Raw genomic sequence first — 54326 nt, forward strand, 5'->3', positions numbered from 1 at the left:
TCATTTGCTTCATTGAAAAGCTCGGCGATTGGTGTCCGGGGATTTTGCCAAATCAGGAAGTCTTTTTCAGGATTTCCATAGAGATTTTCTGGGCCGAAGCAACCTGCAACCAATTCGAGTAAGGAATAGGGCTGCTTGCTTTCCACCCTGTGATCCGATCCGGAACCTCCAGCTTACCCTCGCCGTTTGCTTCGCCATTTCCGTTGATCGCGCGGGCAGGTGTGACATCAATGTGGAAACCTGGATTTTCGTCGGCATAAACGATCCGAATACCACGACGTAGTTGCTTAACTTCCTCCTGAACGCGGGAGCCTTCTCTAAAACGCTGTTCAATCGCCTCTAGAACTTCCTTCGCACCAGCGCCTTGAGCGTGAGGGAGCCAGATAATCGCGTCCGCATCAATGGTGTCCAGATCCGCAGGCGCGCCGGGAATTGGCTTGATGGTGGTTTTCAGCCGCATTGAGCCCTGAACGAAGATATGGGCCTCAGCGAGCAACGGATTGTCAGAAGCCGAGAGGATTTTTTCCAGTTGGGAGTAGCGGTCGTTGATTTTTTCGTACTGCGCCTCCGACAGCGAGATTTCCCGCGCGGCGCGAAGCAGAAAATATTCCCAACTGCTGCGCTTGGTCTGTTCGTTGCTCAAAAGCATTTACATAGCCTCCTGGGCCACCGAGCCCAATTGCAGTGTTTGCGTAAACCGATCTTGGTTTTCTTTGTCCCGATCGAAGATCAGGTACGTATGTTGATGCTGCGTTGTGAGCAACGCGCCAAACTCGATGGCCAGTGCCGCAGGAATGGCAGCGAAGACGTGGATAGGATCAGGAGTCAGAGCCTCAAGCTGACTCAGTCGTATTTGGAGTGCGTCGCGAAAGGCATGAATCACCCGACGGTTCTGTACCATCGCGTAGCTTGGTTCAGGGATCGACAGCTCTGCAATACATGCACCGGGTAGAGCGTCGGTCACGTCGCGAACTGGAACTTGTGCAGAAATGGAGAGCACCAACGCCAGTGGACCATCGCCGTTGGGTGGAGGCGTGAACAGAAAACTGGGCGGCTCAGCACACTGATCGGGCCAGCGCAAAAGATGCTCGCGGTGAAAAGAGAAGATTAAGCGTTTGGAACGATCGCCGATGCTCTGGCCCAACATCATCAAAGCTGGGATATCGGCCAAGCCTACTACTGCTAGCGCGGGCGAGTCGCCATAGGTGCCGCCCCGACGCTTGAGTTGCTGCTCCAGCTCATACTGGATGCTGTCTTTGACGTTCTGCCAATAGGCAGCGTCCCTGCCGCGCGGTCCGGGCGCAGGGAAGGCAATTTTGATGCCTTGATCGAAGGCGGTTAATCCCTCCGCAGACATCGCAGTCAATAGATCGCGAACGGGAATATCGTTGATCGTCTGGAAATGCTGACTCTGAACAATGAGAGGAATCGCTCTGCCACCATCAGGGGTCGTTGCGGCGATTCGGATGCGCTCTAGGTATGCTTGGTGTAAACCACTCAAATCATTTTCAGGATAACCGTCTGCGTCACGATCAATTTTGTCATGACAGCCTGGGCACAGGAGCATCAGGTTAGCAGTATCGTTCGTGTGCGCCTCAGCATCATGATCCGCGCGTCCCCGAGGCCCCTTGGGACTGGCGGGTAGGATATGCGCCACTTCGCCCCATTTCATTGGCTTGCCGGCACGATAGTCGAACGTTAGATCTGTGCCGCACAGTTCGCAATGACCAGCGGTCTGTGTCCATACGATCCGCTTCGTCTCATCATTCGTGTTAAAGCGCCCAATCGCGGGCTTAGCGTCTTCTGGTTCTGCCATTTCGACCTATCCCCGAGAAACATCCATGATTGAAAACGATGATGGCAAGATAAGATCATATTAAGGTCATTTGCCTCAAATTCAAGAGAGATCTGAGTGGTGACCAATGCTGAGCCAACTTCGAGCAGGACGCTTGTTTTGACTCATCGAAACGGAGTGATGGCAGCTTTCGCTTTCTGGAAAATGCTGATGGGTAATGGCGCTGACCAAAGCGTATGTTGCAGCACTTCGGGAGAGGCAGAAAATCGGCCAAAAGCAGACGGCAGTGATTATCACGCTTCAACCGGCTTAGGCATCGCGAGCATAATGAATCGTTCCTACCAAGACCAAATCGTGGAAAATATTATGATCGAAGCTCAGCGCTGGAACGTGAAATGTCAAAATCCTACAGATGGAAGTGGAGACGTCATCGTTGACTTACCTGCTGACCTACTCGTGAGCATGGGACTCAGTATCGGCGATGAATTGACCATTGAAGTGGTCGACGGAGCAATTGTTTTAACTCCTAAGTCGAAGGATCAAACTATCCCCTGAACCATTTCAGGGCTCGAGTTAAATCTCAGGTTAGCACACAGAAATTGGGGCTATCGACGGCGAAGAAAATTCTATTGGGTTAGACAAGAAACTGCCGTGCTACGCTGCAACTGGTCGATTTTTACCTGTCGCCACCCTTAGATACGTGGCTTGGGTTGGCGACCACTTAAATATTGAGAGTTGGATCGATTGATGGTGTTAAATCCAGTCCGGGATATGACTGACGCCCCTAATATTTTAAGCTTCAATCGACACGAACCTGTTGGGTGACCCCGCGGTAAGTGAAGGCGGCTTAATACCCCGCGGGCGAAAAGTGAGAGTACCCACTTACATCGATGTGACCGACACTACTTTCACAAACCTAAATTTTTTTTGGCCGTCTTTGTAGCTTCTCGTTCTGCAACTAGGAAGCTCAGCGTATCGGCCTCATGCACCATCTGGTGCGTCTCACCCTCGAATTCGCTCCCCACACGGAGCGTAACTTTCGACCTAGATGTGAAGCCTTTTGAAACCGCCTTTTTCCTCGCTGCCTTCCACGGTTGCACGATCACGACATCCGTGACTGTGTCCTGAACGTCTGAGTTAATTGCGGGCGTAGAGGGCTCAGAATCACCGAATAGCGCCCCACGTATCTCATCTTCCATCAATTGCGTATTCATACTATTTCTCAGAAGAGTGACTGACAACTGTCGATCAGTAGCGGTCAACCTATCTCCTTAAAAGCCCCCGGCAATCAACTATCGGTGGGGTTTCTACAACGTTAGGAGGCGAGTTTTGAGAATATAATCACTCACAGCAATTTACCCGTTAGCAAACCTACCGGTTCATGCTCGACTCCAAATATAGCTGCAGCATCAAGGAAATGGTTCGAAGCATCACGGGATCGTCTCCGCAGTATTAGCCTCGCCTCCCTCTCGAATTGACCTTTCATGAGCCACTTGGATGTTTCGGCCTTACGTTTGCCTTTCATGGTCAATCTCATTAGGTCTAATCGTTTTTTTAGGGGGGTCTTGGGGTAACGGTATCACCAAACGCTGGAGCATGGTGATTCACAACGCAAACCGGTCTGACACTTGAATAAACATCACCTCAACCATTCTGGTTTCGGCAATGACCGCAAGAGTAGCGCTGCCGTACTGATGCATAGCTGCCGGCGGAAAATATCCGAATATATCCTGCTGACTATAATCTATAGTCACCAGGATATATTCAGATAGGTGTGGGAGCACTTAGCATTCAGCGGTAACAGTCAGTCATAAGAAAATTATCAATTAAGACAACTTCGGTCCAGCCACATCATCAGAGTGAAGACCTGAAATGTTCTGCGGCTGAAACGGTATACCAAAAGGCGTTCCCAAAGCGCAGAAAACATTTAAACCAGTAAAACAAACACAATATTTATTGAAAGTAAGAAGCATATCCACATTATCAAAATTTTGTGAACACGAATAACGCTTTTCTGCATAAAGTCTGACACAGCACCAATTATCTCTCTAAATATTCCGAGGGTGCGCTTTACGCGCGTAAGGATTTCTGATCATATTTACAAGCTTTAGTGCATACAGTCTGAGCAATTCGTGGTCAAGACTCTGGCTTTGAGGAATCAAGCTTCTGAAGAAGAGTTTTCGTTAACCCGGAACTTTCATTGTCATACTTTCTGAATGTATCTTCAAGATGATAATGCCGTCCGCTTCCCAGTACTTTAACGCATTTAAATCCAACCTGGCCAGGTTATCTTAAATTTTTACACCTATTGTAGGCCCGCCTTCAACTTAGGGGATTCACGACACAAAATATTAAAATTAAAAATCCGCTGATTCTTCTTATTTACCAATTTCAACAAAGCTCGTCTAGTTGAAATGCCAATCACCAAAATTAGCAAACTGAATTTAATAATGACTGAAGCCGCCTACATATTAAAAGCCACATAAAATTATGCACGGCCATTTTTATTCAATGAGCACGCCTTAGCTTCGAGGGTAAGTAAATCATTTGATCATATCCCTTAGCTATGGGTATCGCTGAGGTTGGAATAGATTTAATAATTCGCGCCCACACTTCGAATCAAGTATAAAAAATTGATTTCTAACGAATTGCAGCTAAGGGTCCATAGCAAGTAGACGCACCTCCGGCATTGGATTGCAAATAGGGCATTCAACCACACCTGCCATATCACGCCTAATAAACTTAGAAATATCTAACGACTCTTTTACGATAACGCTGATCACGTGCAAATATTGCACGCGCAACGCCTCATAACTCATGATTGTACGAGTCAAGTCATTCTCTAGCTTTGAAATTTTCACTTTTAAATTGGCAGCGTGCGAGTCCTTATCCAGACTATATTTTTTAAGAGAAAGTGTAGATATGGCTTCATCAAGCTCCCCCTGATGCTTCCTGATAGTTTCTCTAGAAACGTTCGCAAAAACGGCTAATTCCTTTTGGCTATATACATATTGTTCCCCACGACTTAGATATTCAGTATTCAATGCATTCAACGACTCATTAAGATACTCACTCAACCGCTTTCCTCTACGCTGCATTTTGAGTCTCCGGCGCTACTTAAGTTGGCGAACCTCCAACAGGCGAGCGGTACTTCTTGCCACGCGGCTGAAATGGACATCTTGATGACCACCTTCCCCACCGTTCGCTTGAATATATTCCCTAATAGTATTAGCATCATCATTGATTTTTTTCAGCTCAATAAATTGACCTTCATTCTCTACATCCACCACCAAACTTTCACAGCAGTCTCCTCGCTCATTGACTGACAAGCAAGAGAGACTATGCCTGCACGTTTTCAGAGCTAAATCTAATGTACATCCCCCATGTGGCATTGGATTGACAATCCGTACTGCGGCTTTGAGGTATTGTTCGGCAGTTTGGCGATCGGTCATGCCCAAAATGTTATAAGTCTCTTGTATTTGCCCAATGGCTTTATCTTGCCGGATGCTTGTCAGCAAATCCTGAACAACTTTGCTTCTATCGATCGCTAACGTCTGATCATATACTCGCGCCTGCGCTAAGCTTTTTCTAGACAAGAGCGCGTTAACTTGCAAATCAGTCAGCCCCCCTTGCTTGTAAACAGTATTCAACCAGTGTCGTATATCATGCCATGTGAAAGTGGCAACATTACCAGTTCTAGGATCAATAACATTGTATTTAGAAAAAACTGAATCTAGGCCTTTCGCGGCATCGGCCAGCCAATAACAAAATTGTGCTCGAGATACCATCGTATAATTAGCCAAATCCGTATTGAACGAAGTATGAAAAAAGAAACGGGGTAGAACCATCAGCGCATCCTCAACCTCAAGCACTGCACCAGTACCATCTCGAATAACTGGCTCAATTTGTTTATGAAATTCCCCCTCAAAATTGGCGTCATATGTAAATGGGAACGATTTTTTCAACAACTGATCCGAAAGACACACATCAAAAATCTTCCTCACAATACTAGTCGCTGTTTTGTGATGCCTAAAGCGCATCTGATAAAACTGCTCGAAGCGATTGAATGAAACCGAATGAGGATGCACCAACAATACTTCCCTCCAATTAGGAGTATCAAGCGTCACAGGAAACGAGCGCCAATTCGAATCTAAAGAATAATAGACACCTTCTTTAAGTGCCATTTGCCTGTTAACCTGCCTTTTAAAATGCCTTGCACTAACACCTATATACTTAGCTCCTCCATTGATACCCAGGCGCCGCTGGACTCCAACAAAATCTATAAATTGATTACGTTTACCAACCCAAACTGCATCAGGCGTAAAGATACTAAAGCTGGTGGTCCACTCGTGACAAAATCTCCTCGCATAGTACTCTGTAGCTTCCGGCGATTTCCAAACCTTATACCAATCGACAGCCGATGATTCTTTTCTTTTGCGCGCTATACGTCTGCCCCCCACTGTTAGGTTCTTCAAAAACTCGACTGCACTTTTAACTGCCGGCAGCAAATCCTGTGGAAACAATCTCAACGTCTGACCTTCGACCTTTTCGGGAAACAGTCTGAGCACCCACGCGCCCTCATGAAATACTAAACAATCAACTGGCAAACTTGCCAGCTCGCCAACACGCCCCCCCATTGCAGAATTCAGTACAATTGTATTTATAAAAAAGCGATCTTTCGGAGCAAGACTTTCGTTCGACGCTAGCCCGAAAAAATCCCTCATCACCTCAATAGGTATGAGTTTATTACGTCTCCCTTCCTCAGTTCCATCCCGACCATGCTCTATAGTGCTGGTTGCGAGCGCCTTATAACTTATTCTAAGACCTAGATTTATTCTCAGCCAAGAACCAAAATTAAATAGCTTTTTTTGAAGATTGACGTTATTCCCCACGGCAATTTCAAAATCACCATTATTCACCTGCATAATACTTTTTGACCCTAAAATTTCGTCCAGTTTTTTGATAGCCCTCATATCTCCAACGGCGGTAGCATCACAGATATTAGATTTCCAGCGCTTATTTAATATGTATGCTTTAGCTACAGCTCTGAGACCAAGATTACTAATGGACGAAAAAAGAACATTTGAATATCGCGCATTGCCGGGACGTCTTTTCCAACGCAAAACATTCCATTTGTCAGAAAAAAAATCGATATCATCTTCCAAAATCTGCATCCACCGCGTGCACTTATCGATTAGTTGACTTGGCATACCGATTGCTTTTAATTTCTTTAATAATTCCAATTTAGTCACCTGCTTCGATTTTAACAATCACATCTGTGATGGATTGATAAACACGCTCCAACTCTTTAAGCACTTTACTACGTTCGGATCCGTTGATTGCCGCATTCCACTTATTCAACATAGCTTCTATGTAATTCAAAGACCGATAGTGATCGGCATCTTTCCAAGCGATAAAAAATGGACATCCGTTATAACAGCTAAAAAATGGGTGTTTAGTACAAGCAACTTGACTTCCACAGGACCCCACTACTGCGGGGGCAGCTATAACTGGGATCAGTATTGGATTACCTGGCGAAATCGGCGCTATCTTCCCTGCAAAAAATGCAGCTGTGAGCTCGGAAAAGATACCGCCTAACTTTCTTCCGACACGATCCAAGAGTGGACAAAAATCAGATACTAGGCAGTCAATATATGCGTTTACTGCGAAAAGGCTCTTATGCTCCAACACATACCTTATCTCTTCGCTAGTACATCCCTGCATGGCCATTTGTGTTGCGCCGCTATGACGGATACGATACGGCGTCAAAATCAAGATTTCGTTGGTTCTAGGGCTAATGATTTTCTTTTTTCTGGACCAGTTTTTTATCATAGCGTCGAAATTCGATTTTGTGCCAGGTTTAGATGTTACAATTAGCCGCCCCTTAGCCTTTTGACACTCACTTACGCCTTCACGCTTTCCATACTCTAAAATTTCATTAGCTAGTTCAGCTGTAATAGGCCACAAATCACTGGGCTGTCCCGCGTTATACTTAATTTTCGGAATTCTCAAGAAGAATTCTTTTTCACCTAAAATACCTGGCGGCGACCAGAGAGCCTCAATATCCATACTTGAAATCTGCATTGGTCGCTTGAGCGTTTCAAAGGAAATCCAAACAAAAAGTCTTGCAACATTTTCATCCCATGACTCGTTCCCACTCTCAAGCATCGCTCGGCGCACCAACTCCAGCTCTGCGTTAGTCAAAGCCCCACGTTTTTTATCCCAATCCGATATAACTCTTGTCGATGGCGAGCCCACTGCAATTTGATTAAGTTCAGCAGCGTAAATTTCGTCCGCCTGGGCCAAACCATTATCAGCACAATATGTATAAAATTTTCTAAAACAAAGCCTTATAGACTTCGACGCGGTAGCGAACATCTCAAAAAGTTCATGCCATGACAACGACGAAAAATTTTTCCACTCATCCTTCCATACAACAGCCATCATCTTTAATGCTGACTTCACTTCATTTACAATTGCCGGCGTATGGTCTTGAAGTTTATCACACACATATTCGTATGCTGCATCAACTACCTGAGAGCAAAACAGGTACATGGAAAAGTCAATCCAATATCTTCTGCCCCTCCAGATACTTTCTATCCTCGGCCCAGTCACATCAATCAACAAACAGGAAGAAGGATCAGCGTAACACTTTATGAAGATATTCCCGTCGCTATTTACATACTTCCCCTGTTCATTGACTTCCATTCTGAACCCTCCTCTTATTATTTTCAGTAACTTTTCTACGTGTAGAATCTCTCACTGCCCGGTTTGCATAAAGAAGCAAAGACGTTTCACTTCGCCACCCCCCCATATATACGATGCTATCGATTGCAGCGTTTCGGTCAGGAGATTCCTGAGCTGCAATATATAATCGGTTAAACTTTGAATGGCGAAGCAAATGCCATCTAAACGTTACTCCAGATTTCCGCTGAATGACATTTGCGATGCGGCTCGCGGAAGAACAAGACAAAGGTTTTCCTGCGCCAAAACTTCCATGCGTAACAAACAGATAATCATGATCTAAAAAATTAGTCACTCTCATCTTGCCCCTGATAAATTTCTTCATAACCCTATATTTCTTTACATACAGCTCAAGCAATCCAACTAGATCATCATCCTCAGGCTGTATATACAAATATCGACCTAGCGTTTTAACTTTTGGATTATAAGGAACTCTGGAGTCTAGATTGCTATTTCTTCTATCCAGATGAACTATTTCAACATACGGATCACTACCCGACAAATTCAAATCTTCCAACCTAAGCGATAGTGCCTCACCAATTCTTAATCCAAACGCTTTTACGAGTCGCCATAATAAATAATTTCTATGACAAATACCCTTGTCAAATTTTGCCTCTTCAAATTCATGTAGCAAGAGATTTTCGATTGAATTAAGCTCACTATCGCTCAAGTCCAAAGCGAGTTTTCCTCCCTCCCCTCCAATGGTCGCCTTACTCCAAAAAAAACGCTGCGTATTAACGAGGGCAATTAACTCCACATCCGCCTTAATCAGCTCACTCGAGCTTACATAGTTGAAAACAAACCACACAACAAAAGTTTTACAGCTTTGCATTACCTGCCTATTGTAGGCGCTGATAGTGTTTGAGTCTTTGTCAACCACCTCACTGAGCCAATCCGAGAAACTTTTTATTTGTTTATAGCGAAGCCCAAATCCACTCAATAGATAGAATTCTAAATCGACTTTTCCTTCGCTAGCCCAAGTAAATAAAAATGCTACGTGATGAAACAGGGTAAATATGCTACCTTTGTTTTTTCTTTCCCCTCGGGCGTACGCTGCCTCGAAAAGCGATGCAGCCAAAGACGGAACCAGTGTTCTAGAATTGACAAATAAGCATCTACCGACCCCTTCAGCTTGAAACTTGACTAGTTTATACCGTAGATTTTTTCGACCCTTCGATATGCGAATATTAACTTTCACAGTTCACGCCCCCATTTAGATTCGCAGGCGTCCGTCCATATGCAGCCAAACAATGCACATCGATATAGATTTTTCTTACCTATAGCGAACAATAACGAGCGGAAGATCACAGACACATAGAATTTCTTGCCCATGGGCTTAACATCCCACCAGGCAACGCCCGGTAGACCAATTAGAGATTCGGCTCGAAATTGATATTGAAGGTGTGATCTTTTAATACACATGCGCACAACCCCGACGTCTTAGTAAACGTTCGTGGGTACAGATGCGCGTCAGCGGACTCCGACAGGCGGTCGCTATCTATGGTCCCGAGGCGTTGCGATGACGCCCCTAATTGACGATAGCGCGCTATCAGCAGGTTCGCCACTCCGCAATTTAATATATTCCTAAAATTAAGTAGGCACCTTTCGATCCACTAAATCATGGATAAAGCCGAAGCTGACCGTCATGACAAAATGCTGGAACTGGCAGAGTTGCTGGCCGAAGTGTTGCAAAAAGCTGTGCCGTCCCTGAACGAGCAGCAAGTCGAAGAAGCCGGTATCTACATGGCGAAAAATCGCGATGTGTTTGCCAAGGCCTTCAAGAGCCAGCCGGACGCCCTGTCCGAGTTGCTGGTCGACAGCGAGTAATCGCCCCCGGTTCTCGCTTGACTCTCCCCTACGGGGCAGCCTCTACCCTCAAAGGCCCCCTTTGAGGTTGGCGTCATGATGAGCAAGCGAGTACTGGTGATTCTCGGTCACCCCGGCACGAACAGTTTCTGTAGCGCACTGGCAGACAGCTACATAGCTGCCGCCAAGGATGCCAGCCATGAAGTACGCATCATGCGCCTGGGCGCCCTGCGCTTCGACCCGGTGCTGCGCGAAGGCTATCAGGAGGTCCAGGCACTGGAGCCTGACCTGCTCCACGCCCAGGCCAACATCCTCTGGGCCGAACACCTGGTGCTGGTCTACCCGATCTGGTGGGGCGGAATCCCCGCATTGCTCAAAGGCTTTTTCGATCGCATCCTGCTGCCCGGTTTTGCCTTTCAATACCGCAAGGGCAAGGCTTTCCCCGACAAGCTACTGAAAGGCCGCAGCGCGCACCTGCTGGTGACGATGGACACCCCGCCGTGGTACTACAGATGGGTGTACCGCATGCCGGGGTTGCATCAGATACGCAAAACCACACTGGCGTTCTGTGGCATAAAACCCACCGCCACCCTGACGTTTGGCCCCATCCTGAACGCCACGCCTCATCAAAGAGACGCCTGGCTTCTAGAGGCACGCAAGCTCGCCACTCGATAATTCGGCGGGCGGCGATTAAAAGGACTTTTCATGTACATCGGCAAAGCCGCCCAATTGTCGGGCACCACCGTCAAAAGCATTCGCCACTACGAAGAAATCGGCCTGTTACCTGCACCGCAACGCCGTGGCGCTTATCGCATCTACAGCGAGCAAAGCGTTGAACTGCTAACATTTATCAAATGCGCGCAACAGCTGGGCTTCAAGCTCAAGGAAATGCAGGCCATCCTTGATCAACACCGCGGCCAGACGCTGCCATGGGAGGTCGTGAGCAACGCCATCGCCCGCAAAAAACACGCCGTAATGAATCAGATCGAAGCGTTGCAACAGGTGCATGCGGGGTTGGAAGAGTTTGAAACACGCTTTGCCATGGAAGGCCCGGAACTGGACCTGGCCTGTGTTCAGTCCTTGGGGTACAACAATTGATGAGCCAGCTCGTCCGAAACCCGTGCCGGTGAACGCTTTTCGGCCTGGGCGTGAGCATAGATGCCGGTCAGGCGCTGACTGATCTGCAGCAACTGCTGGTTGATGGCCTCGGGGGCGGCACCTTCATGGGTCAGGGCCATATAGATCAGCCCGCCGGAATTGATGACGTAATCCGGGGCATACAAAATCCCCCGCCGCTCGAGCTGATCGGCCACTTGTAGATTGGTCAGCTGGTTATTGGCACACCCGGCCACAGCCGAGCAGCGCAGTTGCGCGACGCTGTGCCAGTTCAATACGCCGCCCAGACCACACGGCGCAAGGATATCGCAGGGTGTGCTGAGCAAGGCTTCGCAGGCAATCGGGTGCGCCCCCAGTTGTTCCATGGCCAGGCGCACTTTGCCGGGGTCGGTATCGCAGACCAGCAATTCGGCGCCCGCAGCATGCAGCTGTTCGGCCAGCGCGTAACCCACTTTGCCCAGGCCCTGCACCGCCACCCGCAAACCTTCGAGGTTGTCGCTACCCAATCGCGACGATGCGGTGCTGCGAATGCCGGCAAAAACCCCCATGGCCGTATGCGGCGAAGGATCCCCCGCAGCAGTGGTGCTGGTGACATGCCGGGTGTGCTGAGCAATGCAATCCATATCGGCAGTGGAGGTGCCGCTGTCAATTGCCGTGATATAGCGCCCGTCCAGTTGGACCACACAGCGACCAAAAGCCTCAAACAGCGCCGCGCGACTATCAACGTGGGCCGCACGCACCACCACCGCCTGCCCCCCTCCAACAGCCAGCCCTGCCAGCGCGGCTTTGTAGCTCATGTCTTGGGCCAGGCGGATGGCATCACCGACTGCACTTTCGTCATTGGGGTAAGCAAGATAACGACAGCCCCCCAGCGCCGGCCCCAGACGAGTGTTGTGGATGGCTATCACGGCTTTAAGGCCTGTAACGGGGTCTACACTAAGGTGCAGCGACTCGAGCTGAGCGCTTTGCATAAGAGCAAACATCATCAGGCCCTCGAACGATTATGGGTAAACGCCAGTATAGGTGGCGCCAGAAAATTCGTTGAAGAGCTCAGGAATAAGCCTGCGCGGTTTTCAGGGTTTCGGACATATCCCGGCGGGATAGGGTTCTGTGGGAGCGGGCTTGCTCGCGATGCAGGCAATGCGGTTATTACGCAAGACCGCGTTGATTCGATCGCGAGCAAGCCCGCTCCCACACACAGAGTGAAGTCAGGCAGGCGTGTCAGGCTGATTGGCCGGATGCGCCAGGATAAAGGCCGGGTGTTGCTCAGCCAGCGCTGCCACTCGGGCAATGCGCGGGTACGCCGCCATTGGCACGCCAAAACGCTGCGCCGCGTACAGCTGAGGGATCAAATACACATCCGCCAACCCGGGCTGCGCGCCAAAGCAGTAACCTTCGTCACCGATCAACTGCTCGATGGCTGCCAGTCCTTGGCCGATCCAGTGACCGATCCACTCCACCACCTGCTCCTCATCCTGCCCCAACTGGCGCAGTCGATTGAGCACGCTGACGTTGTGCAACGGGTGGATATCACAAGCAACCAGAGCCGCTACCCCCCGTTCATGAGCGCGGGTGGCGAGGTCAGCGGACAGCAGCGCCACCTGGGGATAGCGCTCTTCAAGGTACTCGATGATTGCTGGCGACTGGGTCAAGACGCAGCCTTCATCGGTAGGCAAGGCCGGCACGCGGCCCTGCGGGTTGATGGCCAGATACGCCGGCTGACGGTGTTCACCGCCAGCCGGTACGAGCAGATTGACCGGCACCGCCTGATAATCCAGCCCTTTCAGGGCCAGCGCGATACGCACCCGGTAAGACGAGGTTGAGCGGTAATAGGTGAAGAGTTCCATGACCCGCTCCTTTTAGCGCGCGGCAACAACCTTGCCCCGGCACTCGCCAAAACCGATGGAAACATGGCCTTCACGGGCGCAGCGGGCACGCAGGATGATTTCGTCACCATCCTCCAGAAATTTACGCACTTCGCCTGAAGCCAGTTCTATCGGGTGTTTACCGCCCTCGGTGATTTCCAGCAGGCTGCCCAGTTGCGAACGGGCCGGGCCCGACAAGGTGCCCGAACCGAACAGGTCACCGGACTGCAACTGGCAGCCGTTGACGCTGTGGTGAGCCACCAGTTGGGCCGCGGTCCAGTACATGTTCAGGCTGTTGCTCAAGCCCAGACGATGGGCTGGCAGGTTCTGCTCACGCATCGCCTCGGTCAGCAGCAGCACTTCAAGTTCGATATCCAGCGCGCCATTGGCCTGATCCCTGGTATCGAGCAGGTAAGCCAGTGGCTGTGGATCACCCTCAGGACGGGCCGGTTGCGCGCGACGGAATGGTTCCAGCGCCTCGGCACTCACCACCCACGGCGAGATACTGGTGATAAAGCTTTTGGACAGAAACGGGCCCAGCGGCTGGTATTCCCAGGCCTGGATGTCCCGTGCCGACCAGTCATTGAGCAGGCAGAAGCCGGCAATGCGCTCTGCAGCTTCGCTGACCGGGATGGCATCGCCCATGTCATTGCCTTTGCCAACCCAGATGCCCAGTTCCAGTTCGTAGTCCAGGCGGGCGCACGGGCCAAAGGTTGGCTCGGTCTGCCCGGCAGGCAAGGTCTGGCCTTTAGGACGCCGAACTTCGGCACCGGACGGGCGAATGGTCGAGGCGCGCCCGTGATAGCCAATCGGCACATACTTGTAGTTGGGCAGCAGCGGGTTGTCCGGGCGGAACAGCTTGCCGACGTTTTTGGCGTGCTCAATGCCCACATAAAAGTCGGTGTAGTCGCCGATTTTGGCCGGCAGGTGCATCTGGCAATCAGCTGCCAGTGGCAGCAGGCGGGAACCCTGGGCTTCGATTTTGCCGCGCAGGGAACTGCCCTCCCCCAGCAGTTCCTGCAAACGCTCGCGCAGGGCAACTCGGGCGCCCCGATCCAGGGCAAAGTAGCTATTCAACGCCCCGCCCAACGAAGCCTCTACGGCTATCTTGGCCTGACCTTCAAACAGCCCCGCTGCCAGCCCGGCTTCCAGGTCGAAAATGGCATCGCCAATAGCCACCCCGCTACGTGGCGCCGAGCCATCAATGCTGAAAATGCCCATGGGCAGGTTTTGCAGGGGGAAGTCGCTGTGGCCGTTGGCGGAGGCGATCCAGCTGCGGGTCAAAGTGGACTGGGTCATGGGTTATCTCCGGTTCGGGGTGAAGGTCACGGGCAGCGTGGCCCAGCAAGCGTCGTAGTTCGATTGCAGCTGCGGGCACTCCAGGGCGAACCGGCTGGGGCGCAACACCTGGCTGGTTTCGAACATAAAGGCCATGGTGTTTTCGATCTTGCTGGGTTGCAGCTCGGCCGCAATGGCTTTGGTACAGGTTTCGCCGTCCGGCCCGTGGGCGCTCATGCAGCTGTGCAGCGATGCACCGCCGGGCAGGAAGCCTTCGGCCTTGGCATCGTAACTGCCCTGGATCAGGCCCATGAATTCGTTCATCAGGTTGCGGTGGAACCAGGGTGGCCGGAAAGTGTTTTCAGCCACCATCCAGCGCGGCGGGAAAATCACGAAATCGAGGTTGGCCAGTCCCGGTACGCTGGTAGGCGAAGTCAAAACAGTAAAAATCGATGGATCGGGATGATCGAAGCTGACAGTGCCGATGGTGTTGAAGCGGCGCAGATCGTATTTGTACGGCACGTTGTTGCCATGCCAGGCCACTACGTTGAGCGGCGAATGATCCAGCTCGCAGCCCCACAACTCACCAAGAAATTTTTGCACCAGTTGCGTAGGGAGCGCACCGTCTTCGTAGTGGGCGAGCGGAGTCAGAAAGTCGCGAGGGTTGGCCAGGCCATTACTGCCAATCGGCCCCAGATCAGGCAGGCGCAGCGGTGCACCATGGTTCTCGGCAACATAGCCGCGGGCCTGCGGGTCAAGCAACTCGACACGAAACTTGAGACCGCGAGGGATGACCGCGATCTCCAGAGGCTGCAGATCCAGACGCCCCAGTTCGGTACAAATGCGCAAACGCCCCGACTCTGGAACCAGCAACATTTCGCCGTCGGCATTGAAAAACACCCGCTGCATCGAAGTATTGGCGCAGTAATGGTAAATGCTGATGCCCGAGGGTTTATCCGACCCGCCATTGGCCACCATGCCCACCAGACCGTCGATAAAATCCGTAGCCTCCGCAGGAATCGGCAGCGGGTTCCAGCGCAAGCGATTCGGCGTCACCGGGCCCAACGGGCCACCAGCCAGTTGCCGCTCCAGTTTGACGAACGCCGGATGGTTGGCTGACGGCTGGATGCGGTACATCCACGTACGCCGCGCCTCGCTGCGCACCATGGTGAACGCAGTTCCGGAAAACAATTCGGCGTACAGACCGTAGGGGGCTTTTTGCGGGGAGTTCTGACCCACCGGCAGGGCGCCGGGCAATGCTTCGCTGCTGAATTCGTTGCCAAACCCGGACAGATAGCCAAGACCTGACAAAGGCGAATCGACGTTCATGGAGCCTCCAGCATGGAGAAGGCAGATGACTGCGCCCTGCGCTGAAGGCATTTGCGCGTCGCTGCGTTATTTTTATCGTAATTCAATTACGCATAACGTAATTTGATTGGTAACAAGCGTCAAGCTATAAAGACGCCCATTCGTCCCGAGATATAAACACTTCCATGGAAAAGCCCCGCAGCAGCAACGACAGCACCGGCAAGCAAAAAGTGCGTTCGGCCGAGGTCGGCACTGACATCCTCAAGGCGCTGGCCGAGCTCTCACCCTCCACGTCGCTGTCGCGCCTGGCCGAACACGTGCAAATGCCCGCGAGCAAGGTGCATCGCTATTTACAGGCACTGATTGCCAGCGGGTTTGCCGAGCAAAATGTCGCCACCAATCATTACGGTTTGGGGCGCGAGGCGTTGCGTGTGGGACTGGCTGCGCTCAACAGCATGGATGTGCTCAAGGTCGCCAGCCTGCCCCTGGCCGAACTGCGCGACGACTTGAACGAAACCTGCTTTTTGGCAGTGTGGGGTAACCAGGGCGCGACCGTGGTGCATATCGAGCCGGCGGTGCGGGCGGTCACGGTGGTGACCCAGCTGGGCTCGGTATTGCCATTGCTGAGCTCATCCACGGGGCTGGTGTTCAACGCTTTTTTACCGGATCGCGAAACCGCCGACTTGCGCGAACTGGAGTTCAAGACTGATCAGGTGCATCCGCTGCAAACACCTGCAGCCTACGTCGCACTTTGCAGTCAAATCCGCCAGCGCGGCCTGCACTTCGTCCATGGTTTGCTGATGCCTGGCGTCGATGCCTTGTCGGCCCCGGTGTTCAATGCGACCGGTCAGGTGGCGGCCGTACTGACAGTGGTTGGTCCCACCTCCCTGTTCCACGCCGATGAAAACGGGCCCGCAGCCAAACGCTTGTTGGCCGCGAGCCAGGCCATCAGTTGGCGGATGGGTTATCAGCCAGCCTGACAGCTCATTGTTTTAGACCATCCACTCGTATTTGGCCTCATCGAGCAGGTCTTTCATCATCTGCTCGATGTCGGCCATGGACGGTTGATCCACTCGCAGGCTGTCATCGAATGTCCAGGACCGGGAAAACACCCCCGACTCCCAGTCATCATGGGCCTGCACAGCGCCCCACTCCAGCGTATCCACACCCAGGCCCAGCAGGCTCTGACTGTACGTCAGGGTCTGGTCAACGATGTTGTTCACCGTATTGAGATAGATGCTTCTGCAATCCAGGCCCTGGGGCTGGAGTCGCTCGTCAAGAAACGAGCGCACGCGCTCGATCACTTCTGCGCTGGGTTTGAGGCTGAAGCTGTTGATCGGCGATGCGGGTTTTTCATTACGGGTCATGGTGAACCTCCTGTCAGTGCTCCAGGCCCATCCGGCGTCGTGCACGGTTCAAGTCGACCTGGAGAGTCCGTGTGAAGGCTCATTCAACACCGGGACGACAGCAGGTGTGCGGCACATAGTTACCGCACAAGGACTGTTGCCGTAGCTGTAATACAGATTGTCCCAAACCGGGCTTACTCCGCTGCGGGCCAGCCCTTAAGCTTGCCGGACTTCGCAACACGGACACGCATCGAGTCGCATCGACTCTGCTCTCCCCGATTTACCCTGACGTTGATTTGTAGCTCCTTGATGAACGTCTTCCTTGGCCGCTGTTTTACAGCGGCCTTTTTTATGCTGCCCGAAAAAATCTGTGGGAGCGGGCTTGCTCGCGATGGCATCGACACGGTTTTCCAGTAAGACCGAGTTGAGTCAATCGCGAGCAAGCCCGCTCCCGCGGGATATGTGGCGGGTTTAAGAACTAGAACACCATCGCCAGCAACGGCGCGGCAAACAGGTTAAGGATGCCGGTCAGCACCATCACCAAGCCTGCTACCGAGCCTTCCTCACTGCCCACTTCGCGGGCACGGCTGACCCCTGCGCCATGAGCGCCGATACCAAACAGGGCGCCCCGGGCCAGACTGCTGCGCAGCGGCAACCACTTGAGCAAAATACCGCCCAGCAACGCGCCAAACACACCGGTGAACATTACAAACACCGCCGTGAGCTCAGGTACGCCACCCAGATCCTGTGCCAGCGGCATGGCAAACGGTGTGGTGATGGAGCGCGGCACCAGCGACATGGTCAATGAGATGTCCAGCGCCAGCGCCCGGGCCAGCCAGAACGAACTGCCAATGGACGCCGCGCTGCCCGCCAGCATCCCCAGCAGCAACGCCACCCAGTGACGGGCCAGTAAATTGCGTTGCTGCCAGATCGGTACGGCAAAGGCCACCGTTACCGGCCCCAGAACCAGCATCAGCCAGTGGGTATTGCTTGAGTATTCAGCATAGGCAGTGTGCAACGGCACGGCCACGGCTAGCAGCAAGGCCGGTACCAGGATCAGCGGAGACAACAGGTATCGCCCGGTACGCCGGTACAGCCAGCGGCTGAAGGCGTAGGTCAACAGCGTGAACAGCAGCCAGAACATGGGCATCAGTTCAAACTTCATGACGCATCCTCCAGCGGCACACCGCTTCCACCGTAAACGCCGTCACCACCATCACCAGCAAGGTACTCACGCCAATGACCAACAGGATGCGCCAACCTTCATCACGCACGATTACACCGTAATCAAGCAGGCTCATGAGTGCAGGGATGAAAAACAACAGCATTTCGGCCATCAACACACCGGCCCCCAATTGCAGGGTCGCCGGTCTGACCCAGCCCAGGGCAAACGCCAGCAACAGCAGCGCCATGCCCACCACCCCGCCCGGGATCGGCAAGTGCCCCCAGGTTGCCAGCTGGCAGCCCAGAAAATACAGCGCCAACAAAACGGCCAGTTCACTGACCAACCGACCCAGGCGTTTTACATCGAAGCGTTTCATGTTGTTTCCATTTCAGACAGGTTTCCAGTTTAAAGAGCCTGCTAACATCCCGGAAACGAATTGTCAGACTTGTAGCCATTCCAAAATGGAATCACGCCAATGGAATTCAAACACCTGCGCACCTTTGTCGAAGTCGCCCGCCAGGGCGGTTTTACCCCCGCCTCCCACAGCTTGCATATCAGCCAGTCAGCGGTGAGCAAACAAGTGGCGCAGCTCGAGCACAGCCTCGGTACACCGCTGTTCGACCGCCTGGGTTCTCAGGTGCGGCTGACGGCAGCGGGCAATGTGGTGTTGCAGCGGGCCGAAGGCATGCTGCGCTTGCATCGGGAGTTGTTGAGCGAGCTGGACGACCTGAGCCAGATGACCCGGGGGGAACTACGGGTGGGCCTGCCGCTGCTGGGCAGCAACACCCTGTTTGCCGGGCTGTTTGCCGAATACCGTCGACGCTACCCGAATATCCGGGTGCAGTTGCTCGAAGAAGGCAGCTTGAATATCGAACAGGCCGTTTTGAGCGGCGAACTGGAGCTGGGCGGCAGCCTGACCCCGAATAATCCCGCGTTTGCTTATCAGCCGTTTTGTGACGAGCCGCTGGATGTTCTGCTCCCGGCCGATCATCCGCTGGCCGAGGGGCCTGGCGTAAGACTTGAGCAATTGGCTGATACGCCCTTTTTGCTCTACCAGCGCAGCTTTGTGCTCAACGACCGGGTGCTCAAAGCCTGCCAGCAGTCAGGCTTTACCCCCAACGAAGGCGGGCGCAGTGGCCAGGCGGATTTTCTGGTGGCATTGGTGGCTGCAGGCCAGGGCGTAGTGTTGCTGCCCAGTGTGGTCGCCCGCGGGCTGGTGCGCCCCGGGGTGGTGCGGCTCAAACTGCTCGCACCGGATGACTTGCGCTGGGATATCGCGTTTATCTGGCGTGATGGCGCGTATCTGTCACGGGCAGCCCAGGCCTGGCTTGAGCTGCTGCGTGAACGCCCGGTTACGGCTTCAGTGTTTTGATCAGTTCTGCAATCCACGGCTCGGAGTCTTCCTCCGGAGTCACCGTGACGCTGGAGTCCAAACGCAGCATCGGCAGCACTTCACGCACGCCAAGCTCGGCAAACAGTTCGCGCATTTGCTCACCACCGCCACAAAACGTGTCACCGTAACTTTCATCACCCAGGGCAATCACTGCCCCAGGCAGCCCGCGCCAGGCGCCTGGCAACTGGTCACGGATGGCGCTGTACAGCGGCACGAGATTGTCCGGCAGCTCGCCCATGCCCGTGGTCGAGGTCACCGCCAGCAGCGCTTCGGGAGCAAACGCCTGGAGATCGGCCAAAGTGGCGCGGGTATTGAGCAAAACCTCAAAACCGGCATCGGTCAGCAGTTGTTTCGCATTGCGGGCGACTTCTTCAGCGGTGCCGTACACCGAGCCGGAAAGGATGGCGACTTTCATCAATCTGATCCTGTAGCTGACTAAAAGCCTGGGATATTAACAGGTCTGGCAGCGATGCCTTACCATGCGCCCATCTGTATGCCTCTCTGGAGAACCACTCAATGATCAACGCCCGTTTATTACAACGCATGGTGGACGCGTCCCAGGACGGCATTGTCGTTGCCGAACAAGAAGGTGAAGACAACATCCTGATTTATGCAAACAACGCCTTTGAAACCCTCACCGGCTACAGCCGCGACGACATCCTCTATCAGGACTGCCGCTTCTTGCAGGCCGGCGACCGTGACCAGCAGGGCCTGCAATTGATCCGCGAGGCGATTGCCAGCGGTCAGCCCACCCGCCAGATCCTGCGCAACTACCGCAAGGACGGCACGCACTTCTGGAATGAACTGTCGATCACGCCGGTGTTTAACGAAAACGACAAGCTGACATACTTTATTGGCGTGCAAAAAGACGTCACCTTGCAGGTAAAGGCCCAGCAGCGGGTCGCCCAGCTCGAAGCCCGACTGGCCTCGGTTCAGGCTGAACTGCAGGCGCTCAAGGCGACGAGCGGATTAAACAAAACGTAGAAATTACGGTCTGATAGTCGCTGTGACGATTTTTCAGACACCTTTTCGAGCTTTATCCATGTCGCACGATGCCCTTTTGACTCAGGACGAACTGGATTTCATCCAAACGATGCACCAAAACCCGCTGTTGAATAAACGGGATGCTTCGTCGAGCCTGATGGTCAACGGGATGTCGCAAATCCGCGATTTGCTGACACGCCTTGCCGCCCATGAACAGGTCACCATCCAGGCACAAATTGCCAATCAGCAAATGAGTTTTCCGCTGCGCCTGGTTGAAGACGAATTCCATGCCCAGCATCTGCAACTCGGCGCCCCGAGCATCTTCGAAGACGGGCCAAAGGCGCGCCCCTGGCGCCTGTCACTGGCCGAGCCGGTGCCGCTGGAAAATATCCGCGGCAAGGCAGGTCATCTGTGGGTAACCGAACTGTCGTTCAAAGGCGTGCTGATTGAAATGCGTCACGACAGCCAGCCGCCACGCCAGTTTGCACAGTGGTTCAGCCCCGATGGATATGAGCGGATCAACCTGCGCGGCACCCTGGAGCGCAAAACGGAAACGGGCCTTTATGCCTACCGCCTAAGCCAGAGCGACAAGGGCGAAACCGAGCATCTGCGCCAGTACATCCTGCAACAACACCGCCTGGCGCACCCGGGCCTGCACGTCTGATCAACCCCCCGGCGTTGCCTTGAGTTCAGCATCCAGACGTTGATTGATCAGGCGTGACACACTCCCCAGGCAAGCGATGGATGAGTTCGCCAAAGCCTCCTGAACCACATCCGAGGCCTCACCTGCCAACGACACCGAGCAATTCAGGGTCTGTGCCAGGCGTGTCAGCCTGCGCTGGTGGACCGTGTTCAATGCATGGTTGGCAAACAGCACAACGGCCCGGGGCTCCAGCTTCTGGCAAACCAGTGACAACTCTTCCAATGGCTGACCTATGGCCACAACCCTGACCACGCGGTCATTACGAGTCAGCAGCAAGCCCGCCACCAGCAACTCCAGCTCGCGGCACAACTCAGGCATCGCCACCACCAGCACGCACGGGCGGGCAACAGCGGCCTGCAATTGAAGGCGATGCTGTACCCGACCGCGCAAGAAGCCGTCCAGCAGCAGCCATTCACTGGTACGGCCAAATGTATCCCGGGCCCCAAGCAGTTGCTGCCACAGCGGCAGGAAAATCCCCTGAAACACAACGTCAATCGGGTAGCTGGAGAAAATCTGCCCGTAAAGACGCTCCAATTCGGGTTCGTTAAAGTCCGTGAGGGCGCTGCCAATACGGGTTTGCCAGTCGCGGTACTCACTGCTGGCGGGTGCCGGGACATCGACGGAACTGTTGCTTGCTAGCAATTGCGCGACTTTGCTGACAGAAACCCCACGCTCAAGCCAGCCCATGACCTGACGAATCGTTCCAATATCGCTCACGGAATACAGACGATGCCCACTTTCGGTGCGTTTTGGTTCGATCAACCCATAGCGGCGCTCCCAGGCACGCAGGGTTACCGGGTTGATTCCCGTCAGCCTGGCCACTTCCCGGATCGGATACAGACCCTGGCAATCATCAGCCTGGGCAATGGGCTCGAGTTCAGTAATCACAGGCATCGGCAGGGCAACAATCAGAAAGGGTGACTGGATTCTACCCGTCAATCCAGACCCTGTGGGAGCGGGCTTGCTCGCGGTGCAGGCCACGCGGTCTGTCAGGTGAGCCGCGGTGATGCCCGCTCACACAAACGGCGCTGTGTGTATTCAGGAACAATCCTTGCTTGTTTTTACGGACATGGCCCACCACCCCGGCGCCGTGTTTTGTGATTGCCCTACCCGGGCAGCATCAGCCTCATGGAGATACACAATGTCTACCTCCCCTGTCACATTGATGGTTGCGCGCCGTGTCGCCAAAGGCCGCTACCAGGAACTGATCGCCTGGCTGCACGAAGGCGAACAGCTGGCCACGGACTTTGCCGGCTACCTGGGCTCGGGCGTTCTGGCGCCGCCACCGGGCGACGACGAATTTCAAATCATCTTCCGCTTTGCCGACGAATCCACCTTGCATGCCTGGGAGCACTCCGTCTCGCGCAAGGCCTGGTTGCTGCGTGGCAGCGACCTGTTCGCCAACCCTTCCGAGCACCGGGTCAGCGGCATCGACGGCTGGTTTGGCAATACCGGGCAAAGACCGCCCCGCTGGAAGCAGGCAGTCGCCATCTGGCTGGCGTTCTTCCCGGTCTCACTCCTGTTCAACTTTGTATGCGCCCCCTTGCTCGGCGAGTTAGCCCTGTTGCCACGGGTACTGGTCAGTACCCTGGCCCTGACGCCGCTGATGGTTTACCTGTTTATTCCACTCTCTACCCACTTGCTGGCAGGTTGGCTGCACAGCACCCCAGGCAAACCCCTGCGCAGCGCTATCGCGACACCGCGCCACTAATCTCGGGCTTGGCCGTCAGGTCGCGGACACTGGTATAGTTTTGCCATTGCGCCGCGACTGTTTCCGGCTTTTGTGCACCGAGTACGTCATGCCCACTTCTACCGCACCGATTCTGATCACTGGCGCAGGCCAGCGCGTTGGCCTGCATTGTGCGCAGCAGCTGCTGGCCGACGGCTATCCGGTGATTTTCACCTATCGCAGTGAAAAACCCGGCGTGCAAATTCTCCGCGACCTGGGTGCCATTGCGCTGTTTGCCGACTTTTCGACCGAAGCCGGCATTCTCGATTTTATCGTACGGCTGAAAATACACACCGACAGCTTGCGGGCGATTGTCCACAACGCCTCGGCCTGGCTGGAAGAAACCCCACAGACAGAAACCAGCGCCTTTTTGCACATGTTCAGCGTGCATATGCTCGCGCCATATCTGATCAACCTGCATTGCAGCGAGCTGCTCAAACGCTCGAACCCTGCAGATATTGTGCATATCAGCGATGATGTAACACGCAAGGGCAGCAGCAAGCATATGGCCTATTGCGCAACCAAAGCCGGGCTCGACAGCCTGACCCTGTCATTCGCGGCTAAACTGGCGCCACAGATCAAAGTCAACGGTATCGCCCCGGCCTTGCTGATGTTCAACCCCGACGACGATGCGGCGTACCGCACCCAAGCGCTGGCCAAATCCGTGCTGGGCATCGAGCCCGGCGCCGAGGTGATTTACCGCAGCCTGCGCTATCTGCTGGACAACCCGTATGTGACCGGCACCACCCTGACCGTCAACGGCGGCCGGCATTTAAAATAATGCCGCCCCGCGAGGAAGTACTTAGATGAGCGCATCACTGCCTGAGCATTACCGCGAGATTCTTATTGGTTTAGGCGAAGACCCTGAGCGCGAAGGCCTGCTCGACACCCCCAAACGCGCCGCCAAAGCCATGCAATACCTGTGTCATGGCTACGAGCAGAGCGTGGAGAAAATCGTCAACGGCGCCCTCTTCGCCTCTGACAGTGACGAAATGGTGATCGTGGCCAATATCGAGCTGTACTCATTGTGCGAGCATCACCTGCTGCCCTTTATCGGCAAGGCCCATGTGGCCTATATACCGACGGGCAAGGTACTGGGGCTGTCGAAAATCGCCCGCATTGTCGACATGTTTGCCCGGCGCCTGCAGATCCAGGAAAACCTCACCCGGGAAATCGCGGACGCCATCGAAAGCGTCACCCAGGCTGCCGGTGTGGCCGTGGTGATCGAAGCCCAGCATATGTGCATGATGATGCGCGGCGTAGAAAAACAGAATTCGACCATGAACACCTCGGTCATGCTCGGCGCCTTCCGCGAACCGAGCACCCGCATGGAGTTCTTGCAACTGATTGGACGGAGCAAGTCGTAATGCCACAACTTCAGCCAGGAATGGCCCGTATTCGCGTCAAGGACTTGTGCCTGCGTACCTATATCGGCATCAATGAGGAAGAAATCCTCAACAAGCAGGATGTGTTGATCAACCTCACCATCCTCTACGCGGCGCAGGAGGCGGTGCGCGATAACGATATCGACCACGCGCTCAATTACCGCACCATCACCAAGGCCGTGATCCAGCATGTCGAAGAGAACCGCTTCGCCCTGCTTGAGCGCCTGACCCAGGAGTTGCTGGATCTGGTGATGGCCAACGACGCGGTACTGTATGCCGAAGTCGAAGTCGACAAACCGCACGCGCTGCGCTTTGCCGAATCGGTGTCGATTACACTGGCGGCGAGCCGTCAGACTGCAACCTCATAACCCCGGTGAACCCCATGACACCTCAAGAACAGCTTGAACTGGAGGCAGCCGCCTTTCGCCGCCTTGTCGCGCACCTGGACAGCCGCAAGGACGTGCAAAACATAGACCTGATGAACCTCTCGGGTTTTTGCCGCAATTGCCTGTCCAAGTGGTACAAGGCCGCAGCAGACGAGCGCCAGATCGCCATCAGCCTCGATGATGCACGCGAAGTGGTCTACGGCATGCCGTATGCCGAGTGGAAAGCCCAGTACCAGAAAGAAGCCAGCGCCGAACAGACGGCGGCGTTCACCCAAGGAAAAAAGCATGACTGATTTGAACACCCTGCGCGCCAGCCTCAACAGCGGCGAGCACGTTTTTGCCGATACCCTGGCGTTTATTGGCGCGCACTACGATTACCAGCCTCAGAGCTTCATCAACGGCGGTGTGGAAAACGCTGCAGGGCAAAATGAAGGTTCGTGCAAGACCCTGGGCCTGGCCCTGCTGGAAGGTTTGAGCGACCAGGAAACCCTGCTGGCTTTCGGCGAACACTACCGCTCGGTACTGGCCACGCCTGAAGGCACAGACCACAGCAACATTCGCGCACTGATTGCCCACGGCCTGGCCGGGGTCAAGTTCGAAGCCCAGCCGCTTACGCGCAAGGCGTAATACTGCAACTCATCGTGGGAGCGGGCTTGCTCGCGATGCAGGCGCCGATTTTTTTCAGTTACACCGCTGCGATCCCATCGCGAGCAAGCCCGCTCCCACAGGGCAGACACAAAAAAACCGGCCAAGGCCGGTTTTTTTGTTGAAGCAGGCTATCAGAACTGGGCGTTCTGCAGGCCGTCCAGGTAGCGCTCGGTGTCCAGCGCTGCCATGCAACCGGCGCCAGCCGAGGTGATGGCCTGACGATAAACGTGGTCCGCCACGTCGCCCGCAGCAAACACGCCTTCAACGCTGGTCGCAGTAGCGTTGCCTTCACGGCCGCCCTGCACAACCATGTAGCCGTCTTTAAGCTCAAGCTGGCCTTCGAACAACGAAGTGTTCGGTGTGTGGCCGATGGCGATAAATACGCCATCGACTTTCAGCTCGTCAAAGCTGCCGTCGTTGTTCTTCAGGCGCGCACCGGTCACACCCATGTTGTCGCCCAGCACTTCGTCCAGGGTCGCATTCAGCTTGAGTTCGATCTTGCCTTCAGCAACACGGGCGTGCAGCTTGTCGATCAGGATCTTCTCGGCGCGGAAGGTTTCGCGACGGTGAACCAGGGTTACTTTGCTGGCGATATTGGCCAGGTACAGGGCCTCTTCAACCGCGGTGTTACCACCACCCACTACGGCAACAGGTTTGTTGCGGTAGAAGAAACCGTCACAGGTCGCACAGGCAGAAACGCCTTTGCCCATGAATGCTTCTTCCGACGGCAAGCCCAGATAACGGGCGCTGGCGCCGGTAGCGATGATCAGTGCGTCGCAGGTGAATGTACCGCTGTCACCCTTGAGGGTGAACGGACGATTTTTCAGGTCCACTTCATTGATGTGGTCGAAAATGATTTCCGTCTCGAAACGCTCCGCATGCTCACGCATGCGTTCCATCAAGGCCGGGCCGGTCAGGCCGTGAACATCACCGGGCCAGTTGTCGACTTCGGTGGTGGTGGTCAGTTGACCGCCAGCCTGCATGCCCGTGATCAGCAGTGGTTTGAGGTTGGCGCGGGCCGCATAGACAGCGGCGCTGTAACCGGCAGGGCCGGAACCCAGAATAATCACACGCGAATGACGTACTTCAGACATGACTCACTCCTATGACCGCCCGCATTGAAACCGGGTCGGAACGCCGCTTTACCGGCTGGAATAAAAAGAAACCGTAAACCTGCCCAGGCTATGCCTGCAACGCGCAGATCCTGAAAAATATGGGTGAAGCATATAGAGGCCGCAGAGAGTAAGGAAATACGCATTAACAATCCAGCTCATAGCAGGTCTCTATGTAGTCGAAGTCGATTTTAGACGGCTTTGTTACAGTTATTGTCGATACTGCGACAAGGCTTTCGTCCTGCGGACAAAGCCGCTAAGGTCGCCCGGTTTTCCACTGTTCGGAGCACGCTATGCCCGCCCCTGTTCTCTCTGGCCCGCAGTACCTGCGTGAAGGCCTTAAGTTGATCCTCAGCCCTGGCTTGCGCCTGTTCGTGCTGCTGCCGTTACTGATCAATCTGGTGCTGTTCGTCGGATTGATTTATTTCGCCGGGCATCAGTTCAGCCTCTGGGTCGATACCTTGATGCCGACCCTGCCCAACTGGCTCGGTTTCCTCAACTACGTGTTGTGGCCACTGTTCGTGGTGCTGGTGGCGTTGATGGTGTTTTTCACCTTCACCATGCTGGCCAACATCATCGCCGCGCCATTTAACGGTTTTCTCTCGGAGAAGGTCGAAGCCGTGGTGCGCGGGGTCGATAATTCGCCACCGTTCAGCTGGGGCGAACTGGCCGCCATGGTGCCGCGCACCCTGGCCCGTGAAATGCGCAAGCTGGGCTACTTTCTGCCGCGGGCCATTGCCCTGCTGATCCTCTCGTTTATTCCGGTGCTCAACCTGATCGCGGCACCGCTGTGGCTGCTGTTCGGGATCTGGATGATGGCCATCCAGTACATCGACTACCCGGCCGACAACCACAAGCTGGGCTGGAACGAGATGCTCGCCTGGCTGCGCGAAAAACGCTGGCAGAGCATGAGTTTTGGCGGCATCGTCTATCTGGTGCTGCTGATCCCGGTGGTCAATATCCTGATGATGCCCGCAGCCGTTGCCGGTGCAACCCTGTTCTGGGTGCGCGAGCGTGGCGATGAAGCGCTGGCAGCCGCCAACCGCAGCCGCTGACTTCATCATTCCATCATCACCGTGACACATTGACGTCATGACCCCAACGCACACTGGGGTCATGACCACAGCCCTTCATATCGCACTTGTTACCGAAACCTTCGCCCCTGAAATCAATGGCGTGGCCAATACCCTTGGCCACCTGTGCGATGGCTTGCGCGCCCGCAACCACCGCGTGCAACTGATACGCCCACGCCAGAGCGCCGATGGCAATCAGCGCAGCAGCGACGACCTGATGCTCTGCCGCGGTTGGCCGCTGCCCGGTTATCCCGGCCTGCAATGGGGCCTGACCTCCACCCATCGCCTGACCAGGCGCTGGTGCCAGCACCCCCCTGACGTGGTTTATATCGCCACAGAGGGGCCCCTGGGGCTGTGCGCACTCAGGGTTGCCCGACGCCTCGGCATTACCGCGGTCACCGGCTTTCATACCAATTTTCAGCAGTACTTGCGCCAGCATGGCCTGACCCTGTTTACCCGGGCGCTGACTCACTACCTGCGCGGGTTTCACAACCGCTCGGCAATGACACTGGTGCCCAGTGCCAGCCAACGCGTCGAGCTTGAGCGCAGGCATTTTGAACGCCTGGAGCTGCTGCCCCGTGGCGTCGATAGCCAGCTGTTCAGCCCGGCAAAACGTCAGAATGCCTTGCGCCAGAGTTGGGGGCTCAGAGAAAACGATATTGCCCTGTTGTATGTAGGACGCTTGGCACCGGAAAAAAATCTGGACGCACTCAAGCGCTGTTTCGATGAACTACAAGCCCGTTATCCCGCACGCCGCTTCAAATTGATCGTGGTGGGCAACGGCTCAAAACGTGCCTCACTGGAAGCCTCGTTGCCTGAGGCCATTTTTTGCGGGCAGCAGTCTGGCGAAGCGCTAGCGTGCCATTACGCATCCGGTGATGTGTTTTTGTTTCCCAGCCTGAGCGAAACTTTCGGCAACGTGGTGCTCGAAGCCCAGGCTTCAGGCCTGGGAGTGGTGGCCTATGACGAGGCTGCTGCCGGCTTGCATATTCGTCATGGCTACAACGGCGTACTGGCCATGCCGGGGGATGAATACGCCTGGATCGAAGCCGCCTGCTGGCTGCTTGATGACCCGGAAACCTTGCGCACCCTGCGCCTCAATGCCCGTCGCCATGCCAGTCGGCAAAGCTGGACGGGGATTGTCGAGCAGTTCGAAAACCAGTTGCAGCAGGCTCGCCAGGGCCGCGAATACGCAGCCCCGGTGCCGGTTCCGATGACCGTAAAAAAGCCTTAGGCCAGGGACTTCTCAATGGCCTGAATGACCGTGGCATCGTCTGGGGCGGTACGCGGTGAGAAACGCACCAATACCCGGCCATCCTTGCCAACCAGAAACTTCTCGAAGTTCCAGGTAATTTCCCCTTCAAATTCGGCGCCCTCGCCTGCCAGCAACCGATAAAGCTGATGGCGGTCAGGCCCGTTGACCTCAAGCTTGCTGCTCAGAGGGAAAGTGACGCCGTAGTTGAGGCTGCAAAACGCCTGGATATCCTGCTCGCTCCCCGGTTCCTGCCCGGCGAACTGATTGCATGGCACGCCTAGAACGCTGAAGCCCTTGCCCTTGAATTGCTGGTAGAGGTTTTCCAGGGCTGCGTACTGAGGGGTCAAACCGCACTTGGAGGCGACATTCACTACCAGCACCACTTTGCCTTTAAAAGTCTCCAGCGGCAGCGGCTTGCCATCCAGCGCGTCCAGGGTAAGTTCGTGAAATGCACTCATGACGGACTCCAAAAATTCCCGTATCCACATTCAAACAATCGTTCAGCCTGCCGATTGCCCTCATAATCCAGGATGCAAAAAGGCGCCCGTAGGCGCCTTTCCTGGCTAGCTCTCATGTGAGCGTAGCAGCACTTGTCAGTGCTGATGACCGCCTTCACCGTGTACGTGGCCGTGAGCGATTTCTTCTTCGCTCGCGTCACGGATGGCCACAACCTTGACCTTGAAGTTCAGACGCTGACCAGCCAGTGGGTGGTTACCGTCTACAGTCACGTCGTCGCCGTCCAGGTCACGGATGGTCACGATCTGCATTTGGCCGTCCGGCGCCGAAGCGTGGAACTGCATGCCAACTTCCAGTTGGTCAACGCCTTCGAACATGCTGCTGCTCAAGGTGCTGACCAGTTCGGCGGAGTACTCGCCGTACGCGTCTTCCGGCTCAACGGTAACGTCCAGCTCGTCACCGACGGCCTTGCCAACCAGAGCCTTTTCCAGACCCGGGATGATGTTGCCAGCGCCTTGCAGGTAAACCAGCGGCGCGCCGCCGGCGGAGCTGTCGATGACCTCACCAGCGTCGTTGGTCAGGGTATAGTCGATGGAGACAGCCTTGTTAGCGGCGATCGTCATGGGGCGAGACCTTTTGCAAAAAATAATGAGTTCGCAAGTTTAACCAAGCAATCGCCCGAAAGCGAACACAACCAAGACCAACGGATAATTTTGAAAACTTCAACGATCATTGGCTGGCGTCAGGATGAGGAGCAGCACTGGGTTGCCGTGCTCTCCTGTGGCCACACACAGCACCAGCGCCATCAACCGCCCTGGCAATCCCGGCCGTGGGTGCTTGATCCCGGGCAACGCCAGGCCAAAATAGGCCAGCCCTTTGCCTGTGGCTGGTGTGCTCAAGAGGCGGATAGCGCTAATCTTGGCAATTGATTCAGGCACAAGCCCCGTTTAAAGGGTGTTGCCCTTGCACTGCCACGTCAGGAAGCTCGCATGCAAACTTTCTTTATCGCGCCCACCGATTTTGGTGTGGGTCTGACATCCATTAGCCTGGGCCTGGTTCGCACTCTTGAGCGCGCCGGGCTTAAAGTCGGGTTTTTCAAGCCCATTGCCCAGCCGCACCCGGGGGATTTGGGGCCGGAGCGCTCCACTGAACTGGTGGCCCGCACCCACGGCCTCAAGCCGCCTACCCCACTGGGCCTGGCCCATGTCGAGCGCATGCTGGGTGACGGCCAGCTGGATGAGTTGCTCGAAGAAATCATCAACCTCTATCAACAAGCGGCCATCGGCAAGGACGTGCTGATTGTCGAAGGCATGGTGCCCACCCGCACGGCCAGCTACGCGGCACGGGTCAACCTGCACCTGGCCAAGAGCCTGGATGCTGAAGTGATCCTGGTCTCGGCCCCGGAAAACGAAGTGCTGACCGAGCTGTCGGGTCGGGTGGAGTTGCAGGCCCAGCTGTTTGGCGGGCCAAAAGACCCGAAAGTGCTGGGCGTGATCCTCAACAAGGTGCGCACCGACGAAAGCATGGACGCTTTTGCGGCACGCCTCAAAGAGCATTCGCCGCTGCTGCGCAGTGGTGATTTCAAGTTACTGGGCTGCATTCCCTTTCAGCCCGAGCTGAATGCTCCACGCACCCGCGATGTGGCCGAATTGCTGGGAGCCCAGGTGCTCAATGCCGGGGACTATGAAACCCGTCGCATGTCGAAAATCATCCTCTGCGCACGCACGGTGCTCAACACCCTGCAACTGCTCAAACCGGGCGTGCTGGTGGTTACCCCGGGAGATCGCGACGACATTATCCTGGCCGTGAGCCTCGCTGCCATGAACGGCGTCCCGCTGGCCGGCCTGCTGCTGACCAGCGACACCCAGCCCGACCCACGCCTGATGGAACTCTGCCGTGGCGCCCTGCAGGCCGGGCTGCCGGTGCTGTCGGTGAGTACCGGCTCGTACGACACCGCCAACCGTCTCAACGGCCTGAACAAGGAAATTCCCATCGATGACCGCGAGCGCGCGGAAATCATCACTGATTTCGTCGCCAGCCACCTCGATGCCCACTGGCTGCACCAGCGCTGCGGTACACCCCGCGAAATGCGCCTCACCCCTGCAGTTTTTCGCTATCAGTTGATCCAGCGTGCCCAGCAGGCCAACAAGCGCATTGTCCTGCCCGAAGGCAGCGAACCCCTGACCGTACAGGCTGCGGCCATTTGCCAGGCACGCGGTATCGCCCGTTGTGTATTGCTGGCCAAGCCCGAAGAAGTCCAGGCAGTGGCCAAGGCCCACGGTTTTGAACTGCCCGAAGGACTGGAGATTCTTGACCCGGACCTGATCCGCGGCCGGTACGTCGAACCGATGGTGGCCCTGCGCAAAACCAAAAGCCTCAACGCGCCGATGGCCGAGCAACAACTGGAAGACCCGGTAGTGATTGGCACCATGATGCTGGCTCTGGATGAGGTCGACGGTCTGGTATCCGGGGTGATTCATTCCACCGCCAACACCATCCGCCCTGCCCTGCAACTGATCAAAACCGCCCCGGGCTGTACGCTGGTGTCATCGGTGTTCTTTATGCTGTTCCCCGAGCAGGTGCTGGTGTATGGCGACTGCGTCATGAACCCGCACCCCAGCGCCAGTGAACTGGCTGAGATCGCCCTGCAAAGTGCCGACTCTGCCGCTGCCTTCGGCATCACGCCACGGGTAGCCATGATCAGCTATTCCAGCGGCGAATCGGCCAGTGGTGAAGAAGTCGAAAAAGTTCGCGAAGCCACCCTGCTGGCGCACGAAGCGCAACATGCGCTGCTGATCGACGGCCCGTTGCAATACGACGCAGCAGCCAACGAAGTGGTGGCCAGGCAACTGGCGCCCAACAGCCAGGTGGCGGGCCGGGCCACGGTATTTGTGTTCCCCGACCTCAATACCGGCAACACCACGCACAAAGCCGTACAGCGCAGCGCTGACTGCGTCAGCCTGGGGCCGATGCTGCAGGGCCTGCGCAAACCGGTAAACGATCTGCCTCGCGGCGCACAAGTGGACGATATCGTCTACACCATCGCCCTTACGGCGATTCAAGCCGCCAACCGACCTATGGATGTGTAAATGCTGGACTTTCTGCCTGCGCCGATACGCGGCGTCATCGCTTCACTGCTGCTGGCGATCAACACCATCCTGTGTTGCACGCCGTTGTTTATCGTCGCGATTTTCAAGCTGTGCCTGCCGTTCCCGGCGGCGCAACGGCTGACCGACGAATTGATGCGCCGGATCCACGAAGCCTGGGTCGGCAACAACAACCGCTGGATGGACCTGATACGCAAGACCCGCTGGCATATCAAAGGCCTTGAAGGGCTGGACTATGAGCACTCGTATCTGGTGACCAGCAACCACCAGAGCTGGGTTGACATCATGGTGCTTCAATATGTGCTTAACAAACGCATCCGTCCGCTGAAGTTCTTCCTTAAACAGGAACTGATCTGGGTTCCGGTGATTGGCCTGGCGTGGTGGGCACTGGGCTTTCCGTTTATGAAACGCTATTCGAAGGCGTACCTGGCCAGGCACCCGGAAAAGAAAGGCGCTGACCTGGCAACTACGCGCAAGACCTGCGCCAAATTCAAGAACCAGTCGGTGGGCATCTTCAACTTCGTCGAAGGCACGCGCTTCACCGAAGCCAAGCATGCGCAACAGAACTCGCCGTTTCGCTACCTGCTCAAGCCCAAGGCCGGCGGTATCGCCTTCGTCCTGGACGCGATGGGCGAACAGCTGAAATCAATCGTCAACGTGACCATCCACTACCCGGGCGGGCGTCCGGGGTACTGGGACTTGTTGTGCGGCAATGTGAAGGACGTAGTCGTGGTGTTTGAAGAGCTGCAAATACCCGATGAATTCCTGGGCAAGAACTACGACCAGGACCCGGAGTACCGCCTGGCGTTCCAGGGCTGGATCAACCAGCTCTGGGAAGAGAAGGACCGCTTGCTGGAGCAGTTGCATCGGGACTATCCGGCACAGTGAAGAAGATCAAAAACCTACCCTAACCCTCTCCCAAAGGGAGAGGGGACTAAAGGCAAAAGCAGACCTGTACAACACCACAAATCAGCTCCCTCTCCCTCGGGAGAGGGCTGGGGTGAGGGGAAAATACAGCGCCCAACAAAAAGCCCGCCACCGATCACTCGGTGGCGGGCTTTTTAGTGCGGCTTAAATTGCGCCGCGTTGACGCAACAGGTCCAGCACCTGCTTGACGCTTTCTTCCAGTGACAGCGTTTGCGTGTCGACCACCAGGTCGGCATTCAACGGCACGTCATACGGGAAGGACTCACCCGGAATATTGTCGCCACCCGCCGCATACAAACCTTGCGGGTCTCGCTCGGCGCATACGGCCGGGGATGCCTGCACATACACGGTAAGCAGACGGTCGCTGCCGATCAGCGCCTTCGCCTGTTCACGGCCTTCGGCATCCGGTGCCACGAACGCGGCCAATGTCAGCAAGCCCGCTTCGTTAAACTGACGCGCCACGTGAGCGGCACGACGCCAGTTTTCCGTACGACCGGCACGATCCTGTGGCAGCCCCTTGTTCAGGTCATGGCGCAGGTTCTGACCATCGAGTACAAACACCGCACGGCCCATGTCGAACAGCTTGCGCTCAACTGCATAGGCCAGGGTGCTCTTGCCGGCGCCGGACAGGCCGCTGAACAGCACTGTGGCTGGCTGCTGGCCAAAGCGCTGGGCACGCTCTTCAACCGCCACATGCGCCAGCTTGCCATGATGGGTCGCGCTGCCATGACTCAACGGCTGCGCAACGATCATCCCGGCACCGACAGTGCCATTGGTCAAACGGTCGATGATGATAAACGAACCGGTGGTGCGGTTGCTGGCGTAGCCGTCCAGGGCGATCGGTGCATCGAGGCTGATCTTGACCTTGCCGATCTCGTTCAGTTGCAAGGCGCTGGCCGGGCCCTCTTCCAGGGTGTTCACATCGACCTTGTTGATGATGCTGGCAATCGAACCCGGTACATAGCTGGTGGCGCGCTTGATGTCGTACTTCTTGCCCGGCAGCATCGGCTCTTCAGCCATCCACACCAGCATGGCTTCGAAGTTGTCAGTCACCAGCGGCACATTGTCGGCATGCACCAACAGGTCGCCACGGGAGATGTCGATCTCGTCTTCCATGGTCAGCGTAACTGCCTGGCCCGGGCCTGCGTGTTCCAGCTCACCTTCAAAGGTGACGATGGATTTGACCCGGCTGCTCTTGCCCGACGGCAATACGACGATTTCATCGCCCTTGTGCACGATGCCGCTGGCCAGGGTACCGGCAAAACCACGGAAGTTCAGGTTCGGACGGTTCACGTACTGCACCGGGAAGCGCAGGTCGGTGAGGTTGCGGTCGGCCGCCACTTCCACGGTTTCGAGGATTTCCATCAGCGACTGGCCGGTGTACCACGGCGAGCGCTCGGACTTGTTCACCACGTTGTCGCCTTTAAGGGCGGACATCGGCACAAAGTGCAGGCTGGTAGGCTTCATCTTCAAGCCTTCGGCGAACTTCAGGTAGTCGGCCTTGATCGACTCGAACACACCCTCGTCGAAACCCTTGAGGTCCATCTTGTTGATGGCCACGACGATATGCTTGATGCCCAGCAACGAAGCAATAAAGCTGTGGCGACGGGTCTGGGTCTGCACGCCGTAACGGGCATCCACCAGAATGATCGCCAGGTCACAGGTCGATGCACCGGTGGCCATGTTGCGGGTGTACTGCTCATGGCCAGGGGTGTCGGCAATGATGAATTTGCGCTTGGCGGTGGAGAAATAACGATAAGCCACGTCGATGGTAATACCCTGCTCGCGCTCAGCTTGCAGGCCGTCTACCAGCAGCGCCAGGTCGATATCGTCGCCTGTGGTACCGCTTTTTTTCGAGTCGCGGGTAATGGCTTCCAGATGGTCTTCGTAGATCATCTTGGAGTCGTGCAGCAAGCGCCCGATCAGGGTGCTCTTGCCGTCGTCGACGTTGCCACAGGTCAGGAAACGCAGCATTTCTTTGCGTTCGTGCTGGCCCAGGTAGGCGAGGATGTCCTCGCTGATCAAATCAGATACGTGCGACATGACAACCCCTTAGAAATAACCTTGACGTTTTTTATCTTCCATCGAGCCTGCGCCATCGTGATCGATGACTCGGCCCTGGCGCTCGGAAGTTCGCGTCAGGAGCATTTCCTGGATGATGTCGGTCAGGGTTTCAGCCTCGGACTCCACCGCGCCGGTCAGCGGGTAGCAGCCAAGCGTACGGAAACGGACCTTTTTCTTGACGATACGCGCCTTGTCTTCATCAGACAGGTGCTCAAGGATGCGCTCGTCGTCGATCATGATCAGCGTGCCGTTCTTCTCGATCACTTCGCGTTCTGCGGCGAAGTACAGCGGCACAATCGGGATGCCTTCGAGGTAGATGTACTGCCAGATATCCAGCTCGGTCCAGTTCGACAACGGGAACACGCGAATCGATTCGCCCTTGTTGACGTTGCCGTTGTAGACGTTCCACAACTCGGGCCGCTGATTTTTCGGGTCCCAGCGGTGCTTGCTGTCACGGAAGGAATACACGCGCTCTTTGGCACGGGATTTTTCTTCATCGCGACGCGCACCACCAAAGGCTGCATCAAAACCGTATTTGTCCAGAGCCTGCTTCAGGCCCTCGGTCTTCATGATATCGGTATGCTTGGCGCTGCCGTGGGTGAAAGGGTTAATCCCTTGTGCCACGCCGTCCGGGTTGACGTGAGTGATCAGGTCCAGGCCCAGCTCGGCGACCATCTTGTCGCGAAAGCTGTACATCTCCTGGAATTTCCACTGGGTGTCGACATGCATCACCGGAAACGGCAGCTTGCCAGGGAAAAACGCCTTGCGAGCAAGGTGCAGCATCACGGCGGAATCTTTACCGATCGAGTACAGCATCACCGGGTTATCGAACTCGGCGGCCACCTCGCGGATGATGTGGATGCTTTCCGCCTCCAGCTGTTTCAGGTGCGTCAGTTTGTCGACCATGGCTACTCACGAAAGCTATCTTATGAACGGCCTGCGGGCCGTGTTCGAGGGGCGAATGCTAGCACAGCACCCTCTTCTATAGATGGCGCCAACTAGATCGAAACGGTCTAAGAATAGACCTCGGAGTTTGGGCGATTACTCCATGTGGGAGCGGGCTTGCTCGCGATGCAGGCAATGCGGTTATACAGCAAGAACGCGTTGATTCGATCGCGAGCAAGCCCGCTCCCACAGGGTTCAACTCCAATGCTCAGATCGGATTCGGGCAATCGATAAACAGGTGTTCCAGGGCGAAGCGCCGCGCCAGGTAATCCCCCAGGGCTTGCACGCCATAACGTTCGGTGGCGTGATGGCCTGCGGCAATAAAGCTGATGTCGTTTTCCCTGGCACTATGGAAAGTCTGCTCTGACGCTTCGCCACTCAGGTACAGATCAACCCCCGCCTGTACCGCCTGATCGATAAAGCCCTGCCCGCCACCGGTACACCAGCCCACGCGGCGGATCATTTCGCTGCCTTCAATCAGCAACGGCTCACGGCCCAGCGCTTCTTGCACACGGCGGGCAAAATCGCGGGCCGTTACAGGCTCGGCCAAGGAACCCACCAGCCCCACCACTTTCGAATTGCCCGGTTCCAGCGGACCTTCGACGGTGATATCCAGCTGCCGGGCCAATTGCACGTTGTTGCCCACTTCTGGATGCAGATCCAGCGGCAAGTGGTAGGCCAGCAGGCTGATATCGTGCTTGAGCAGGGTTTTCAGGCGGCGCTGCTTCATACCGGTAACGCACGGGTCTTCGCCTTTCCAGAAGTAGCCGTGATGCACCAGCACCAGATCAGCCTGGGCCTCGACTGCGGCATCCAGCAATGCCTGGCTGGCGGTCACGCCACTGACTATACGCATCACCTGCGGGCGGCCTTCGACTTGCAAGCCATTGGGGCAGTAATCGCCGATGGCGGCACAGTTGAGGTAACGATTTGCCTCTTCTACCAGCGTGCTCAGGGAGACAGCCATAAAAGACTCCTAAATATAGCGTTCAGAGCCGGGCGGCCCTCGTATAATGGCGTCATTATGGGCCGTCAGAATGGCTCTGCAACCTTCAGGACTGAGTTCAATGTTTAAGGCTTTGCGTTTCTTTGGCTGGCCGTTGCTGGCTGGCGTGCTTATCGCTTTGCTGATTATTCAGCGTTACCCGCAATGGGTTGGGCTGCCGAGCCTGGACGTTAATCTGCAACAAGCCCCGCAAACCAGTTACATGCAGCAGGGTCCCGTGACCTACGCCGATGCAGTGGTGCGCGCCGCGCCTGCCGTGGCCAACTTGTACACCACCAAGGTGGTGAACAAAAACGCCCGCCCATTGTTTGAAGACCCGCAGTTCCGTCACTTTTTCGGCAACAACGAGCCTAAACAGCGTCGTATGGAGTCCAGCCTGGGTTCGGCAGTGCTGATGAGCCCCGAGGGCTATTTACTGACCAATAACCATGTAGTCGCAGGTGCCGACCAGATTGTGGTGGCACTCAAGGACGGCCGCGAAACACATGCACGGGTTATTGGTAGCGACCCGGAAACGGACCTGGCAGTACTGAAGATCGACCTGAAAAACCTGCCTGCAATTACCATCGGCCGCTCGGACACCCTGCGCATCGGTGATATCGCCCTGGCGATCGGCAACCCGTTTGGCGTTGGCCAGACCACCACCATGGGCATTATCAGTGCCACCGGGCGCAACCAGTTGGGCCTGAACAACTACGAAGACTTTATCCAGACGGATGCCGCGATCAACCCGGGTAACTCGGGCGGCGCGCTGGTGGATGCCAACGGTAACCTGACCGGCATCAACACCGCGATTTTCTCCAAGTCCGGCGGCTCACAGGGCATCGGTTTTGCGATCCCGATCAATCTGGCCATGGAAGTCATGAAGTCGATCATCGAGCACGGCCAGGTGATTCGCGGCTGGCTGGGCATTGAAGTGCAGCCGTTGACCCAGGAGCTGGCCGAGTCGTTTGGCCTCAGTGGTCGTCCGGGAATTGTTGTGGCGGGGATTTTCCGTGATGGCCCGGCGCAAAAAGCCGGTTTGCAACTGGGAGACGTGATTCTGAGCATTGATGGCGAACCCGCCAGCGATGGCCGTCGTTCGATGAATCAGGTGGCGCGGATCAAACCTTCGGACAAAATCACCATACAGGTCATGCGCAACGGCAAAGAGCTCAAGCTCACCGCCGCAGTGGGCCTGCGACCGCCGCAAGAGCAGCCGCCGCAGAACGACTGAAAACCCTCACCCCAGCCCTCTCCCTCCGGGAGAGGGCAGCGGTTACAAGTCTGACAACCCTTCAATCAACGCCGCATTCTGCTCCGGCGTGCCGATGCTGATGCGCAGGAACTGGGCAATGCGCAGTTGCTTGAAGTGACGCACGATCACCCCCTGATCACGCAGCTTGGCCGCCAACGCCGCCGCATCGTGTTCCGGGTGACGGGCGAAGATAAAGTTCGCGGCCGATGGCAGCACTTCAAAACCCAGCGCCTGCAACTGCGCGACCACTTGCTCGCGACTGTCGATCACCCACTGGCAGGTCTGTTCGAAATACTCGCGGTCGGCAAACGCTGCCGCTGCGCCAACAATGGCGATACGATCAAGCGGATAGGAGTTGAAGCTGTTCTTGATTCGCTCCAGCGCTTCGATCAGATCCGGATGGCCCACCGCCAGGCCGACACGCAAACCGGCCAGGGAGCGCGACTTGGACAGGGTCTGGGTGACCAGCAGGTTCGGATAACGGTCCACCAGGCTGATGGCCGTTTCGCCGCCAAAGTCGATATACGCTTCATCCACCACGACCACCGAATCAGGGTTGGCCTTGAGGATCTGTTCGATGGCCTCCAGCGCCAGCAGGCAACCGGTCGGTGCATTGGGGTTGGGGAAGATGATCCCGCCATTGGCCCGGGTGTAGTCCGCAGGCTGGATCTGGAACTGCTCATCCAGTGCTATGGCGTCAAACTCGATGCCATACAGGCCGCAGTAAACCGGATAAAAACTGTAACTTATATCCGGAAACAGCAGCGGTTTGTCGTGCTGGAACAGGCCATTGAAAACATGGGCCAGCACTTCGTCCGAGCCGTTGCCCAAAAACACCTGATTGGTCTGCACACCGTAATACTCGGCCACCGCCTGCTTAAGCAGGTCGCTGTTCGGGTCGGGGTATAAACGCAGGTTGTCATTGATTTCGGCCTGCATCGCTGCCAGCGCTTTAGGCGAAGGCCCATAGGGGTTTTCGTTGGTGTTGAGCTTGACCAGTTTGGTCAGCTTCGGTTGCTCACCCGGCACATAAGGCACCAGGGCTTTAACGAATGGGCTCCAGAACTTGCTCATACTTGTTACCCCTGTTTGTCGGCGAGGATGCGGTATTCGGCACTGCGGGCGTGACCGGTCAGCGATTCGCCGCGAGCGAGAATCGAAGCGGTTTTGCCCAAGTCGGAAGCACCCTGCTCGGAGCAGAAGATAATCGAGGAGCGCTTCTGGAAATCATAAACGCCAAGCGGTGACGAAAAACGCGCCGTACCGGAAGTCGGCAGTACGTGATTAGGCCCTGCGCAGTAGTCGCCCAGCGCCTCTGAGGTGTGACGACCCATAAAGATCGCACCGGCGTGGCGGATCTGCGGCAACCAGGCTTGCGGATCAGCCACCGACAGCTCCAGGTGTTCCGGAGCAATGCGGTTAGCCACGTCGATAGCCTGCTGCATGTCGTTCACCAAAATCAGCGCACCACGACCATTGATCGAGGTTTCGATGATTTCGGCCCGCTCCATGGTCGGCAGCAGTTTGGCGATGCTGGCCGCCACCTTGTCGAGGAACTCGGCATCGGGGCTAACCAGAATCGCTTGCGCGTCTTCATCGTGCTCGGCCTGGGAGAACAGATCCATGGCAATCCAGTCCGGGTCGGTCTGGCCGTCGCACACGACGAGGATCTCCGAAGGGCCGGCAATCATGTCGATGCCTACCTGGCCAAATACATGGCGCTTGGCGGTCGCGACGTAGATATTACCCGGGCCTACCACCTTGTCGACTTTGGGTACGCTTTCGGTGCCATAAGCCAATGCCGCAACCGCTTGTGCGCCACCAATGGTGAACACCCGGTCAACGCCCGCAATGCAGGCGGCAGCCAGCACCAGCTCATTGATTTCGCCACGCGGGGTCGGCACGACCATCACCACTTCGGTCACGCCGGCAACCTTGGCCGGAATCGCGTTCATCAGCACCGACGAAGGGTACGACGCCTTGCCACCCGGTACGTACAGACCGGCGCGATCCAGCGGCGTGACTTTCTGGCCCAGCACCGTACCATCGGCTTCGGTGTAGCTCCAGGAGTCCTGTTTCTGTTTCTCGTGGTAGCTGCGCACGCGCTGTGCGGCCGTTTCCAGTGCTTCACGTTGTGGCGCAGTGATGCGGGTCAGGGCCAGTTCCAGGCGCTCGCGCGGCAGGATCAGGTCAGCCATCGAGGCCACTTCAAGCCCGTCAAAGCGCTGGGTGAACTCAACCAGGGCAGCGTCGCCCCGCTCACGCACAGCCTTGATGATGTCGAGCACACGCTGGTTGACCGAGTCGTCAGACACACTTTCCCAGCTCAGCAGATGATCCAGATGCTGCGCGAAGTCCGGGTCAGCAGCGTTGAGTCGGCGAATTGCAGTGGGAGCGGTCATAGCGAGGGCCTCGGTAATGGGCGAATGCTTGGAATAAAGGTTTTGCGCAGCTCAGGCACCACAAGACTACCAAGCCATCCGCGTGGGTACCTGAGATTTCTGGCTATTACGCGGATAGATGGGCGCGACCTGAAGCCGCGCAGGTGAGTCAGCCGCGGTGTCGAGATTCCACTGCTTTGCGCAGGGTATCGATCAGGGCTTGAATACGGGCGTGCTGCATTTTCATCGAAGCCTTGTTAACCACCAGGCGGGAGCTGATGGCGGCAATGAATTCCTGGGGTTCCAGGCCATTGGCACGCAAGGTGTTACCGGTATCGACCACGTCAATGATCTTGTCGGCCAGACCAATCAGGGGGGCCAGCTCCATCGAGCCATACAGCTTGATGATGTCGACCTGACGGCCCTGTTCGGCGTAGTAACGCTTGGCGACGTTGACGAACTTGGTCGCAACGCGCAGGCGGCCCTTGGGTTCAGCGACACCAATGGCACCGGCGGTCATCAGCTTGCACTGGGCAATCTGCAGGTCCAGCGGCTCGTACAGGCCCTGGCCACCGTACTCCATCAGCACGTCTTTACCGGCCACACCGAGGTCGGCGGCACCATGCTCAACGTAAGTCGGCACGTCGGTGGCACGGACGATCAGCAGGCGGACGTCAGGCTGTGAGGTCGGGATGATCAGCTTGCGGCTTTTGTCCGGATTCTCGGTCGGCACAATGCCTGCTTCGGCCAGAAGCGGCAGGGTGTCGTCAAGGATACGGCCCTTGGACAGTGCAATGGTCAACATGGGAAACGTAAGTCCTTATCAGGGTACTTTTGCCCGTGCGCAATCGGCGCCGGACAAGCATCGAGCCTGATATCAGGCTCGACTTGAACGATTCGAGGCCAGGTAAGGTAACGCTTGCAGGCCGTTACGTCACCTGGCAGCTGGACACTATCCCTGTGCCCATGATGCCAAACAGCAAAAACTAGCCCGGAACGCGGCGGATTTTAGCGCCCAGCATTTGCAGTTTTTCTTCGATGCACTCGTAACCACGGTCTATGTGGTAGATGCGATCGATCAGGGTATCGCCTTCCGCCACCAGCGCCGAAATCACCAGGCTGGCAGAAGCACGCAGGTCGGTGGCCATTACTGGCGCGCCCTTGAGGGTTTCAGTGCCGGTCACGATGGCAGTGTTGCCTTCAACCTGGATCTTGGCGCCCATGCGGTGCAGTTCATACACGTGCATGAAGCGGTTTTCGAAGATCGTCTCGATCACTGCACCCGTGCCTTCGGCAATGGCGTTGAGCGAGATGAACTGCGCCTGCATGTCGGTCGGAAACGCCGGGTACGGAGCAGTACGCACGTTCACCGCTTTAGGGCGTTTGCCGTGCATGTTCAGCTCGATCCAGTCTTCACCGGTGGTGACCTCGGCGCCTGCTTCCTTGAGCTTCTCAAGGACGGCTTCAAGGATGGTCGGATCAGTGTCCTTGACCTTCACGCGGCCACCGGTGACGGCAGCGGCTACCAGGTAAGTACCGGTTTCAATACGGTCCGGCATGACGCGGTAAGTCGCCGAATGCAGCTCTTTGACGCCATCAATGGTGATGGTGTCAGTACCAGCACCGCTTACCTTGGCGCCCATGGCGTTCAGGAAGTTGGCCAGGTCGACGACTTCAGGCTCGCGTGCAGAGTTCTGCAATACGCTGCGGCCGTTGGCCAGTGCTGCGGCCATCATGATGTTCTCGGTACCGGTCACGCTGACGGTATCAAAGAAGAAGCTGGCACCGCGCAAGCCGCCTTCAGGCGCCTTGGCCTTGATGTAGCCACCTTCAACGTCGATCACTGCGCCCATGGCTTCAAGGCCGCGGATGTGCAGGTCAACCGGACGCGAGCCAATGGCGCAGCCGCCCGGCAAGGCAACTTCAGCGTAACCGAAACGTGCAACCATCGGCCCCAGTACCAGGATCGATGCGCGCATGGTTTTCACCAGCTCATACGGCGCGACCAGGGTTTTGATGGTGTTCGGGTTGATTTCGACACTGAGCTTTTCATCGATCACCGGCTCAATGCCCATGCGACCGAACAGCTCGATCATGGTGGTGATGTCATGCAAATGCGGCAGGTTGGCTACAGTGACCGGGCCATTGCACAGCAGGGTCGCTGCCAGGATCGGCAGGGCAGAGTTCTTCGCCCCGGAAATGCGGATCTCGCCATCAAGGCGGGCACCGCCGGTAATAATCAATTTATCCATAACAATCTCGACGCCAATGGGCTCAGGGGGCTCAGGTGCGCTCGGCCCAGGCCGCGCTGCTGAAGAATTTCATAGTGACCGCATGGATGCTGCCATCAGCGATCCACGGGTTCAAATGGGCATAGATGCTTTGTTGACGTTTGACCGGGCTCAGGGCCACCAGTTCGTCACTGATCACGTTCAACTGAAAGTTGCAGCCTTCGCCCTCAACTTCTACCTGGGTTCCTGGCAGCTTTCCTTCAAGAAAGCTCTTCACTTCTACGGCCTGCATGCTCAACCTCAATCGGCGCCTAACGCGCACGGGTCGGCCATCATACAAAAAAGCCCCGCGCCTGCGAACCCCGCATAACAGGACTCTGACAGGGGGGCTTATTTATATGTGGCGATTAATGATGTGCCAGCAGCTCGGTCACACCCGAAACCTGGGCGATTTCGCGCATGTCTTCGGGCATGGCACGAATGCTCAATGGCTTGTTCAGGGCCTGGGCATCACGGATATAACACAGCAGCAGCGACAAACCGACGCTGCTCGATTTGGTAACGCCCGAGCAGTCAACCACCAGCTCTTTGGCCAGGGCTTTTTTGATCAGGGCCTGACCTTCTGTGCGCAAACGGGGGCCAGTCTGATAATCGAGCACGCCACTAAGGCGAAGCTCGCTCTCGCCGGCCAGGGTTATGGCCGCTTCACTCATTGCCCGGCTGCCTTGGGCGATGCCGCATCAGTGGTCTGCTTGGCCTTGGCCACTTCACCCGCCCAGTTGTCGATGGTTTTATCCAGGTTGTTGCCGTTGCGCTGCATGGCATCGGCGAACTGATCGCGGAACAGCTTGCCGATATTGATGCCATTGATGATCACGTTACGCACTTTCCACTCGCCGTTGACCTTGTTAAGGGTATAGGACAATGGATAAATGGCGCCGTTGTCACCCTTGACGGTCATGTCGACACTGGTGCGATCGCCGCTTTCGTCCTTGGCCGGGCCAACGGTGATGCCCTGATTCTTGAACTCAAGCAAGGCATTGCCGTAGAACTGCATCAGGCTGCGCTTGAAGTTCTCTTGAAAGCGCTGCATCTGGGCAGGCGTTGCATTGCGCGAGTACTTGACCGTCATGATGCTTTTGGAGATGCCATCAACATCTACTGCAGGGCCGACGATTTCGTTCAGGGCATCATAGAACTTGCTTGGGCTTTGTTTGTATTGCTCCTTGTTGGCAGCCAGGTCGGCCAGCAACCTTGTCGTGGTATCTGAAACGATGTCATGGGCCGACTGCCCCGGCGCGGCGTTCGCCACCAGAGGAAGGGCTGCGGCCAGTATTACCAGCAGGCCACGGCGCAAGAGAGAAATCATCTGGAAGCTCCTTATTTGGCGTCTTTGCTAACGGTATTGAGCAGGAATTTACCGATCAGGTCTTCAAGAACCAGCGACGACTGCGTGTCGTGAATGGTGCCGCCGTCCTTGAGGGTCGCGTCTTCGCCACCCACGCTGATGCCGATGTATTTCTCGCCCAGCAGGCCTGCTGTGAGGATAGACGCTGTCGAATCCACAGGCAGGTTATCCACCGCTTTTTCGAGCTGCAATGTGACGCGGGCCATGTAGTTGTCACGGTCCAGGTCGATTGCTGTCACCTTGCCGATGGTCACGCCAGCCATGGTGACTTTGGCGCGCACGGTCAGCCCGGCAATATTGTCGAAATTGGCATAGAGCTTGTAGGTGTCAGTGCTCGCCGTCGGGGACAGCCCGCTGACCCGCAAGGCAAGCAACAGCAAAGCCAGGATGCCAGCCAGCAGGAACAGGCCGACACCGATTTCCATGGTGCGGTTTTGCATCAGAAATCTCCAAACATCAAGGCGGTCAATATAAAGTCCAGCCCGAGGACTGCCAGTGAGGCATACACCACGGTCTTGGTAGTGGCACGGCTGATCCCCTCTGAGGTGGGCTCACAGTCATAACCTTGAAACACGGCAATCCAGGTCACCACAAAGGCAAACACGATGCTTTTGATGATCCCGTTAATTACGTCACCACTGAAGGTTACGCTGTTTTGCATGTTGGCCCAGTAGGAGCCGTCGTAGACACCGAGCCAGTCCACGGCAACCCACGAACCACCCCAGATCCCGACCACGCTGAAAATCATCGCCAGCACAGGCAGGGAGATAAACCCGGCCCACAACCGCGGCGCAATGATGTACTTGAGCGGATCAACACCGATCATTTCCAGGCTGGACAGCTGCTCGGTCGATTTCATGTTGCCGATTTCAGCCGTCAGCGCCGACCCTGCGCGCCCGGCGAACAGCAAGGCGGTAACCACGGGACCCAGTTCGCGCAACAGGGTCAGGGCCACCATCTGCCCCACTGCCTGCTCCGAACCATAGCTGGACAGGATACTGAAGCCTTGCAGTGCCAGTACCATGCCGATAAATATGCCGGACACCACGATAATGACCAGCGACATGACGCCAACCGAATGCAGCTGCCTGACCAGCAAACCAAACCCGCCCCCGATACCGCCACGCCCCAGCAGTGCATGAAACAGGAACACTGCCGAACGCCCCAGTACCGCAACGGTGTCGATCCCGGCCCGGCCGAACAGACCGATACGGCTCATTAATGACATCTTGCGCATCAGCGCTTCCCCAGTAGATCGGTTCGGTAGTCCGACGCCGGAAAGTGGAACGGAACCGGGCCATCCGGGTCGCCGGTCATGAACTGGCGAATGCGCGGGTTATCGGCGTTCATCAATTCTTCGGGCGTGCCCTGCCCCAGCACCTGGCCATCGCCGACTACATATAGATAGTCGGCAATGCTCGCAGTTTCAGCCAGATCGTGAGAAACCACGATACTGGTAATGCCCAGCGCATCATTGAGCAAACGAATCAGGCGTACCAGCACGCCCATTGCAATGGGATCCTGCCCCACGAAGGGTTCGTCATACATCAGGATCTGCGGATCCAGGGCAATCGCCCGCGCCAGCGCCACCCGGCGTTTCATGCCGCCGGACAACTCGTCGGGCATCAGGTCGATAGCTCCGCGCAAGCCCACCGCCTGCAATTTAAGCAGCACGATGTCACGGATCATTTCTTCCGGCAGCTCGGTATGCACCCGCAACGGGAAAGCAACGTTCTCGAACACGTCCAGATCGGTAAACAGCGCACCGCTCTGAAACAACACGCCCATATGCTTGCGGGCATCAAACAAATCACTGCGCGACAGGGCCGGCAGGTTTTGATTGTTGACCCACACTTCGCCGCTGTTGGGACGCAGTTGCATGCCCATCAGGCGCAACAGTGTGGTCTTGCCGCAGCCAGACGGCCCCATGATCCCCGTGACCTTGCCACGCGGGATGCGAATATCGACATTATTGAAGATGCTGCGCGTACCGCGCTTGAAGGACACTCCCTTCAGCTCGACCGCGTAGGCGTTATCGGCGCTCATCTAAACTCCTTGCGATGCAGCCTCTGCCTCTCACCCGGACACCAAACTTCTTGTGAAGAAGCACGCGTTCCCTGGCGGGCCGAACTGGCGGCGAACTATACCACTGCTCATAGTGACCGCCCAAGACCGAAGGAGTGCCGGTTAAGTCTCAGTACAGTGAAATAAAGATGTTTTTTCTGCAAACACACGCGCACTTTGTAAGCACATGCAATAAAGCACAGCGATCAAGCGTGAGGGAACGCCACATAACCGCTATAATCGTTGCCTTTTCTCAGGCTACCCGACTTCAACCATGAGCCAATCCAGCGACCTGATCCAATCCGCCCAACGCACCATCCGCCTCGAACTGGAAGCCGTAGAGGGCTTACTGACACATATCGACGCAGATTTCGTACGCGCTTGCGAGATGATTTTGGCCAGTAAAGGCCGGGTGGTCGTGGTCGGCATGGGCAAGTCAGGACACATCGGCAATAAAATTGCCGCAACCCTGGCCAGCACCGGCACCACGGCTTTTTTTGTCCACCCGGCAGAAGCCAGCCACGGCGACATGGGCATGATTACCCGCGATGACATTATCCTCGCACTGTCCAACTCCGGCTCGACCGCCGAAATCGTCACCCTGCTGCCACTGATCAAGCGCCTGGGCATCAAGCTGATCAGCATGACCGGCAACCCCGAATCGCCGCTGGCCAAGGCCGCCGATGTCAGCCTGGATGCCCGCGTGGCCCAGGAAGCCTGCCCGTTGAATCTGGCACCGACCTCGTCCACCACGGCAACCTTGGTGCTGGGCGATGCACTGGCTATTGCCCTGCTTGAAGCTCGCGGTTTTACTGCAGAAGATTTCGCCTTTTCCCACCCCGGCGGAGCACTGGGCCGACGCCTATTGCTGAAAGTGGAAAACGTCATGCACTCTGGTGATGAACTGCCGCAAGTCGTGCGCGGTACATTGCTCAAGGAAGCGTTGATGGAAATGACCCACAAGGGCCTGGGCATGACCGTCGTCATAGAAGAGGACGGTCGACTGGCCGGAATCTTTACTGACGGCGACTTGCGCCGCACCCTGGACCGCGAAATCGACATCCGCAACGCCACCATCGACGCGGTCATGACCCCGCACGGCAAAACCGCCCGCGCCGACATGCTGGCAGCCGAAGCCCTTAAAATCATGGAAGACCACAAAATCAGCGCGCTGGTGGTGGTCGACAAGCAAGATCGTCCGGTTGGCGCCTTGAACATGCACGATCTGCTACGCGCAGGAGTAATGTAATGACCCAGGAACTTCTCAAGCGCGGCAAGGGCATCAAGCTGGCCATTTTTGACGTTGACGGCGTATTGACCGACGGCCGCCTGTATTTCCTCGAAGATGGCAGCGAATTCAAGACCTTCAATACCCTCGACGGCCAGGGCATCAAGATGCTTATGGCCGCCGGTGTGCAAACGGCAATTATCAGCGGCCGCAAAACCCCGGTGGTCGAGCGTCGCGCACAAAACCTGGGCATCCCGTATCTGTACCAGGGCCGCGAAGACAAATTGGTCGTACTGGACGAGCTTCTTGGCCAACTCAACCTAAGCTATGAACAGGTTGCCTACCTGGGAGATGACTTGCCCGACCTGCCGGTTATCCGCCGGGTAGGTCTGGGCATGGCCGTGGCCAACGCTGCGGACTTTGTCCGCGAGCACGCCCACGGGGTAACCCGGGCGCGGGGTGGCGAAGGTGCCGCCCGTGAATTCTGCGAGCTGATTCTGCGTGCCCAGGGCAGCCTGGACGCAGCCCACGCCGCCTACCTATAGAGCTTTCTATGCTGAGCAAAAAGATTCGCCAAATAGTGCTGTTTACAGTGATTGCCTCGCTGTTTGCAGCTGCTGGCTACTGGAATATCAGGCCGGAACGTTTTCTCAATGCCCCTACCCTGGCGGTGGATGAAAGCGCTATCGACTACTACGCCACCAATGCACACAGCCGTCAGTTTTTACCTGACGGCAAGCTGCAGTACGACATGACGTCCGAGAAGCTTGAACATTTGAAGGCTTCCGAGGTCACTCAGATGACCCAACCGAAAATGCAGCTCTACCGCGGCGCGGCCTACCCGTGGCACGTGCAGAGCGAGCGCGGTGAAGTCAACCCGGATGGTACCGAGGTCGAGCTTATCGATTCGGTGCGCATCGCGCGCACTGACGAAAAAAACCGCACCACCATTATTACCAGTACCCGTATGACTGTATTCCCCCAGAAGGAATATGCGCAGACCGAGCGAGACGTTAGAATCGACGGCGCTGGCGGCGTAACCACTGGCAAGGGCATGAAAGCATATTTGAAAGACGGCAGGATGGACCTGCTGTCCAACGTAAGAGGACAGTATGAGTCTCGTTAAAACCCTCCCTTTATTGCTCAGCCTGAGCGCAGCACTGGGAAGCGTGAGCGCCTGGGCTCTGCCGAACGACACCGAACAACCTATTCGCATCCAGGCCAACGAGGCACAACTGGATGACAAGCAAGGTATTGCCACCTACAAGGGCGATGTCATCATCACCCAGGGCTCGATGAAAATCACCGGCAACACCGTCACCATCACCCGTAATGCTGCGGGCGAAATCGACGTGGTGACATCCGTCGGCAACCTGGCCTACTTCGAGCAACTGCAAAAAGCCACTGACCCCAAACCGGTACAGGCTTATGCCGTCACCATTCAATACCATGCACCACAAAACCGCATCGTACTGATTGACAAGGCCAAAGTGATCAACGACGGCAATACCACCGAGGGCGAGAAAATCGTCTACGACACGGTAAAACAGATTGCCAGTGCCGGTCGCGCCAATGGCGCCAATGTCACCGCACCTCGCCCGCGCATCGACATGGTGATCCAGCCCAAGAAGAAAACCGACCAGCAGAAGGCCCAGTAATGGCAACTCTGAAAGCCCAGCATCTGGCCAAAAGCTACAAGAGCCGTCAGGTAGTACGTGATGTCAGCCTGTCGATCGACAGCGGGCAAATCGTGGGCCTGCTCGGCCCCAACGGCGCGGGCAAAACCACCTGTTTCTACATGATTGTCGGCCTGGTGCACGCCGATCAGGGTCGCGTACTGATCGATGACCTGGACGTCAGCCACGAGCCCATGCATGGTCGCGCACGCGCCGGTATCGGTTACTTGCCACAGGAAGCCTCGATCTTTCGCAAGCTGTCGGTGGCCGACAACATCATGGCAATCCTCGAAACCCGCAAGGAGCTCGACAAGACCGGTCGTCGCAAGGAGCTGGAAAGCCTGCTGCAGGAATTCCATATCAACCATATTCGCGACAACCTGGGCATGAGCCTGTCGGGCGGTGAGCGCCGTCGGGTAGAAATTGCCCGCGCACTGGCCACGGCACCCAAGTTCATCCTGCTCGACGAACCCTTTGCCGGTGTCGATCCGATCTCGGTGGGCGACATCAAACAAATCATCTACCACCTCAAAGCCAAGGGCATTGGCGTGCTGATCACCGACCACAATGTCCGTGAAACCCTCGATATCTGCGAAACGGCCTATATCGTCAATGACGGGCAATTGATCGCTGAAGGCGATGCTGAAACGATTCTGGCCAACAAGTTGGTGCGGGAAGTTTACCTGGGTCACGAGTTCCGCCTATAAGCCCGGACACATCATGGGCAGCCAGGGCATCCGGGCAGTAAAAATGCGCCAGCATTTTATTGCCCGAATATTCAACGGGGTGCTCTCGATCAGTTCACCACCCGCAAACTAATTTAGACCGCCCCCTAGGCAAACGCACCGGTTTCAGGCATATAATTTGCTTATGTTTGGCGCTCACGCGCCCTGTAGTGGATGGCGCCATGTGCGCCGGCGAATAAGGTGTTAAGCCCCTGCCATGAAACCATCGCTAGTCCTGAGAATGGGCCAGCAGCTGACAATGACACCTCAGCTGCAACAGGCCATCCGCCTGCTCCAATTGTCGACCCTCGATCTGCAACAGGAAATCCAGGAAGCCCTGGAGTCCAACCCCATGCTCGAGCGCCAGGAAGAAGGCGACGACTTCGACAATGCAGACCCCCTTGCCGACAACATTGAGCAAAAGCCCAATCCCGACGTTCAAGAGCCCACCTACCAGGAAACTGCCCAGACCGTAGATAATCTGGAAGACGGTGACTGGGGTGAGCGCATTCCCAACGAACTGCCCGTGGACACTGCCTGGGAAGACATCTACCAGACCAGCGCCAGCAGCCTGCCAAGCAACGATGATGACGAGTGGGACTTCACCACCCGCACCTCGACCGGTGAAAGCCTGCAAAGCCACCTGCTGTGGCAATTGAACCTGGCTCCGATGTCCGACACCGACCGTCTGATCGGCGTAACCCTGATCGACTGCATCAACAACCAGGGCTACCTGGACGAAACCCTCGAAGAAATCCTCGAAGCCTTTGATCCGGAACTGGACATTGAACTCGATGAAATCGAAGCCGTCCTGCACCGCATCCAGCAATTCGAACCGGCTGGCATTGGCGCGCGCAACCTGGGTGAATGCCTGCTCCTGCAATTGCGCCAACTGCCTGCCAAGACCCCCTGGCTGAGCGAGGCCAAGCGCCTGGTCACCGACTACATCGACCTGCTGGGCGCACGCGACTACAGCCAGCTGATGCGCCGCATGAAGCTCAAAGAGGACGAACTGCGCCAGGTCATTGAACTGGTACAGAGCCTCAACCCGCGCCCGGGTTCGCAAATCGAATCCAGCGAAGCCGAATACGTCGTACCTGACGTGATCGTGCGCAAGGACAACGAGCGCTGGCTGGTCGAGCTTAACCAGGAGTCCGTACCGCGCCTGCGGGTGAACGCGCAATACGCCGGTTTCGTACGCAGAGCCGATACCAGCGCCGACAACACCTTTATGCGCAACCAGCTGCAGGAAGCACGCTGGTTTATCAAAAGCCTGCAAAGCCGCAACGAAACCCTGATGAAAGTGGCGACCCAGATCGTCGAGCACCAACGCGGCTTTCTCGAGCATGGCGATGAAGCCATGAAACCCCTGGTACTGCACGATATCGCCGAAGCGGTGGGCATGCACGAATCCACCATTTCCCGGGTTACCACACAAAAATTCATGCATACCCCACGGGGCATTTATGAACTTAAATACTTTTTCTCCAGCCACGTCAGCACCTCTGAAGGCGGCGAATGCTCCTCCACCGCGATCCGTGCCATCATCAAAAAACTGGTTGCAGCGGAAAATCAGAAAAAGCCGTTGAGTGACAGCAAGATCGCTGGTTTACTGGAGGCACAAGGTATTCAGGTAGCCCGTCGCACCGTCGCCAAGTACCGCGAATCCCTCGGGATAGCGCCTTCGAGCGAACGCAAGCGTTTGATGTAAGCCACGGACCCCGGCGTTTCAGTGGCAGGCTGCTCGGCCTGCCGCTTTATGCAATGGCATCAAAGGAGAAACTGTATGCAAGTCAACATCAGTGGACACCAACTGGAAGTCACCGAACCGCTACGCGCATACATCGGCGAAAAACTCGACCGACTGGAGCGTCACTTCGACAAGATTACCAACGTACAGGTAACGATGGCGGTCGAAAAACTGAAACAGAAAATCGAGGCCACCTTGCACATCCATGGAGGAGAAGTCGTTGCCAACGCCGAGCATGACGATATGTATGCCGCCATCGATCTGCTCACTGACAAGCTTGATCGCCAACTGAAAAAGCATAAGGAAAAGACCCAAAGCCTGCTCCAGGGCGCGACCGGTCGTTAATACTCCCTACCCATGATCCGACTTGAAAGTATCCTGACCCCCGGCCGTTCCCTGGTGAACGCGCCGGGCGGCAGTAAAAAGCGTGCACTCGAACATATTGCCAACCTGATCAGCCGCGAAGTGCCTGGTCTCGAAATGCAGGATGTTTTCGAGAGCCTTATTGCCCGTGAAAAACTGGGTTCCACCGGTTTTGGCAACGGCATCGCCATACCCCATTGCCGCCTCAAGGGCTGCGAGTCGCCTGTAAGCGCCTTGCTGCACCTCGACGCCCCCATAGATTTCGACGCCATCGATGGCGCGCCGGTCGACCTGCTTTTCGTTTTGCTGGTGCCAGAAGCGGCAACCGATGCACACCTGGAACTGCTCCGGCAGATTGCCAGCATGCTCGATCGCAAAGACGTGCGCGAAAGACTGCGCAACGCACCTAGCAACGAAGCGTTGTATCAGGTTGTTCTGGACGTACAGAACGGTCATTAATCATGCGCTTAGTCATAGTCAGCGGACGCTCCGGCTCCGGTAAAAGCACTGCCCTCGCCGTCCTTGAAGACAACGGTTTCTATTGCATCGACAACCTGCCAGCCGGCTTGCTGCCGGAACTGGCCGAACGCGCGTTGATTCACACTGAACTGGCCCAGCCACTGGTGGCCGTTTCGATCGATGCGCGCAACCTGCCGAGTCATTTGTCACGTTTTCCGCAGTTGCTTGAAGAGGTGCGTAACCGGCATATCCAGTGCGACGTGCTGTACCTGGATGCCGACGAAGAAACCTTGCTCAAGCGCTTCTCGGAAACCCGCAGGCGCCACCCGCTCAGCAGCGCGAGCCGCTCCCTTGCCGAAGCCATTCGCGATGAAACCCAGCTTTTGGGCCCCATTGCCGACCTCGCTGACCTGACCATCAACACCACCAATCTGAATCTGTATCAGTTACGTGACACCATCAAGCTGCGTCTGCTGAACAAGCCAGAGCCAGGCACCGCCTTTTTGGTGGAGTCGTTCGGTTTCAAGCGCGGTATGCCGGTGGATGCCGACCTGGTGTTTGACGTGCGTTGCCTGCCCAACCCGTACTGGAAACCCGAACTGCGCGAGCAGTCAGGGCTGGACCAGCCGGTAGCCGATTATCTGGCGGCGCAACCTGATGTCGAAGAGATGTTCCAGGACATCTCCAGCTACCTGCTTAAATGGCTACCGCGCTTTGCAGCCAGCAACCGCGCCTATGTGACAATCGGAATCGGCTGCACGGGCGGGCATCACCGCTCCGTGTACCTGACCGAACGCCTGGGCAAATGCCTGCAAGAAACTCTGAAGAACGTCCAGGTTCGCCACCGCGACCTTACTTGAAGGATCTACCCCGCGATGCCTGCAGTGGAAATTGAAATCATCAACAAACTGGGCTTGCACGCCCGTGCATCGGCAAAGTTTGTCGGCATCGCAGGGCAGTTTCCATGTCAGATCCAGGCGGGTCGCACCCCTGAGTCGATGGTCGACGGCAAAAGCATCATGGCCATGATGATGCTGGCCGCCGGCAAGGGCACAACCATCCACATAAAGACCGAAGGTGAGAAGGATCAGGAAGCGCTGGACGCACTGGTTGCGCTGATCAACAACTACTTTGATGAAGGCGAATAAGCCTGAAGCCTTTTCGACGCAGCGGCAGGGAAACTGCCACCGTGGGAGCGAGCCTGCTCG

60 protein-coding genes and 2 pseudogenes are annotated in these 54326 nt (G+C 56.2%); 30 read left to right on the forward strand and 32 right to left on the reverse strand.

Features of this window, described 5'->3' with window-relative positions; all coding sequences use genetic code 11:
• Positions 1 to 52: 52 nt before the first annotated feature.
• On the reverse strand, positions 53 to 649 hold the full coding sequence (locus GHO42_RS13500; RefSeq protein WP_256670584.1) for a nucleotidyltransferase: 597 nt from the start codon (positions 647 to 649) through the stop codon (positions 53 to 55).
• Positions 650 to 1816 (reverse strand): SAVED domain-containing protein, encoded by a 1167-nt coding sequence (locus tag GHO42_RS13505; RefSeq protein ID WP_153326398.1) that lies wholly within the window; start codon positions 1814 to 1816, stop codon positions 650 to 652.
• A 159-nt stretch (positions 1817 to 1975) separates the two neighbouring features.
• Here GHO42_RS13505 and GHO42_RS26310 point away from each other — a divergent pair, with 159 nt between their 5' ends.
• A complete protein-coding gene (locus GHO42_RS26310; RefSeq protein ID WP_306106495.1) occupies positions 1976 to 2350 on the forward strand; it encodes an AbrB/MazE/SpoVT family DNA-binding domain-containing protein in 375 nt (124 codons plus the stop codon).
• Positions 2351 to 2677: 327 nt separating this feature from the next.
• On the opposite strand, the pseudogene GHO42_RS13515 reads toward GHO42_RS26310, so the two are convergent.
• The 5 genes and pseudogenes from GHO42_RS13515 to GHO42_RS13535 all read right to left on the reverse strand — a co-directional run bounded on the left by GHO42_RS13515 (position 2678) and on the right by GHO42_RS13535 (position 9617).
• Positions 2678 to 3009: pseudogene (locus GHO42_RS13515) on the reverse strand (hypothetical protein).
• A gap of 1440 nt (positions 3010 to 4449) precedes the next feature.
• Positions 4450 to 4893, reverse strand: coding sequence for a hypothetical protein (locus GHO42_RS13520; protein ID WP_153326396.1), 444 nt, complete (start codon positions 4891 to 4893; stop codon positions 4450 to 4452).
• A 15-nt stretch (positions 4894 to 4908) separates the two neighbouring features.
• Complete coding sequence (locus GHO42_RS13525; RefSeq protein WP_153326394.1) at positions 4909 to 7038, reverse strand: hypothetical protein; 2130 nt, start codon at positions 7036 to 7038, stop codon at positions 4909 to 4911.
• Between the two features lies 1 nt (position 7039).
• A complete protein-coding gene (locus GHO42_RS13530) occupies positions 7040 to 8503 on the reverse strand; it encodes a tyrosine-type recombinase/integrase (protein ID WP_017734296.1) in 1464 nt (487 codons plus the stop codon).
• Complete coding sequence (locus GHO42_RS13535) at positions 8490 to 9617, reverse strand: tyrosine-type recombinase/integrase (RefSeq protein ID WP_153326392.1); 1128 nt, start codon at positions 9615 to 9617, stop codon at positions 8490 to 8492. Before GHO42_RS13535 ends, GHO42_RS13530 begins: the two co-directional genes overlap by 14 nt.
• 542 nt (positions 9618 to 10159) lie before the next feature.
• Here GHO42_RS13535 and GHO42_RS13540 point away from each other — a divergent pair.
• From GHO42_RS13540 to GHO42_RS13550, 3 genes are all read left to right on the forward strand, one after another.
• Positions 10160 to 10366 carry a YebG family protein gene (locus GHO42_RS13540; protein WP_153326390.1) on the forward strand — a complete coding sequence of 69 codons (207 nt, stop codon included), beginning with the start codon at positions 10160 to 10162 and terminating at the stop codon, positions 10364 to 10366.
• A gap of 78 nt (positions 10367 to 10444) precedes the next feature.
• Positions 10445 to 11020, forward strand: coding sequence for an NAD(P)H-dependent oxidoreductase (locus tag GHO42_RS13545; protein ID WP_095001390.1), 576 nt, complete (start codon positions 10445 to 10447; stop codon positions 11018 to 11020).
• Between the two features lie 30 nt (positions 11021 to 11050).
• The gene (locus GHO42_RS13550; protein WP_095018224.1) at positions 11051 to 11443 is read left to right on the forward strand and encodes a MerR family transcriptional regulator; all 393 of its coding nucleotides are present in this window, start codon (positions 11051 to 11053) and stop codon (positions 11441 to 11443) included.
• On the opposite strand, the gene GHO42_RS13555 is transcribed toward GHO42_RS13550, so the two are convergent.
• The 4 genes from GHO42_RS13555 to hmgA form a co-directional block, all read right to left on the reverse strand.
• On the reverse strand, positions 11419 to 12444 hold the full coding sequence (locus GHO42_RS13555; RefSeq protein WP_153326414.1) for a Glu/Leu/Phe/Val dehydrogenase dimerization domain-containing protein: 1026 nt from the start codon (positions 12442 to 12444) through the stop codon (positions 11419 to 11421). The two genes, GHO42_RS13550 and GHO42_RS13555, sit on opposite strands and share 25 nt — an antisense overlap.
• A gap of 225 nt (positions 12445 to 12669) precedes the next feature.
• Complete coding sequence (gene maiA / locus GHO42_RS13560; protein ID WP_153326388.1) at positions 12670 to 13308, reverse strand: maleylacetoacetate isomerase; 639 nt, start codon at positions 13306 to 13308, stop codon at positions 12670 to 12672.
• Between the two features lie 12 nt (positions 13309 to 13320).
• On the reverse strand, positions 13321 to 14625 hold the full coding sequence (fahA, locus tag GHO42_RS13565; RefSeq protein ID WP_153326386.1) for a fumarylacetoacetase: 1305 nt from the start codon (positions 14623 to 14625) through the stop codon (positions 13321 to 13323).
• 3 nt (positions 14626 to 14628) lie between these two features.
• Complete coding sequence (hmgA, locus tag GHO42_RS13570) at positions 14629 to 15933, reverse strand: homogentisate 1,2-dioxygenase (protein WP_095018226.1); 1305 nt, start codon at positions 15931 to 15933, stop codon at positions 14629 to 14631.
• Positions 15934 to 16097: 164 nt separating this feature from the next.
• On the opposite strand from hmgA, the gene GHO42_RS13575 reads away from it, so the two are divergent.
• Positions 16098 to 16892, forward strand: a complete 795-nt coding sequence (locus GHO42_RS13575; RefSeq protein ID WP_095001178.1) for an IclR family transcriptional regulator — start codon at positions 16098 to 16100, stop codon at positions 16890 to 16892.
• A gap of 12 nt (positions 16893 to 16904) precedes the next feature.
• Here the strand turns inward: GHO42_RS13575 and GHO42_RS13580 are convergent, their stop codons facing one another.
• The 3 genes from GHO42_RS13580 to GHO42_RS13590 all read right to left on the reverse strand — a co-directional run bounded on the left by GHO42_RS13580 (position 16905) and on the right by GHO42_RS13590 (position 18799).
• Entirely contained in the window at positions 16905 to 17279 is a 375-nt protein-coding gene (locus GHO42_RS13580; protein WP_095001177.1) for a hypothetical protein, read from the reverse strand.
• Positions 17280 to 17736: 457 nt separating this feature from the next.
• Positions 17737 to 18423: an LrgB family protein gene (locus GHO42_RS13585; protein WP_095031464.1), complete on the reverse strand. Its 687-nt coding sequence runs from the start codon at positions 18421 to 18423 to the stop codon at positions 17737 to 17739.
• Positions 18413 to 18799: a CidA/LrgA family protein gene (locus tag GHO42_RS13590; RefSeq protein WP_095001174.1), complete on the reverse strand. Its 387-nt coding sequence runs from the start codon at positions 18797 to 18799 to the stop codon at positions 18413 to 18415. The genes GHO42_RS13585 and GHO42_RS13590 overlap by 11 nt, the downstream gene beginning before the upstream one ends.
• Positions 18800 to 18898: 99 nt before the next feature.
• On the opposite strand from GHO42_RS13590, the gene GHO42_RS13595 reads away from it, so the two are divergent.
• Positions 18899 to 19795, forward strand: a complete 897-nt coding sequence (locus GHO42_RS13595; RefSeq protein WP_095001173.1) for a LysR family transcriptional regulator — start codon at positions 18899 to 18901, stop codon at positions 19793 to 19795.
• On the opposite strand, the gene GHO42_RS13600 is transcribed toward GHO42_RS13595, so the two are convergent.
• Positions 19776 to 20231 (reverse strand): flavodoxin, encoded by a 456-nt coding sequence (locus tag GHO42_RS13600; RefSeq protein ID WP_095001172.1) that lies wholly within the window; start codon positions 20229 to 20231, stop codon positions 19776 to 19778. The genes GHO42_RS13595 and GHO42_RS13600 overlap by 20 nt on opposite strands.
• Before the next feature lie 101 nt (positions 20232 to 20332).
• Here GHO42_RS13600 and GHO42_RS13605 point away from each other — a divergent pair, with 101 nt between their 5' ends.
• Both GHO42_RS13605 and GHO42_RS13610 read left to right on the forward strand, forming a co-directional pair.
• Positions 20333 to 20800, forward strand: a complete 468-nt coding sequence (locus GHO42_RS13605) for a PAS domain-containing protein (RefSeq protein ID WP_095001171.1) — start codon at positions 20333 to 20335, stop codon at positions 20798 to 20800.
• Positions 20801 to 20858: 58 nt separating this feature from the next.
• Positions 20859 to 21464, forward strand: coding sequence for a hypothetical protein (locus tag GHO42_RS13610; protein WP_095018230.1), 606 nt, complete (start codon positions 20859 to 20861; stop codon positions 21462 to 21464).
• Here the strand turns inward: GHO42_RS13610 and GHO42_RS13615 are convergent, their stop codons facing one another.
• Positions 21465 to 22397 (reverse strand): MerR family transcriptional regulator, encoded by a 933-nt coding sequence (locus GHO42_RS13615; RefSeq protein ID WP_095026603.1) that lies wholly within the window; start codon positions 22395 to 22397, stop codon positions 21465 to 21467.
• A gap of 247 nt (positions 22398 to 22644) precedes the next feature.
• On the opposite strand from GHO42_RS13615, the gene GHO42_RS13620 reads away from it, so the two are divergent.
• From GHO42_RS13620 to GHO42_RS13645, 6 genes are all read left to right on the forward strand, one after another.
• A complete protein-coding gene (locus GHO42_RS13620) occupies positions 22645 to 23214 on the forward strand; it encodes an antibiotic biosynthesis monooxygenase (RefSeq protein WP_095001168.1) in 570 nt (189 codons plus the stop codon).
• Between the two features lie 88 nt (positions 23215 to 23302).
• Entirely contained in the window at positions 23303 to 24013 is a 711-nt protein-coding gene (folM, locus tag GHO42_RS13625; protein WP_153326384.1) for a dihydromonapterin reductase, read from the forward strand.
• A gap of 25 nt (positions 24014 to 24038) precedes the next feature.
• Positions 24039 to 24599, forward strand: a complete 561-nt coding sequence (gene folE / locus GHO42_RS13630) for a GTP cyclohydrolase I FolE (RefSeq protein ID WP_095001166.1) — start codon at positions 24039 to 24041, stop codon at positions 24597 to 24599.
• Positions 24599 to 24985 (forward strand): dihydroneopterin triphosphate 2'-epimerase, encoded by a 387-nt coding sequence (gene folX / locus GHO42_RS13635; protein WP_095001165.1) that lies wholly within the window; start codon positions 24599 to 24601, stop codon positions 24983 to 24985. Before folE ends, folX begins: the two co-directional genes overlap by 1 nt.
• A gap of 14 nt (positions 24986 to 24999) precedes the next feature.
• Complete coding sequence (locus GHO42_RS13640; protein ID WP_095018232.1) at positions 25000 to 25296, forward strand: DUF1244 domain-containing protein; 297 nt, start codon at positions 25000 to 25002, stop codon at positions 25294 to 25296.
• Positions 25289 to 25630 (forward strand): HopJ type III effector protein, encoded by a 342-nt coding sequence (locus GHO42_RS13645; RefSeq protein WP_095018233.1) that lies wholly within the window; start codon positions 25289 to 25291, stop codon positions 25628 to 25630. Before GHO42_RS13640 ends, GHO42_RS13645 begins: the two co-directional genes overlap by 8 nt.
• Positions 25631 to 25782: 152 nt before the next feature.
• Here the strand turns inward: GHO42_RS13645 and trxB are convergent, their stop codons facing one another.
• Positions 25783 to 26745, reverse strand: coding sequence for a thioredoxin-disulfide reductase (trxB, locus tag GHO42_RS13650; RefSeq protein ID WP_016781820.1), 963 nt, complete (start codon positions 26743 to 26745; stop codon positions 25783 to 25785).
• A 311-nt stretch (positions 26746 to 27056) separates the two neighbouring features.
• Between trxB and cysZ the strand changes: the two genes are divergently transcribed.
• Together cysZ and GHO42_RS13660 are read left to right on the forward strand one after the other, a co-directional pair.
• Complete coding sequence (gene cysZ, locus GHO42_RS13655; RefSeq protein WP_095001162.1) at positions 27057 to 27818, forward strand: sulfate transporter CysZ; 762 nt, start codon at positions 27057 to 27059, stop codon at positions 27816 to 27818.
• Positions 27819 to 27879: 61 nt separating this feature from the next.
• Positions 27880 to 29070, forward strand: coding sequence for a glycosyltransferase family 1 protein (locus tag GHO42_RS13660; RefSeq protein WP_240055587.1), 1191 nt, complete (start codon positions 27880 to 27882; stop codon positions 29068 to 29070).
• On the opposite strand, the gene GHO42_RS13665 is transcribed toward GHO42_RS13660, so the two are convergent.
• Both GHO42_RS13665 and GHO42_RS13670 read right to left on the reverse strand, forming a co-directional pair.
• Positions 29067 to 29549 carry a glutathione peroxidase gene (locus GHO42_RS13665; protein ID WP_153326382.1) on the reverse strand — a complete coding sequence of 161 codons (483 nt, stop codon included), beginning with the start codon at positions 29547 to 29549 and terminating at the stop codon, positions 29067 to 29069. The genes GHO42_RS13660 and GHO42_RS13665 overlap by 4 nt on opposite strands.
• A gap of 135 nt (positions 29550 to 29684) precedes the next feature.
• Positions 29685 to 30170: a peptidylprolyl isomerase gene (locus tag GHO42_RS13670; protein WP_095001159.1), complete on the reverse strand. Its 486-nt coding sequence runs from the start codon at positions 30168 to 30170 to the stop codon at positions 29685 to 29687.
• Here GHO42_RS13670 and GHO42_RS13675 point away from each other — a divergent pair.
• The 3 genes and pseudogenes from GHO42_RS13675 (at position 30169) to GHO42_RS13685 (ending at position 33542) form a co-directional block, all read left to right on the forward strand.
• Positions 30169 to 30476 (forward strand): annotated as a pseudogene (locus tag GHO42_RS13675) (DUF3565 domain-containing protein). The gene GHO42_RS13670 and the pseudogene GHO42_RS13675 sit on opposite strands and share 2 nt — an antisense overlap.
• Before the next feature lie 60 nt (positions 30477 to 30536).
• The gene (pta, locus tag GHO42_RS13680; RefSeq protein ID WP_095023071.1) at positions 30537 to 32636 is read left to right on the forward strand and encodes a phosphate acetyltransferase; all 2100 of its coding nucleotides are present in this window, start codon (positions 30537 to 30539) and stop codon (positions 32634 to 32636) included.
• Positions 32637 to 33542: an acyltransferase gene (locus GHO42_RS13685; protein WP_095018235.1), complete on the forward strand. Its 906-nt coding sequence runs from the start codon at positions 32637 to 32639 to the stop codon at positions 33540 to 33542.
• A 183-nt stretch (positions 33543 to 33725) separates the two neighbouring features.
• Here the strand turns inward: GHO42_RS13685 and cysN are convergent, their stop codons facing one another.
• The 3 genes from cysN to GHO42_RS13700 all read right to left on the reverse strand — a co-directional run bounded on the left by cysN (position 33726) and on the right by GHO42_RS13700 (position 37557).
• Positions 33726 to 35624, reverse strand: coding sequence for a sulfate adenylyltransferase subunit CysN (gene cysN, locus GHO42_RS13690; RefSeq protein WP_095024926.1), 1899 nt, complete (start codon positions 35622 to 35624; stop codon positions 33726 to 33728).
• A gap of 9 nt (positions 35625 to 35633) precedes the next feature.
• Positions 35634 to 36551 (reverse strand): sulfate adenylyltransferase subunit CysD, encoded by a 918-nt coding sequence (cysD, locus tag GHO42_RS13695; RefSeq protein WP_095001155.1) that lies wholly within the window; start codon positions 36549 to 36551, stop codon positions 35634 to 35636.
• A gap of 247 nt (positions 36552 to 36798) precedes the next feature.
• Positions 36799 to 37557: a Nif3-like dinuclear metal center hexameric protein gene (locus tag GHO42_RS13700; RefSeq protein WP_095001154.1), complete on the reverse strand. Its 759-nt coding sequence runs from the start codon at positions 37555 to 37557 to the stop codon at positions 36799 to 36801.
• Between the two features lie 100 nt (positions 37558 to 37657).
• Here GHO42_RS13700 and algW point away from each other — a divergent pair, with 100 nt between their 5' ends.
• Positions 37658 to 38812 carry a Do family serine endopeptidase AlgW gene (algW, locus tag GHO42_RS13705; protein WP_095001153.1) on the forward strand — a complete coding sequence of 385 codons (1155 nt, stop codon included), beginning with the start codon at positions 37658 to 37660 and terminating at the stop codon, positions 38810 to 38812.
• Positions 38813 to 38854: 42 nt separating this feature from the next.
• Here algW and hisC read toward each other — a convergent pair whose 3' ends face one another.
• The 10 genes from hisC to GHO42_RS13755 form a co-directional block, all read right to left on the reverse strand.
• Positions 38855 to 39907, reverse strand: a complete 1053-nt coding sequence (hisC, locus tag GHO42_RS13710; protein ID WP_095024927.1) for a histidinol-phosphate transaminase — start codon at positions 39905 to 39907, stop codon at positions 38855 to 38857.
• Between the two features lie 5 nt (positions 39908 to 39912).
• The gene (gene hisD / locus GHO42_RS13715) at positions 39913 to 41235 is read right to left on the reverse strand and encodes a histidinol dehydrogenase (protein WP_095001151.1); all 1323 of its coding nucleotides are present in this window, start codon (positions 41233 to 41235) and stop codon (positions 39913 to 39915) included.
• A gap of 148 nt (positions 41236 to 41383) precedes the next feature.
• Positions 41384 to 42019 carry an ATP phosphoribosyltransferase gene (gene hisG, locus GHO42_RS13720; RefSeq protein ID WP_016781809.1) on the reverse strand — a complete coding sequence of 212 codons (636 nt, stop codon included), beginning with the start codon at positions 42017 to 42019 and terminating at the stop codon, positions 41384 to 41386.
• Positions 42020 to 42200: 181 nt separating this feature from the next.
• Positions 42201 to 43466 (reverse strand): UDP-N-acetylglucosamine 1-carboxyvinyltransferase, encoded by a 1266-nt coding sequence (gene murA / locus GHO42_RS13725; protein WP_095001150.1) that lies wholly within the window; start codon positions 43464 to 43466, stop codon positions 42201 to 42203.
• A 31-nt stretch (positions 43467 to 43497) separates the two neighbouring features.
• Positions 43498 to 43737, reverse strand: a complete 240-nt coding sequence (locus tag GHO42_RS13730; protein ID WP_003439919.1) for a BolA family protein — start codon at positions 43735 to 43737, stop codon at positions 43498 to 43500.
• 115 nt (positions 43738 to 43852) lie between these two features.
• Positions 43853 to 44158: a lipid asymmetry maintenance protein MlaB gene (locus GHO42_RS13735; RefSeq protein WP_095001149.1), complete on the reverse strand. Its 306-nt coding sequence runs from the start codon at positions 44156 to 44158 to the stop codon at positions 43853 to 43855.
• The gene (locus GHO42_RS13740) at positions 44155 to 44814 is read right to left on the reverse strand and encodes a phospholipid-binding protein MlaC (RefSeq protein WP_095001148.1); all 660 of its coding nucleotides are present in this window, start codon (positions 44812 to 44814) and stop codon (positions 44155 to 44157) included. The genes GHO42_RS13735 and GHO42_RS13740 overlap by 4 nt, the downstream gene beginning before the upstream one ends.
• A gap of 11 nt (positions 44815 to 44825) precedes the next feature.
• The gene (gene mlaD, locus GHO42_RS13745; protein WP_095018238.1) at positions 44826 to 45293 is read right to left on the reverse strand and encodes an outer membrane lipid asymmetry maintenance protein MlaD; all 468 of its coding nucleotides are present in this window, start codon (positions 45291 to 45293) and stop codon (positions 44826 to 44828) included.
• Positions 45293 to 46090 (reverse strand): lipid asymmetry maintenance ABC transporter permease subunit MlaE, encoded by a 798-nt coding sequence (gene mlaE / locus GHO42_RS13750; RefSeq protein WP_095001146.1) that lies wholly within the window; start codon positions 46088 to 46090, stop codon positions 45293 to 45295. Before mlaE ends, mlaD begins: the two co-directional genes overlap by 1 nt.
• Positions 46090 to 46899 (reverse strand): ATP-binding cassette domain-containing protein, encoded by an 810-nt coding sequence (locus GHO42_RS13755; RefSeq protein WP_095001145.1) that lies wholly within the window; start codon positions 46897 to 46899, stop codon positions 46090 to 46092. Before GHO42_RS13755 ends, mlaE begins: the two co-directional genes overlap by 1 nt.
• A 292-nt stretch (positions 46900 to 47191) precedes the next feature.
• Here GHO42_RS13755 and GHO42_RS13760 point away from each other — a divergent pair, with 292 nt between their 5' ends.
• From GHO42_RS13760 to GHO42_RS13805, 10 genes are all read left to right on the forward strand, one after another.
• The gene (locus GHO42_RS13760; protein WP_095001144.1) at positions 47192 to 48166 is read left to right on the forward strand and encodes a KpsF/GutQ family sugar-phosphate isomerase; all 975 of its coding nucleotides are present in this window, start codon (positions 47192 to 47194) and stop codon (positions 48164 to 48166) included.
• Entirely contained in the window at positions 48166 to 48690 is a 525-nt protein-coding gene (locus GHO42_RS13765) for an HAD family hydrolase (RefSeq protein WP_095001143.1), read from the forward strand. Before GHO42_RS13760 ends, GHO42_RS13765 begins: the two co-directional genes overlap by 1 nt.
• Before the next feature lie 8 nt (positions 48691 to 48698).
• Positions 48699 to 49271 carry an LPS export ABC transporter periplasmic protein LptC gene (gene lptC / locus GHO42_RS13770; protein WP_153326380.1) on the forward strand — a complete coding sequence of 191 codons (573 nt, stop codon included), beginning with the start codon at positions 48699 to 48701 and terminating at the stop codon, positions 49269 to 49271.
• Positions 49258 to 49803, forward strand: coding sequence for a lipopolysaccharide transport periplasmic protein LptA (gene lptA, locus GHO42_RS13775; RefSeq protein ID WP_095001141.1), 546 nt, complete (start codon positions 49258 to 49260; stop codon positions 49801 to 49803). Before lptC ends, lptA begins: the two co-directional genes overlap by 14 nt.
• The gene (gene lptB, locus GHO42_RS13780; RefSeq protein ID WP_095001140.1) at positions 49803 to 50528 is read left to right on the forward strand and encodes an LPS export ABC transporter ATP-binding protein; all 726 of its coding nucleotides are present in this window, start codon (positions 49803 to 49805) and stop codon (positions 50526 to 50528) included. Before lptA ends, lptB begins: the two co-directional genes overlap by 1 nt.
• Before the next feature lie 235 nt (positions 50529 to 50763).
• Positions 50764 to 52257, forward strand: coding sequence for an RNA polymerase factor sigma-54 (locus tag GHO42_RS13785; protein ID WP_095001139.1), 1494 nt, complete (start codon positions 50764 to 50766; stop codon positions 52255 to 52257).
• Between the two features lie 75 nt (positions 52258 to 52332).
• Positions 52333 to 52641: a ribosome hibernation-promoting factor, HPF/YfiA family gene (gene hpf, locus GHO42_RS13790; protein ID WP_016781796.1), complete on the forward strand. Its 309-nt coding sequence runs from the start codon at positions 52333 to 52335 to the stop codon at positions 52639 to 52641.
• A gap of 12 nt (positions 52642 to 52653) precedes the next feature.
• Positions 52654 to 53118 carry a PTS IIA-like nitrogen regulatory protein PtsN gene (gene ptsN, locus GHO42_RS13795; protein ID WP_095001138.1) on the forward strand — a complete coding sequence of 155 codons (465 nt, stop codon included), beginning with the start codon at positions 52654 to 52656 and terminating at the stop codon, positions 53116 to 53118.
• A gap of 2 nt (positions 53119 to 53120) precedes the next feature.
• Entirely contained in the window at positions 53121 to 53978 is an 858-nt protein-coding gene (gene rapZ / locus GHO42_RS13800; RefSeq protein ID WP_019825031.1) for an RNase adapter RapZ, read from the forward strand.
• A 15-nt stretch (positions 53979 to 53993) separates the two neighbouring features.
• Positions 53994 to 54266 (forward strand): HPr family phosphocarrier protein, encoded by a 273-nt coding sequence (locus GHO42_RS13805; protein WP_095001137.1) that lies wholly within the window; start codon positions 53994 to 53996, stop codon positions 54264 to 54266.
• The last annotated feature ends 60 nt before the right edge of the window (positions 54267 to 54326 follow it).

This window comes from Pseudomonas sp. FSL R10-0056, from assembly GCF_009600105.1.
Taxonomy (GTDB): domain Bacteria; phylum Pseudomonadota; class Gammaproteobacteria; order Pseudomonadales; family Pseudomonadaceae; genus Aquipseudomonas; species Aquipseudomonas bubulae.

What these genes read in the sequence shown, in the direction of transcription:
- GHO42_RS13500 (WP_256670584.1), bottom strand. Translation starts at nt 649, where the DNA reads ATGCTTTTGAGCAACGAACAGACCAAGCGCAGCAGTTGGGAATATTTT.
- GHO42_RS13505 (WP_153326398.1), bottom strand. Translation starts at nt 1,816, where the DNA reads ATGGCAGAACCAGAAGACGCTAAGCCCGCGATTGGGCGCTTTAACACG.
- GHO42_RS26310 (WP_306106495.1), top strand. Translation starts at nt 1,976, where the DNA reads ATGGCAGCTTTCGCTTTCTGGAAAATGCTGATGGGTAATGGCGCTGAC.
- GHO42_RS13520 (WP_153326396.1), bottom strand. Translation starts at nt 4,893, where the DNA reads ATGCAGCGTAGAGGAAAGCGGTTGAGTGAGTATCTTAATGAGTCGTTG.
- GHO42_RS13530 (WP_017734296.1), bottom strand. Translation starts at nt 8,503, where the DNA reads ATGGAAGTCAATGAACAGGGGAAGTATGTAAATAGCGACGGGAATATC.
- GHO42_RS13540 (WP_153326390.1), top strand. Translation starts at nt 10,160, where the DNA reads ATGGATAAAGCCGAAGCTGACCGTCATGACAAAATGCTGGAACTGGCA.
- GHO42_RS13545 (WP_095001390.1), top strand. Translation starts at nt 10,445, where the DNA reads ATGAGCAAGCGAGTACTGGTGATTCTCGGTCACCCCGGCACGAACAGT.
- GHO42_RS13550 (WP_095018224.1), top strand. Translation starts at nt 11,051, where the DNA reads ATGTACATCGGCAAAGCCGCCCAATTGTCGGGCACCACCGTCAAAAGC.
- GHO42_RS13555 (WP_153326414.1), bottom strand. Translation starts at nt 12,444, where the DNA reads ATGTTTGCTCTTATGCAAAGCGCTCAGCTCGAGTCGCTGCACCTTAGT.
- maiA (WP_153326388.1), bottom strand. Translation starts at nt 13,308, where the DNA reads ATGGAACTCTTCACCTATTACCGCTCAACCTCGTCTTACCGGGTGCGT.
- fahA (WP_153326386.1), bottom strand. Translation starts at nt 14,625, where the DNA reads ATGACCCAGTCCACTTTGACCCGCAGCTGGATCGCCTCCGCCAACGGC.
- hmgA (WP_095018226.1), bottom strand. Translation starts at nt 15,933, where the DNA reads ATGAACGTCGATTCGCCTTTGTCAGGTCTTGGCTATCTGTCCGGGTTT.
- GHO42_RS13575 (WP_095001178.1), top strand. Translation starts at nt 16,098, where the DNA reads ATGGAAAAGCCCCGCAGCAGCAACGACAGCACCGGCAAGCAAAAAGTG.
- GHO42_RS13580 (WP_095001177.1), bottom strand. Translation starts at nt 17,279, where the DNA reads ATGACCCGTAATGAAAAACCCGCATCGCCGATCAACAGCTTCAGCCTC.
- GHO42_RS13585 (WP_095031464.1), bottom strand. Translation starts at nt 18,423, where the DNA reads ATGAAGTTTGAACTGATGCCCATGTTCTGGCTGCTGTTCACGCTGTTG.
- GHO42_RS13590 (WP_095001174.1), bottom strand. Translation starts at nt 18,799, where the DNA reads ATGAAACGCTTCGATGTAAAACGCCTGGGTCGGTTGGTCAGTGAACTG.
- GHO42_RS13595 (WP_095001173.1), top strand. Translation starts at nt 18,899, where the DNA reads ATGGAATTCAAACACCTGCGCACCTTTGTCGAAGTCGCCCGCCAGGGC.
- GHO42_RS13600 (WP_095001172.1), bottom strand. Translation starts at nt 20,231, where the DNA reads ATGAAAGTCGCCATCCTTTCCGGCTCGGTGTACGGCACCGCTGAAGAA.
- GHO42_RS13605 (WP_095001171.1), top strand. Translation starts at nt 20,333, where the DNA reads ATGATCAACGCCCGTTTATTACAACGCATGGTGGACGCGTCCCAGGAC.
- GHO42_RS13610 (WP_095018230.1), top strand. Translation starts at nt 20,859, where the DNA reads ATGTCGCACGATGCCCTTTTGACTCAGGACGAACTGGATTTCATCCAA.
- GHO42_RS13615 (WP_095026603.1), bottom strand. Translation starts at nt 22,397, where the DNA reads ATGCCTGTGATTACTGAACTCGAGCCCATTGCCCAGGCTGATGATTGC.
- GHO42_RS13620 (WP_095001168.1), top strand. Translation starts at nt 22,645, where the DNA reads ATGTCTACCTCCCCTGTCACATTGATGGTTGCGCGCCGTGTCGCCAAA.
- folM (WP_153326384.1), top strand. Translation starts at nt 23,303, where the DNA reads ATGCCCACTTCTACCGCACCGATTCTGATCACTGGCGCAGGCCAGCGC.
- folE (WP_095001166.1), top strand. Translation starts at nt 24,039, where the DNA reads ATGAGCGCATCACTGCCTGAGCATTACCGCGAGATTCTTATTGGTTTA.
- folX (WP_095001165.1), top strand. Translation starts at nt 24,599, where the DNA reads ATGCCACAACTTCAGCCAGGAATGGCCCGTATTCGCGTCAAGGACTTG.
- GHO42_RS13640 (WP_095018232.1), top strand. Translation starts at nt 25,000, where the DNA reads ATGACACCTCAAGAACAGCTTGAACTGGAGGCAGCCGCCTTTCGCCGC.
- GHO42_RS13645 (WP_095018233.1), top strand. Translation starts at nt 25,289, where the DNA reads ATGACTGATTTGAACACCCTGCGCGCCAGCCTCAACAGCGGCGAGCAC.
- trxB (WP_016781820.1), bottom strand. Translation starts at nt 26,745, where the DNA reads ATGTCTGAAGTACGTCATTCGCGTGTGATTATTCTGGGTTCCGGCCCT.
- cysZ (WP_095001162.1), top strand. Translation starts at nt 27,057, where the DNA reads ATGCCCGCCCCTGTTCTCTCTGGCCCGCAGTACCTGCGTGAAGGCCTT.
- GHO42_RS13660 (WP_240055587.1), top strand. Translation starts at nt 27,880, where the DNA reads ATGACCACAGCCCTTCATATCGCACTTGTTACCGAAACCTTCGCCCCT.
- GHO42_RS13665 (WP_153326382.1), bottom strand. Translation starts at nt 29,549, where the DNA reads ATGAGTGCATTTCACGAACTTACCCTGGACGCGCTGGATGGCAAGCCG.
- GHO42_RS13670 (WP_095001159.1), bottom strand. Translation starts at nt 30,170, where the DNA reads ATGACGATCGCCGCTAACAAGGCTGTCTCCATCGACTATACCCTGACC.
- pta (WP_095023071.1), top strand. Translation starts at nt 30,537, where the DNA reads ATGCAAACTTTCTTTATCGCGCCCACCGATTTTGGTGTGGGTCTGACA.
- GHO42_RS13685 (WP_095018235.1), top strand. Translation starts at nt 32,637, where the DNA reads ATGCTGGACTTTCTGCCTGCGCCGATACGCGGCGTCATCGCTTCACTG.
- cysN (WP_095024926.1), bottom strand. Translation starts at nt 35,624, where the DNA reads ATGTCGCACGTATCTGATTTGATCAGCGAGGACATCCTCGCCTACCTG.
- cysD (WP_095001155.1), bottom strand. Translation starts at nt 36,551, where the DNA reads ATGGTCGACAAACTGACGCACCTGAAACAGCTGGAGGCGGAAAGCATC.
- GHO42_RS13700 (WP_095001154.1), bottom strand. Translation starts at nt 37,557, where the DNA reads ATGGCTGTCTCCCTGAGCACGCTGGTAGAAGAGGCAAATCGTTACCTC.
- algW (WP_095001153.1), top strand. Translation starts at nt 37,658, where the DNA reads ATGTTTAAGGCTTTGCGTTTCTTTGGCTGGCCGTTGCTGGCTGGCGTG.
- hisC (WP_095024927.1), bottom strand. Translation starts at nt 39,907, where the DNA reads ATGAGCAAGTTCTGGAGCCCATTCGTTAAAGCCCTGGTGCCTTATGTG.
- hisD (WP_095001151.1), bottom strand. Translation starts at nt 41,235, where the DNA reads ATGACCGCTCCCACTGCAATTCGCCGACTCAACGCTGCTGACCCGGAC.
- hisG (WP_016781809.1), bottom strand. Translation starts at nt 42,019, where the DNA reads ATGTTGACCATTGCACTGTCCAAGGGCCGTATCCTTGACGACACCCTG.
- murA (WP_095001150.1), bottom strand. Translation starts at nt 43,466, where the DNA reads ATGGATAAATTGATTATTACCGGCGGTGCCCGCCTTGATGGCGAGATC.
- GHO42_RS13730 (WP_003439919.1), bottom strand. Translation starts at nt 43,737, where the DNA reads ATGCAGGCCGTAGAAGTGAAGAGCTTTCTTGAAGGAAAGCTGCCAGGA.
- GHO42_RS13735 (WP_095001149.1), bottom strand. Translation starts at nt 44,158, where the DNA reads ATGAGTGAAGCGGCCATAACCCTGGCCGGCGAGAGCGAGCTTCGCCTT.
- GHO42_RS13740 (WP_095001148.1), bottom strand. Translation starts at nt 44,814, where the DNA reads ATGATTTCTCTCTTGCGCCGTGGCCTGCTGGTAATACTGGCCGCAGCC.
- mlaD (WP_095018238.1), bottom strand. Translation starts at nt 45,293, where the DNA reads ATGCAAAACCGCACCATGGAAATCGGTGTCGGCCTGTTCCTGCTGGCT.
- mlaE (WP_095001146.1), bottom strand. Translation starts at nt 46,090, where the DNA reads ATGCGCAAGATGTCATTAATGAGCCGTATCGGTCTGTTCGGCCGGGCC.
- GHO42_RS13755 (WP_095001145.1), bottom strand. Translation starts at nt 46,899, where the DNA reads ATGAGCGCCGATAACGCCTACGCGGTCGAGCTGAAGGGAGTGTCCTTC.
- GHO42_RS13760 (WP_095001144.1), top strand. Translation starts at nt 47,192, where the DNA reads ATGAGCCAATCCAGCGACCTGATCCAATCCGCCCAACGCACCATCCGC.
- GHO42_RS13765 (WP_095001143.1), top strand. Translation starts at nt 48,166, where the DNA reads ATGACCCAGGAACTTCTCAAGCGCGGCAAGGGCATCAAGCTGGCCATT.
- lptC (WP_153326380.1), top strand. Translation starts at nt 48,699, where the DNA reads ATGCTGAGCAAAAAGATTCGCCAAATAGTGCTGTTTACAGTGATTGCC.
- lptA (WP_095001141.1), top strand. Translation starts at nt 49,258, where the DNA reads ATGAGTCTCGTTAAAACCCTCCCTTTATTGCTCAGCCTGAGCGCAGCA.
- lptB (WP_095001140.1), top strand. Translation starts at nt 49,803, where the DNA reads ATGGCAACTCTGAAAGCCCAGCATCTGGCCAAAAGCTACAAGAGCCGT.
- GHO42_RS13785 (WP_095001139.1), top strand. Translation starts at nt 50,764, where the DNA reads ATGAAACCATCGCTAGTCCTGAGAATGGGCCAGCAGCTGACAATGACA.
- hpf (WP_016781796.1), top strand. Translation starts at nt 52,333, where the DNA reads ATGCAAGTCAACATCAGTGGACACCAACTGGAAGTCACCGAACCGCTA.
- ptsN (WP_095001138.1), top strand. Translation starts at nt 52,654, where the DNA reads ATGATCCGACTTGAAAGTATCCTGACCCCCGGCCGTTCCCTGGTGAAC.
- rapZ (WP_019825031.1), top strand. Translation starts at nt 53,121, where the DNA reads ATGCGCTTAGTCATAGTCAGCGGACGCTCCGGCTCCGGTAAAAGCACT.
- GHO42_RS13805 (WP_095001137.1), top strand. Translation starts at nt 53,994, where the DNA reads ATGCCTGCAGTGGAAATTGAAATCATCAACAAACTGGGCTTGCACGCC.